The 57,671-nt window shown below is 39.5% G+C and carries 62 protein-coding genes and 2 pseudogenes (2 of these 64 running past the window's edge); 57 read left to right on the forward strand and 7 right to left on the reverse strand.

The genetic code is table 11. The annotated features are described in order from the left end of the window. Positions 1-318: the 3' portion of an alpha/beta hydrolase gene (locus IGI71_RS03310; protein WP_194185653.1), read on the forward strand. The gene continues 738 nt to the left of window position 1, outside the view; 318 of the gene's 1,056 nt are visible here — the last part of the coding sequence; its start codon lies beyond the left edge, outside the window; it ends in the stop codon at positions 316-318. A 59-nt stretch (positions 319-377) separates the two neighbouring features. Here IGI71_RS03310 and nrdF read toward each other — a convergent pair whose 3' ends face one another. The 3 genes from nrdF to nrdH form a co-directional block, all read right to left on the reverse strand. Then, positions 378-1,343, reverse strand: a complete 966-nt coding sequence (gene nrdF, locus IGI71_RS03315) for a class 1b ribonucleoside-diphosphate reductase subunit beta (protein ID WP_005225180.1) — start codon at positions 1,341-1,343, stop codon at positions 378-380. A 97-nt stretch (positions 1,344-1,440) separates the two neighbouring features. Continuing rightward, positions 1,441-3,600, reverse strand: coding sequence for a class 1b ribonucleoside-diphosphate reductase subunit alpha (nrdE, locus tag IGI71_RS03320; RefSeq protein WP_081116783.1), 2,160 nt, complete (start codon positions 3,598-3,600; stop codon positions 1,441-1,443). Positions 3,601-3,697: 97 nt separating this feature from the next. Beyond that, positions 3,698-3,922 carry a glutaredoxin-like protein NrdH gene (nrdH, locus tag IGI71_RS03325; protein ID WP_005225182.1) on the reverse strand — a complete coding sequence of 75 codons (225 nt, stop codon included), beginning with the start codon at positions 3,920-3,922 and terminating at the stop codon, positions 3,698-3,700. Positions 3,923-4,279: 357 nt separating this feature from the next. Between nrdH and IGI71_RS03330 the strand changes: the two genes are divergently transcribed. The 15 genes from IGI71_RS03330 (at position 4,280) to IGI71_RS03400 (ending at position 19,088) form a co-directional block, all read left to right on the forward strand. Then, a complete protein-coding gene (locus IGI71_RS03330) occupies positions 4,280-4,747 on the forward strand; it encodes a FeoA family protein (protein ID WP_060793026.1) in 468 nt (155 codons plus the stop codon). Further along, the gene (gene feoB, locus IGI71_RS03335; RefSeq protein WP_142967585.1) at positions 4,747-6,885 is read left to right on the forward strand and encodes a ferrous iron transport protein B; all 2,139 of its coding nucleotides are present in this window, start codon (positions 4,747-4,749) and stop codon (positions 6,883-6,885) included. The genes IGI71_RS03330 and feoB overlap by 1 nt, the downstream gene beginning before the upstream one ends. Beyond that, entirely contained in the window at positions 6,882-7,013 is a 132-nt protein-coding gene (locus IGI71_RS03340) for a FeoB-associated Cys-rich membrane protein (RefSeq protein WP_115224854.1), read from the forward strand. Before feoB ends, IGI71_RS03340 begins: the two co-directional genes overlap by 4 nt. A 432-nt stretch (positions 7,014-7,445) precedes the next feature. Beyond that, positions 7,446-7,892: a PTS sugar transporter subunit IIA gene (locus IGI71_RS03345; protein ID WP_016610455.1), complete on the forward strand. Its 447-nt coding sequence runs from the start codon at positions 7,446-7,448 to the stop codon at positions 7,890-7,892. A 1-nt stretch (position 7,893) separates the two neighbouring features. Then, positions 7,894-8,259, forward strand: a complete 366-nt coding sequence (locus IGI71_RS03350; protein WP_016610456.1) for a PTS sugar transporter subunit IIB — start codon at positions 7,894-7,896, stop codon at positions 8,257-8,259. Positions 8,260-8,284: 25 nt separating this feature from the next. Continuing rightward, entirely contained in the window at positions 8,285-9,571 is a 1,287-nt protein-coding gene (locus IGI71_RS03355; RefSeq protein ID WP_081116782.1) for a PTS ascorbate transporter subunit IIC, read from the forward strand. Positions 9,572-9,595: 24 nt separating this feature from the next. Continuing rightward, on the forward strand, positions 9,596-10,261 hold the full coding sequence (locus IGI71_RS03360; RefSeq protein WP_060793029.1) for an SIS domain-containing protein: 666 nt from the start codon (positions 9,596-9,598) through the stop codon (positions 10,259-10,261). After that, on the forward strand, positions 10,258-11,163 hold the full coding sequence (dapA, locus tag IGI71_RS03365) for a 4-hydroxy-tetrahydrodipicolinate synthase (RefSeq protein ID WP_430616175.1): 906 nt from the start codon (positions 10,258-10,260) through the stop codon (positions 11,161-11,163). Before IGI71_RS03360 ends, dapA begins: the two co-directional genes overlap by 4 nt. A gap of 23 nt (positions 11,164-11,186) precedes the next feature. After that, positions 11,187-13,289: a BglG family transcription antiterminator gene (locus IGI71_RS03370; protein ID WP_081116781.1), complete on the forward strand. Its 2,103-nt coding sequence runs from the start codon at positions 11,187-11,189 to the stop codon at positions 13,287-13,289. A 436-nt stretch (positions 13,290-13,725) separates the two neighbouring features. Beyond that, positions 13,726-14,991 (forward strand): CapA family protein, encoded by a 1,266-nt coding sequence (locus IGI71_RS03375; protein ID WP_428210933.1) that lies wholly within the window; start codon positions 13,726-13,728, stop codon positions 14,989-14,991. A 232-nt stretch (positions 14,992-15,223) separates the two neighbouring features. Further along, on the forward strand, positions 15,224-15,838 hold the full coding sequence (locus IGI71_RS03380) for a hypothetical protein (protein ID WP_005225192.1): 615 nt from the start codon (positions 15,224-15,226) through the stop codon (positions 15,836-15,838). Positions 15,839-16,104: 266 nt separating this feature from the next. After that, complete coding sequence (locus IGI71_RS03385) at positions 16,105-16,761, forward strand: HAD family hydrolase (protein WP_081116780.1); 657 nt, start codon at positions 16,105-16,107, stop codon at positions 16,759-16,761. A gap of 578 nt (positions 16,762-17,339) precedes the next feature. Continuing rightward, positions 17,340-17,723, forward strand: a complete 384-nt coding sequence (locus tag IGI71_RS03390; RefSeq protein WP_010747547.1) for a DUF7006 family protein — start codon at positions 17,340-17,342, stop codon at positions 17,721-17,723. A 239-nt stretch (positions 17,724-17,962) separates the two neighbouring features. Beyond that, entirely contained in the window at positions 17,963-18,805 is an 843-nt protein-coding gene (locus IGI71_RS03395; protein WP_430616176.1) for a Cof-type HAD-IIB family hydrolase, read from the forward strand. A gap of 118 nt (positions 18,806-18,923) precedes the next feature. Then, positions 18,924-19,088, forward strand: a complete 165-nt coding sequence (locus IGI71_RS03400) for a hypothetical protein (protein WP_016610470.1) — start codon at positions 18,924-18,926, stop codon at positions 19,086-19,088. A gap of 157 nt (positions 19,089-19,245) precedes the next feature. Here IGI71_RS03400 and IGI71_RS03405 read toward each other — a convergent pair whose 3' ends face one another. Further along, on the reverse strand, positions 19,246-19,884 hold the full coding sequence (locus tag IGI71_RS03405) for a CPBP family glutamic-type intramembrane protease (protein ID WP_015509102.1): 639 nt from the start codon (positions 19,882-19,884) through the stop codon (positions 19,246-19,248). Positions 19,885-20,397: 513 nt separating this feature from the next. On the opposite strand from IGI71_RS03405, the gene hisG reads away from it, so the two are divergent. The 8 genes from hisG to hisIE all read left to right on the forward strand — a co-directional run bounded on the left by hisG (position 20,398) and on the right by hisIE (position 27,710). Continuing rightward, complete coding sequence (gene hisG, locus IGI71_RS03410; protein WP_430616177.1) at positions 20,398-21,957, forward strand: ATP phosphoribosyltransferase; 1,560 nt, start codon at positions 20,398-20,400, stop codon at positions 21,955-21,957. After that, complete coding sequence (gene hisD, locus IGI71_RS03415) at positions 21,954-23,234, forward strand: histidinol dehydrogenase (protein WP_081091763.1); 1,281 nt, start codon at positions 21,954-21,956, stop codon at positions 23,232-23,234. Before hisG ends, hisD begins: the two co-directional genes overlap by 4 nt. Next, complete coding sequence (gene hisC / locus IGI71_RS03420) at positions 23,231-24,289, forward strand: histidinol-phosphate transaminase (RefSeq protein WP_428210936.1); 1,059 nt, start codon at positions 23,231-23,233, stop codon at positions 24,287-24,289. The genes hisD and hisC overlap by 4 nt, the downstream gene beginning before the upstream one ends. Continuing rightward, entirely contained in the window at positions 24,286-24,879 is a 594-nt protein-coding gene (gene hisB, locus IGI71_RS03425) for an imidazoleglycerol-phosphate dehydratase HisB (protein WP_142967586.1), read from the forward strand. The genes hisC and hisB overlap by 4 nt, the downstream gene beginning before the upstream one ends. A 65-nt stretch (positions 24,880-24,944) precedes the next feature. Then, on the forward strand, positions 24,945-25,568 hold the full coding sequence (gene hisH, locus IGI71_RS03430) for an imidazole glycerol phosphate synthase subunit HisH (RefSeq protein WP_060792980.1): 624 nt from the start codon (positions 24,945-24,947) through the stop codon (positions 25,566-25,568). Beyond that, a complete protein-coding gene (hisA, locus tag IGI71_RS03435) occupies positions 25,565-26,284 on the forward strand; it encodes a 1-(5-phosphoribosyl)-5-[(5-phosphoribosylamino)methylideneamino]imidazole-4-carboxamide isomerase (RefSeq protein ID WP_015509107.1) in 720 nt (239 codons plus the stop codon). Before hisH ends, hisA begins: the two co-directional genes overlap by 4 nt. Then, positions 26,281-27,039 (forward strand): imidazole glycerol phosphate synthase subunit HisF, encoded by a 759-nt coding sequence (gene hisF, locus IGI71_RS03440; RefSeq protein ID WP_005225205.1) that lies wholly within the window; start codon positions 26,281-26,283, stop codon positions 27,037-27,039. The genes hisA and hisF overlap by 4 nt, the downstream gene beginning before the upstream one ends. Before the next feature lie 38 nt (positions 27,040-27,077). Further along, positions 27,078-27,710 (forward strand): bifunctional phosphoribosyl-AMP cyclohydrolase/phosphoribosyl-ATP diphosphatase HisIE, encoded by a 633-nt coding sequence (hisIE, locus tag IGI71_RS03445; protein WP_430616178.1) that lies wholly within the window; start codon positions 27,078-27,080, stop codon positions 27,708-27,710. 132 nt (positions 27,711-27,842) lie between these two features. Here hisIE and IGI71_RS03450 read toward each other — a convergent pair whose 3' ends face one another. Next, on the reverse strand, positions 27,843-28,292 hold the full coding sequence (locus IGI71_RS03450) for a DUF305 domain-containing protein (protein WP_005225207.1): 450 nt from the start codon (positions 28,290-28,292) through the stop codon (positions 27,843-27,845). 259 nt (positions 28,293-28,551) lie between these two features. On the opposite strand from IGI71_RS03450, the gene IGI71_RS03455 reads away from it, so the two are divergent. Continuing rightward, the gene (locus tag IGI71_RS03455; RefSeq protein WP_010747557.1) at positions 28,552-29,025 is read left to right on the forward strand and encodes a DUF1456 family protein; all 474 of its coding nucleotides are present in this window, start codon (positions 28,552-28,554) and stop codon (positions 29,023-29,025) included. Between the two features lie 395 nt (positions 29,026-29,420). Continuing rightward, positions 29,421-31,892: a MucBP domain-containing protein gene (locus IGI71_RS03460; protein ID WP_428210937.1), complete on the forward strand. Its 2,472-nt coding sequence runs from the start codon at positions 29,421-29,423 to the stop codon at positions 31,890-31,892. 103 nt (positions 31,893-31,995) lie between these two features. Here the strand turns inward: IGI71_RS03460 and IGI71_RS03465 are convergent, their stop codons facing one another. Continuing rightward, positions 31,996-32,430, reverse strand: a complete 435-nt coding sequence (locus IGI71_RS03465; RefSeq protein WP_005225210.1) for a hypothetical protein — start codon at positions 32,428-32,430, stop codon at positions 31,996-31,998. Between the two features lie 531 nt (positions 32,431-32,961). Between IGI71_RS03465 and IGI71_RS03470 the strand changes: the two genes are divergently transcribed. From IGI71_RS03470 to IGI71_RS03535, 14 genes and pseudogenes are all read left to right on the forward strand, one after another. Further along, positions 32,962-34,455: a helix-turn-helix domain-containing protein gene (locus IGI71_RS03470; RefSeq protein ID WP_142967589.1), complete on the forward strand. Its 1,494-nt coding sequence runs from the start codon at positions 32,962-32,964 to the stop codon at positions 34,453-34,455. 485 nt (positions 34,456-34,940) lie between these two features. After that, a complete protein-coding gene (locus tag IGI71_RS03475) occupies positions 34,941-35,321 on the forward strand; it encodes a DUF7006 family protein (RefSeq protein ID WP_005225213.1) in 381 nt (126 codons plus the stop codon). A 198-nt stretch (positions 35,322-35,519) separates the two neighbouring features. Beyond that, complete coding sequence (locus tag IGI71_RS03480; RefSeq protein ID WP_430616179.1) at positions 35,520-36,113, forward strand: HD domain-containing protein; 594 nt, start codon at positions 35,520-35,522, stop codon at positions 36,111-36,113. Between the two features lie 206 nt (positions 36,114-36,319). Beyond that, a pseudogene (locus tag IGI71_RS03485) lies at positions 36,320-36,661 on the forward strand (DNA topoisomerase); the annotation flags it as partial. Between the two features lie 773 nt (positions 36,662-37,434). Then, complete coding sequence (locus IGI71_RS03490) at positions 37,435-37,857, forward strand: cupin domain-containing protein (protein WP_002307506.1); 423 nt, start codon at positions 37,435-37,437, stop codon at positions 37,855-37,857. A gap of 83 nt (positions 37,858-37,940) precedes the next feature. Beyond that, positions 37,941-38,594: an ABC transporter ATP-binding protein gene (locus IGI71_RS03495; RefSeq protein WP_002307505.1), complete on the forward strand. Its 654-nt coding sequence runs from the start codon at positions 37,941-37,943 to the stop codon at positions 38,592-38,594. Further along, positions 38,591-39,355, forward strand: a complete 765-nt coding sequence (locus tag IGI71_RS03500) for an ABC transporter permease (protein ID WP_002318452.1) — start codon at positions 38,591-38,593, stop codon at positions 39,353-39,355. Before IGI71_RS03495 ends, IGI71_RS03500 begins: the two co-directional genes overlap by 4 nt. A gap of 175 nt (positions 39,356-39,530) precedes the next feature. Further along, a pseudogene (locus IGI71_RS03505) lies at positions 39,531-39,737 on the forward strand (IS256 family transposase); the annotation flags it as partial. A gap of 534 nt (positions 39,738-40,271) precedes the next feature. Beyond that, positions 40,272-40,844, forward strand: coding sequence for a Dps family protein (locus IGI71_RS03510; RefSeq protein ID WP_002292150.1), 573 nt, complete (start codon positions 40,272-40,274; stop codon positions 40,842-40,844). 144 nt (positions 40,845-40,988) lie between these two features. Next, positions 40,989-41,693, forward strand: coding sequence for a Crp/Fnr family transcriptional regulator (locus IGI71_RS03515; protein ID WP_003125436.1), 705 nt, complete (start codon positions 40,989-40,991; stop codon positions 41,691-41,693). A 228-nt stretch (positions 41,694-41,921) separates the two neighbouring features. Continuing rightward, positions 41,922-42,260 (forward strand): hypothetical protein, encoded by a 339-nt coding sequence (locus tag IGI71_RS03520; protein ID WP_081116777.1) that lies wholly within the window; start codon positions 41,922-41,924, stop codon positions 42,258-42,260. Continuing rightward, entirely contained in the window at positions 42,245-43,099 is an 855-nt protein-coding gene (lgt, locus tag IGI71_RS03525; RefSeq protein ID WP_142967592.1) for a prolipoprotein diacylglyceryl transferase, read from the forward strand. Before IGI71_RS03520 ends, lgt begins: the two co-directional genes overlap by 16 nt. A 146-nt stretch (positions 43,100-43,245) precedes the next feature. Continuing rightward, entirely contained in the window at positions 43,246-43,479 is a 234-nt protein-coding gene (locus tag IGI71_RS03530; protein WP_003125439.1) for a heavy-metal-associated domain-containing protein, read from the forward strand. A gap of 319 nt (positions 43,480-43,798) precedes the next feature. Further along, positions 43,799-45,682 carry a heavy metal translocating P-type ATPase gene (locus tag IGI71_RS03535; RefSeq protein WP_428211172.1) on the forward strand — a complete coding sequence of 628 codons (1,884 nt, stop codon included), beginning with the start codon at positions 43,799-43,801 and terminating at the stop codon, positions 45,680-45,682. Positions 45,683-45,700: 18 nt separating this feature from the next. Here the strand turns inward: IGI71_RS03535 and IGI71_RS03540 are convergent, their stop codons facing one another. Beyond that, entirely contained in the window at positions 45,701-46,381 is a 681-nt protein-coding gene (locus tag IGI71_RS03540) for an IS6 family transposase (protein ID WP_002389568.1), read from the reverse strand. A gap of 178 nt (positions 46,382-46,559) precedes the next feature. On the opposite strand from IGI71_RS03540, the gene IGI71_RS03545 reads away from it, so the two are divergent. The 17 genes from IGI71_RS03545 to dltB all read left to right on the forward strand — a co-directional run. After that, positions 46,560-47,222 carry a DUF2786 domain-containing protein gene (locus IGI71_RS03545; protein ID WP_086295828.1) on the forward strand — a complete coding sequence of 221 codons (663 nt, stop codon included), beginning with the start codon at positions 46,560-46,562 and terminating at the stop codon, positions 47,220-47,222. A gap of 26 nt (positions 47,223-47,248) precedes the next feature. After that, complete coding sequence (locus tag IGI71_RS03550; RefSeq protein ID WP_010748129.1) at positions 47,249-47,494, forward strand: hypothetical protein; 246 nt, start codon at positions 47,249-47,251, stop codon at positions 47,492-47,494. Beyond that, a complete protein-coding gene (locus IGI71_RS03555; RefSeq protein WP_010748130.1) occupies positions 47,451-47,807 on the forward strand; it encodes a hypothetical protein in 357 nt (118 codons plus the stop codon). Before IGI71_RS03550 ends, IGI71_RS03555 begins: the two co-directional genes overlap by 44 nt. A 42-nt stretch (positions 47,808-47,849) precedes the next feature. Beyond that, positions 47,850-47,972, forward strand: coding sequence for a hypothetical protein (locus tag IGI71_RS03560; RefSeq protein ID WP_010748131.1), 123 nt, complete (start codon positions 47,850-47,852; stop codon positions 47,970-47,972). A 28-nt stretch (positions 47,973-48,000) separates the two neighbouring features. Then, positions 48,001-48,270, forward strand: a complete 270-nt coding sequence (locus tag IGI71_RS03565; protein WP_430616180.1) for a DUF6075 family protein — start codon at positions 48,001-48,003, stop codon at positions 48,268-48,270. 561 nt (positions 48,271-48,831) lie between these two features. Then, positions 48,832-49,200 carry a BlaI/MecI/CopY family transcriptional regulator gene (locus tag IGI71_RS03570; protein ID WP_010748134.1) on the forward strand — a complete coding sequence of 123 codons (369 nt, stop codon included), beginning with the start codon at positions 48,832-48,834 and terminating at the stop codon, positions 49,198-49,200. 346 nt (positions 49,201-49,546) lie between these two features. Then, positions 49,547-49,789, forward strand: a complete 243-nt coding sequence (locus IGI71_RS03575; protein ID WP_270276838.1) for a hypothetical protein — start codon at positions 49,547-49,549, stop codon at positions 49,787-49,789. 89 nt (positions 49,790-49,878) lie between these two features. Continuing rightward, entirely contained in the window at positions 49,879-50,721 is an 843-nt protein-coding gene (locus IGI71_RS03580; RefSeq protein WP_010748136.1) for an McbB family protein, read from the forward strand. Continuing rightward, entirely contained in the window at positions 50,714-51,337 is a 624-nt protein-coding gene (locus IGI71_RS03585; protein ID WP_034695557.1) for a hypothetical protein, read from the forward strand. The genes IGI71_RS03580 and IGI71_RS03585 overlap by 8 nt, the downstream gene beginning before the upstream one ends. A gap of 1 nt (position 51,338) precedes the next feature. After that, the gene (locus IGI71_RS03590; RefSeq protein ID WP_010748138.1) at positions 51,339-52,295 is read left to right on the forward strand and encodes a hypothetical protein; all 957 of its coding nucleotides are present in this window, start codon (positions 51,339-51,341) and stop codon (positions 52,293-52,295) included. A 14-nt stretch (positions 52,296-52,309) separates the two neighbouring features. Further along, the gene (locus IGI71_RS03595; RefSeq protein WP_010748139.1) at positions 52,310-53,344 is read left to right on the forward strand and encodes a YcaO-like family protein; all 1,035 of its coding nucleotides are present in this window, start codon (positions 52,310-52,312) and stop codon (positions 53,342-53,344) included. A 705-nt stretch (positions 53,345-54,049) separates the two neighbouring features. Then, positions 54,050-54,643 (forward strand): ATP-binding cassette domain-containing protein, encoded by a 594-nt coding sequence (locus IGI71_RS03600; RefSeq protein WP_010748141.1) that lies wholly within the window; start codon positions 54,050-54,052, stop codon positions 54,641-54,643. Between the two features lie 210 nt (positions 54,644-54,853). Next, positions 54,854-55,246: a hypothetical protein gene (locus IGI71_RS03605; RefSeq protein ID WP_034695559.1), complete on the forward strand. Its 393-nt coding sequence runs from the start codon at positions 54,854-54,856 to the stop codon at positions 55,244-55,246. Then, positions 55,243-55,452 carry a hypothetical protein gene (locus tag IGI71_RS03610; protein ID WP_034695562.1) on the forward strand — a complete coding sequence of 70 codons (210 nt, stop codon included), beginning with the start codon at positions 55,243-55,245 and terminating at the stop codon, positions 55,450-55,452. The genes IGI71_RS03605 and IGI71_RS03610 overlap by 4 nt, the downstream gene beginning before the upstream one ends. Positions 55,453-55,902: 450 nt before the next feature. Continuing rightward, positions 55,903-56,040: a teichoic acid D-Ala incorporation-associated protein DltX gene (locus IGI71_RS03615; RefSeq protein WP_080646975.1), complete on the forward strand. Its 138-nt coding sequence runs from the start codon at positions 55,903-55,905 to the stop codon at positions 56,038-56,040. An 11-nt stretch (positions 56,041-56,051) separates the two neighbouring features. Continuing rightward, the gene (gene dltA / locus IGI71_RS03620) at positions 56,052-57,569 is read left to right on the forward strand and encodes a D-alanine--poly(phosphoribitol) ligase subunit DltA (protein WP_010748143.1); all 1,518 of its coding nucleotides are present in this window, start codon (positions 56,052-56,054) and stop codon (positions 57,567-57,569) included. Then, positions 57,566-57,671 carry the beginning of a D-alanyl-lipoteichoic acid biosynthesis protein DltB gene (gene dltB, locus IGI71_RS03625; RefSeq protein WP_005237703.1) on the forward strand. 1,094 nt of this gene lie beyond the right edge of the window, so 106 of the gene's 1,200 nt are visible here — the first part of the coding sequence; it begins with the start codon at positions 57,566-57,568; the stop codon falls past the right edge of the window. The genes dltA and dltB overlap by 4 nt, the downstream gene beginning before the upstream one ends.

The following is a 57,671-nucleotide window of genomic DNA, read 5'->3' on the forward strand; positions in this document are numbered from 1 at the left end:
AAAACGGTTGCTTGGTCGTTATTAGGCAAAAAAGAATGGCAAGATAGTCCCCAACTGCAGGAGATCTCGCTGGTGGATAAATTGACGGCTGATTTTCCACCAACGTATATCACGGATGGCAATGCCTATTCCTTTGAAGACCAAGGCATTGCCTTTGCCAACCGGCTGCAAGCTCTTGATATTCCCGTGACGAGTCGCTTTTACAAAGGGGATTCGGAAACGGTGACCCACGAATACCAATTTGATTATAGCTTGCCCCAAGCACAGGCCTGTTTGACAGAAACGTTGACCTTTATCAAAGACCAGCTGGCTCACTAAAAAACACCTTGTTTCTCACCCTCAATTGGCGAGAAACAAGGTGTTTATTTGTCAGCAGATCAATCAAGTCCGATGAAGTAGTCATCGTCTTTCATCGCTTCTACGGAACCAAGCAGATACCCGTTCCCAACTTGTGAGAAGAAGTCGTGGTTGCTGGTACCAGTTGAAATACCGTTCATGACGATTGGATTGACATCGTTGGCGGTATCTGGGAAAAGCGGGTCTTGACCTAGATTCATCAAAGCCTTATTGGCATTGTAACGCAAGAAGGTTTTGACTTCTTCGGTCCAGCCGATCTCATCGTATAATTCTTCGGTATAACGCTCTTCATTTTCATACAACTCATACAACAAGTCGTACATCCAGTCTTTTAGCTTTTGCTGTTCGTCTTCTGGTAATTCGTTGAAACCTAATTGGAATTTGTAGCCGATATACGTGCCGTGAACGGATTCGTCACGAATGATCAATTTGATGATCTCCGCTACGTTCGCTAGTTTGTTATTGCCTAAGTAGTAAAGGGGTGTATAGAAACCTGAATAGAATAAGAAGGTCTCTAGAAATACACTGGCGATTTTTTTCTCTAGCGGTGTGCCATTTTTGTAGATCTCATTGATTCGTTCGGCTTTCTTTTGCAAATATGGATTGGTGTTGGTCCATTCAAAAATATCAGCGATCTCCGCTTTTGTATTCAGGGTGCTGAAAATCGATGAATAGCTTTTTGCATGGACAGATTCCATAAATTGGATGTTGTTCAAGACCGCTTCTTCATGTGGGGTGCGGACATCTTTACGCAGTTGATCCATACCGCTTTCTGATTGAACGGTATCTAATAAAGTCAAGCCGCCAAAGACGTAGCCCACCGTTGTTTTTTCTAATGGTGATAGCGTCCGCCAGTCATCAAGGTCATTTGATAAAGGGATCCGCGTGTCTAACCAGAATTGTTCTGTTAATTTTTCCCAAGTGGATTTATCGATGATATCTTCGATCTCATTCCAGTTGATTGCTTCATAGTAAGTCTTACCCATAGTCGGTTCCTCCAATAATCGTATCAAGACAACAGCCGACCCGCTGTCAAGAAAGAGCAGGGGCAGGCGGTTGGTTCGTTTTCAGGCAAAAGTTGGATTAGATGACGCAGCTTTCACATTGGTTGCTGCCGATCTCTTCTGCATCATCTGTAAAGGTCCGTACATAGTAGATCGATTTGATGCCTTTGTGGAAAGCGTAGTGACGCAAAATGTTCAAATCACGGGTGGTTTGTTTTGTCGTTTCTTTCCATTCGTAAAGACCTTCTGGAATATCTGAACGCATAAACAAGGTCATACTCATACCTTGATCGACGTGTTTTTGAGCAGTTGCGTAAACATCGATCACTTTGCGCATATCCATATCGTAGGCTGATTTGTAGTAGCCGATCGTCTCATTGCTCAAGTAAGGTGCTGGATAGTAGATCTTGCCGATTTTCTTTTCTTGGCGTTCTTCGATCATCCGAGTGATTGGGTGGATGCTGGCACTCGTATCATTGATATAAGAGATCGAACCATTTGGTGCAACGGCTAGGCGGTTTTGGTGATACAAGCCGGTTTCTTTGACGGTTTGTGCCAAGGCTGCCCAATCTTCACCAGTTGGTAAAAAGACGCCTTCGAACAATGCTTTGACTTTTTCCGATTTTGGTTGGTAGTCACCTTGGATATAATCGGTGAAGTAGCTGCCGTCTGCATACGCTGATTTTTCAAAGTTATGGAAAACTTCGCCTTTTTCTTTGGCGATGGCATTGCTTTCAACCAATGTCCAATAGTTCAACAACATGAAATAAAGATCAGTAAATTCAAGGGATTCTGGTGAACCATATTCCATTTGATTTTTTGCAAAATAGGTATGCAAGCCCATTGCGCCTAAACCGATCGTGTGGTTCAAGGCATTCCCATTTTGGATCGATGGTACTACGTCAATGTCAGACGCATCAGTAACAAAGGTCAAGGCACGAGTCATTGCTCGAACAGATTTCCCAAAGTCAGGGCTGTCCATCAATTTCACGATATTGGTGGAACCTAAGTTACAGCTGATATCTGTTCCTAAAACTTCGTATTCTTGTTTGCCGTTGATCTCAGATGGTGCTTGGACTTGAAGGATCTCGGAACAAAGATTACTCATGATGATCTTGCCATCGATTGGGTTGCTGCGGTTTGCTGTATCGATATTGATGATATAAGGATAACCAGATTCTTGCTGCAATTTAGAAATTTCGTTTTCTAGATCACGGGCTCTGATTTTGGTTTTGCGAATCCGTGGGTTCATGACTAAGTTGTCGTATTCCTTGGTGATATCGACATAAGAGAAGGGCACGCCATATTCTTTTTCGACACTGTAGGGACTAAAGAGATACATCTCTTCATTTTTACGCGTCAATTCGTAGAATTTGTCAGGTACGATCACGCCTAATGATAAGGTTTTGACACGGATTTTTTCATCCGCATTTTCTTTTTTCGCTGATAAAAAGCTGATGATGTCTGGGTGGAAGACGTTCAAGTAGACCACGCCAGCCCCTTGCCGTTGACCCAATTGGTTTGAGTAGCTGAAGCTATCTTCAAACAATTTCATTACAGGCATCACACCACTTGCTGCCCCTTCGTAGCCTTTGATAGGCGCGCCGGCTTCCCGCAAGTTTGATAACGTGATCCCGACACCGCCACCGATTCGTGAAAGTTGCAGCGCGGAGTTGATCCCACGACCGATCGCGTTCATGTCATCAGTGATTTGGATCAAGAAACAAGAAACCAACTCACCGCGACGTTTGCGTCCTGCATTCAAGAAAGAAGGGGTTGCTGGTTGGTAACGTTGGTAGATCATTTCATCCGCCAAGCTCATTGCTAACTCTTCATTGCCATCCGCAAAGTAAAGGGCGTTGAAAGCGACCCGATCTTCGTAACGTTCTAGATACGCGGTACCATCATTCGTTTTTAATGCGTATTGTGAATAAAATTTGTAAGCAGCCATAAATGATTTGAAAGTAAAGTGTTGCTCATCTAAGAATTGATACAATTGCTCAATAAAGGCAGGGCGATACTTTTTGATAAATTCTTCTTCTAAATAATCATTTTCAATCAAATAATTGATTTTGTCCATTGCAGTCGCAAAGGTTAAGGTATTTGGTTCAACGTTTTCTTTAAAGAATGCCGCTAAGGCTTCTTTGTCTTTATTTAATGGAATTTGACCATCTACTGGACGGTTGATCTCATTATTCAATTTGAAATAACTGACATCTTTGATTTCTTTCAAGCTCATAAATGGCTAACCTCTTTTCTTGTTTTGTTCGTATAAAAAAGGACTTGCGGTCTGGACGACTGACAAATCCCTCAAAAGCATCACATTGAGAAAAATCTTAGCTCGCTAATTGACGTAGTTGATCTGGACGGAAACCAATGATCGTTTGCGCATCAGAGGTAATGACTGGCACACTTTGGAATCCTTGTTCTTTCAAAAATTCTAATGCTTCAGGCTCATTATCAATATTGATTTCTTCAAATGCAATCTGATTTTCACTTAAAAAGCGTTTCGCCATTTTACATTGCATGCAGTTGTTTTTAGAAAATAGTTTGATATTCATAATTGTTTCCTCCGAGTTGTAATAGTTATAAACCTAGTATAAATAAGTCTCGGAGAAAGTCAACGAAAAAACACTATATCTTGTGCTTGTGAATTCGGCATACACAATTTATAGTGTTTCTGTGTTTTTTATGCAAGGGAAAAAAGCGGAAAATACTTAGAATTACAAGGTTTTTGCGTAATTAATACAGGGGATATGCAATCAAAATGAGTAAAAAAAATCCGTATTGTGAAGGAAGATTCAAAGTGAGGGCCGAAACAGATTGACTTCTTATGGAAATGGCTCTATTATAATGATAATCATTCTCAATTAAAGTAGGTTAATTATAACAACACTTCACAAAAGGAGTAAGAAGCAATGAAAATGGCGCAAACTCGGGCTTCTGGAACATACAAAATCGACTCGTTGGCAACCACCAAAGAAATCACGGCTCATTTAAATGATCTTGGTATTCGCACGGGCGTTGAAATCGTTGTGGTACAAAAAGATCGCAAAGGCGGCATCATTTTACACCAAGGGACGCGGATCGCTTTAGATGAACGGGTCATGGAACAAATCGATGTCACAGAAACCCAGCAGCAAACCATCATTACCTCTTTGGATCAGCTGCAAGTCGGTGAAAGCGGGAAGGTCAATCAGATCGCCGCCAAAGGTGCGGTGCGCCGTCGATTGATGGATATGGGACTTACGAAAAACGTCCATTTGGAAGTGGTGAAGCTGGCTCCTTTGGGTGATCCGATGGAGATTCGGCTCCGCGGCTATGAATTGTCTTTGAGAAAGCAAGAAGCAGCGTTGGTTTTTGTCGAAAAAGGAGTCGAAGCGTAATGACCTATCACTTTGCATTAGCAGGAAATCCCAATAGCGGGAAAACGAGTACCTTTAATCAATTGACCGGTGCCAAACAAACAGTGGGGAATTGGCCAGGCGTTACCGTGGAACGAAAAGCGGGGCGACTGCGAAAAGACCGACAAGTATTGATCCAAGATCTACCAGGGATCTATTCCTTGTCGCCGTACACACCAGAAGAACTGATTTCTCGCAATTATTTGATGGAAGCATCATTGGACGCGGTGATCAATATTATCGATGGAACCAACCTGGAGCGCAACCTGTATCTAACATTGCAATTATTAGAAATGAATGTCCCGACTGTGGCAGCCATCAACATGATCGACCTATTAAAGAAAAAAGGCTTGCAGATCAATTTCGAAAAGCTGGCTTACGGTCTAGGGGTTCCCGTAGTAGGGATCAGTGCTTTGAAGCAACGCGGCTTAACCAAAATGATCGAGGCAGCGAAGCATGTAGCCAATACACAACCGCTTCCTCCCCGCTACGATGCTCGTCTAGAAGCTGGCTTGACCGAGATCATGGCGATTTTGCCAGAGACGATCCCTCAGCAGCAAAAACGTTGGTTTGCCATAAAACTCTTTGAAAAAGATGAAGCGATTCAGACGATGTGTAAACTGACTGATTCCCAGCAGGCAGTCCTTCAGGAGACGATTTCGATTTTAGAGCTGATCTTTAAAGACAGCAGTGACGCCATTCTCGTCAATGAGCGCTATGGCTTCATTGAAGAATTGTTGGCGCTGGCAGTCATCAAGGAAACAGATCAGCACTTAGCCTTCAGCGACAAAATCGACCGTGTGTTGACCCATCGCGTATTGGCACTACCGATTTTTGCCTTCATTATGTGGGGAATCTACTATTTATCGATTCAGACGATTGGTACGATTGGTACTGATTGGGTCAATGATGTATTATTTGGCAGCTGGATTCCCGAAACAGCAGCGCACTGGCTAGAACAGCTGCAAGTCGCCCAGTGGCTGCAAGAACTGATTTTAGACGGCATCGTGGCAGGGGTCGGTGCGGTCTTAGGCTTTTTGCCGCAGATCTTCGTGCTCTTTTTTTGTTTGGCTATCTTGGAGGACTGCGGATACATGGCACGGGTGGCATTTGTCATGGACCGCCTGTTTCGCAAGTTTGGTCTATCTGGCAAGTCGTTTATCCCCATGTTGATCGCTACCGGTTGCGGGGTGCCCGGCGTGATGGCAAGCCGAACGATTGAAAATGAAAAGGATCGTCGGTTGACGGTGATGGTCACGACCTTCATGCCATGTTCTGCCAAATTGCCGATCATCGCATTGATTTCAGGAGCCTTTTTCCCTCAGTATAGTTGGGTCGCCCCATCGGCCTATTTTGTCGGCATGGGTGCTGTGATTTTTTCAGGGATCGTCTTGAAAAAAACGCCTTTATTTGCAGGTGATCTGGCACCATTTATTATGGAACTGCCAGCGTATCACTTGCCGCAGCTCACAACGATTTTGAAAAGTGCCTGTGATCGAGCCATTGCTTTTGTGAAAAAAGCCGGTACGATAATTTTTGTGGCTTGTATCTTTGTCTGGTTTACCTCCAGCTACAGCTTTGCCTTGCAGCGGGTCACAGAAGACCAAAGCATTTTGGCCTTTTTCGGACGACTTTTGGCGCCGCTTTTTGCTCCCCTAGGCTGGGGAACCTGGCGAGGCGCCGTGGCGACGATCACTGGCCTGGTCGCCAAAGAAAATGTGATCGGCACCTTTGGGATCCTCTACGGACAAACTGGGGAGTTGTCAGAAAGCGGGACGGAGATTTGGCAAGTGTTGCGCGGCGATTACACTGCTGTGGCGGCATACTCTTTTCTCGTCTTTAATTTACTATGTGCCCCTTGTTTTGCTGCTATCGGTGCGATCCACCGTGAAATGGGGGACAGCAAGTGGACGTGGTTAGCCATTGGCTATCAATGCGGCTTGGCATACTGCGCCAGCTTGTTGGTCTACCAATTCGGGCACGTCGTCTTTGAAGGCGGACACCTCACGCTGGGTGTTTTCGCGGCAATCCTCATTGCTGGGCTATTGGTATTTGCTCTGTTGAAGAAACCATTCCGCGGGAGTGCACCCTTGATCCAAGTCGTAGGAGGCGAAAAATGATTGCTACAATAATTCTAAGCGGCCTGATTTTTGGCTATGGCACCCGTGTGGTGTACCGCATGGTGAAAAAGGATCATTGTTCTGATTGTCATATCAGTTGTCCTGTGAAGCATGAGGAAGCAAAGTAGAAAATAGCAGTTGTAAGTAAAAATTTGTGTGAAAATACCTACAGGTAGAAATACAATTGAAACGGTAGATCTTAGCCATGAATAGATTGTTTGCTTTAAGAAGTTCTTAGTTTATTTAAGAGCTTCTTTTTTTATTGTGGGTGCAAGCAAAAGATCTGTCCATTTTTGGTTCACTTTTTCCTTGAGAGAATAAGTTTTGTGAACTGCTCAAGAAGGATATCGAGAAAAACTGGAGGCTAATAAAAAAAATAGCCAGTATATCTGGTCTTTTTGAAAAGAGCAGTTCACTTAATCTGGAAGCGCGTACAAATATGTGGTCTCAAATCGTCTATTCAGGCCAGAACTTTTCACTTATAGTGTGTGTATAGGAATGATCTCGAGAAATTCTTTACTAAAACCTAAAGAAATTTTTTTTAGAAAGGAAATCGTCGTTTGCAAACTACATTATTAACAAAAGAAAACATTTTACTTCAGCAAGACAGTACCAGTTGGCAAGAAGCAATCAAAAAAGCTGCCCAGCCGTTATTGAAGAATGGCAGCGTTACAAAACAGTATGTCGAAGCGATGGTTCAATCTGTCTTAGATGCCGGGCCGTATATCGTGCTTATGCCTGGGTTTGCTTTGGCCCATGCCCGATCAGAAGATGGGGTTTGTCGTTTAGGACTAAGTGCGATGACATTAAATACCCCCATCTCATTTGGTTCGCCCAATGATCCAGTGAAAGTCATTTTCTGTTTGGCAGCGATAGACCCGACCAGTCATTTGGAACTGATGGGTGAGTTAGCAGAAGTTTTAGCAAGGGACAATATCATTGATCGTTTAGCAAATGTGCAGACACCAGAAGCATTTATAAAACTATTAGAAGAAACGAGGAGTTAAGATGGGATTCTTTCAAAAAAAGAAAAATGATGCATCGATCCAAGCAGATGCAAAACCTAAGACAAGTAATGGCAAGAAATATTTGATAGCGGTTGCATGCCGTGCGGGGATGGGGAGTTCAACGCTGCTTCACATAAAAGTAAAATCAGTGATTGAAGAAAACGGCTATCCCATTGAAACGATTCATGGAAACCTAGACGTCCTCATTGGTTTTACGGGCGATGCCTTTATGAGTATGGCAGATATCGCAGCGGAACCTGATTTTCAAAACAAACCTTATGAAGTCATAGGCATTCAAAATATTATGAGTAAAGAAGAGATCCAAGGAAAACTAGAAACATTTCTTGAAACGATGCAAACAAAATAAATTGATGGAGCGAGGAATAAATTGAATGGCAATTTTAGTAATGAACCAATTCAGAAATACTGCTGTGTTGCTAATGATTTTGGCTTTGATTGGGTTACTTGCACAAAGAAAGCCTGCGAAGGAGACCCTGAGCGGTGTCCTCAAAGTGGGCATTGGGTTTATGATTTTTAATATTGGTGGTGGTCATGTAGGAACGATTGCTGCAAATTTTGCCACGTTGTTTCAGACCGCATTTGGTGTTCAAGGGACGGTTCTGGCAGTAGAGCCTGCTACAGCGTTAGCCATGGATGTATATGGTTTTGAAATATCAATGATTATGGGCTCAGGGTTCATATTCGGATTAGTTATTGCGAAATTGACGCCTTTAAAATCAATTTTCTTAACCGGTCAGCATTATCTTTTCTTTGCTGCTGTCATTGGGTTGATTTTTATTTCGAATGGTATGCCCACTTGGGTAACAGTTATCTTTGGTTCTTTGGTGCTAGGTTTTGCAGGAGCAGGGCTGCCCAAATTGGCTCAGAAATATACAGATGAGCTGACAGGTAATGCAGGGGTTGCACTAGGTCACTTTAACTTGATTTTTTACTGGTTCTCAGGTGTCATCGGCAGTGTCATTGGAGGGAAAAATTGGCAAGCAAAGAAAGAGAAAGCAGCCAATCGCGAGCTCCCTGATTTCTTCTCCGTATTCCGAGATTTTGTCTTCTCTGTTGCATTTTTCATGATTATTCTTTTCTACATTGCAACGATCGCAGCAGTTTTAAGTGGTCATATGGATGTCGTTCAAGAAATGGCTGGCAACGACTTATGGTTCTTGTATCCGTTGATTCAAGGGTTGCAATTTGCTGCGGGGATGTCTGTACTGATTTATGGTGTGCGTCAATTTATTGCTGAATTAACGGCTGCCTTCGTGGCGATCTCAGAAAAATATATCCCAGGATCAATGCCGGCAGTAGATGTTCCTGTGTTTTTCCAATATGCGCCAACCATGGTTCCTGTCGGTTTTATTACCTCGTTTATAGGTGGGTTAACAGCGACGTTTGCCATGGCTGCTATGGGTTCTCCCGTTGTGCTTTTGCCAGCAGCTGGGATTGCTTTTTTCTCGGGTGGAACCATGGGTGTCTTTGGTTCAATAAGAGGCGGGTTGAAAGGGGCGATCATCGCATCCTTCTTAGGCGGTATTTTGCTGACTGCATTGCCTTTGGTGCTTTTCCCAGCTTTTTCTGAATTAGGCATCACAGACGCTGGATTTCCTCAAATCGACTACAATATTATCGGAATTTTACTAGACAAAATCTTAAAACTATTTAGTTAAACAGTATGATTAGCAAGGAGAAGGATGGATACAATTTCTCCTTGCTATAAGGAAGGAAAATCTGTATTGAATGAAAAAAACGTTTTGTTTGCATATAGTACGAATTTAAAAGCCCAAAGCGATGCTCAATTTTATCGGCTTGAAGAAGAAGAAGTCTATCAACAGATGGTGAAGGCCAAAGAACTTATTCTCCATGCAGAAAAAAATCATAAGCGCGTTCATGTAACAGGCGTGGGAAAATGTTCCTATGTAGCAGGCTATGCAGCTTCACTTTTCTCCTCTGTCGGTACGCCAGCCTATTTTTTAGACACAACCGAAACTGTGCACGGATCGGCAGGACAAGTCGTGGCTGGCGATGTAGTGATTGCGATAAGTAATAGTGGGAACACCAAAGAATTAGAATATGCACTTGCTGCCTTAAAAGCCAATGGCGCCGTAATTTTAGCGGTAACAGGAAATGAAGATTCTTCCCTAGCTTCCTGTGCTGAAGTCACATTGTCTTCTTATGTTTCCCAAGAAGGGGACTCATTGAATAAACCGCCACGTTCCTCTGTGATCGCCCAAATGATCCAGCTGCAGGTTCTGTCGGTGTTGCTGCAAGAAGCAAAAGAAATCAATTTAGAAGATTACCTTAAATGGCATCCAGGGGGAAGCTTAGGAGCAACGACAAAAAAGGAGCTTACACAATGAAAATCAGAGGAATTATACCAGCAATGGTCACACCATTAAATGAGAACGGTATCAATGAAGAGGGCACTAGAAAGCTTGTAAGACATTTGATTGCTGGTGGTGTCCACGGGTTGTTTATTTTAGGAACCAATGGCGAATTTCATACCTTAAGCAAAGAAGAGAAAATCCAGTTTGCAAAAATCGTTGTCGATGAAGTATCGGGCAGAGTACCAGTATTTGCAGGTGCCGGAGATATTGCAACGAATAAAGTGATTGAGTTAGTAAATGAGTTTGCAAAAATCGGCGTTGATGCTGCTTCCATTATTACACCATATCTTTTGAAATATACCGATGAAGAGCTGATTCATCATTATCGTGTGATTGCTGAGCAAACGACACTGCCAATCATTTTGTACAATATTCCGCCAAATACTAGAAATTTCATCAATCGTCATGTTTTCTCGGAATTACTCAAAATTGATTCGATCATTGGGATAAAAGATTCGAGCGGTGATCTAGAAAACTTTAAGGGCTATCTTGAATTAAATCATCGAGAGGATTTCTCTTTGCTGATGGGAAGCGACTCTAAGATTTTAGAAGCATTACAGTTAGGAGCAGATGGTTCTGTGGCTTCAACCGCAAATGTTGTGACGAAAACAGATGTGTCGATCTATGAACGATTTGTAGCTGGAAACATAGAACAAGCACGGCAAGCACAAGCAAGTATTGATGATTTTAGAGAAGCCTGCAAATGCTCAACGATTCCGTCTGGGCTGAAATACTGTTTGCGGGCAATCGGACAGGATGTTGGGTTACCGAAACTGCCTGTTCTAGATCTTACGAAAGAAGAAAAGCAGCAGGTGGATCAAGTGCTTCAAAAATATGTACAAGCGGAAGGATTTACATTGAAAGTAGAACAGTAGGCTGCAGAAATGGGGGAACATTGATGGTGAAAATTGACTATAGGACGAGAAAGATGATGATGGCTCTGATTGAAAAACCGACCATCAGTTACGATTATCTTCAGCGGAATTATTCTATGAACCGCACTCAAATAGAGTATACCATTGATAAAATCAACCAGTTTCTATCTGCCCAAAAACTACCACTTAGCGTGAATAAGGAAAGTGTGATCCGACTGCCTGAAAAAAGCAAGGAATATTTGTTGGAGTCATTTTTACGTGAGCGTATGTTTAAGTATTATGAGATGAGTTCAAAAGAACGAGGAAAATATATCTTTTTGACGCTCTTTTACTACGAGAAAGACTATCTGTCGGTCAACCATTTTTTAGATGCGTTAAAAATCGGCAAAACAACCTTTATGAGTGATCTGCGCAAATTACAAGCGGAATTGCAGGGGTACGATATTTCAATCAGTTACTCGAGAAAAGAGGGGTATCACTTAGCAGGTGATGAACTGATGATTCGTTACGCTTTATTTCGAATGATTTTGGAAGATGTAACTAGCAAGGACGATGATTTTATCTACCGTTACTTTATTCATAACGAACGAATACAATTGGCGGATGAGCAGGACACCTATCTTTCTCTTCTTTTAGAAAAACATGCGATAGAGTTAGTTGAAAATAGGTTGATTGAATTGAACTATATCCTTATTTTTTTATACCCAAGAATGGGCTTGAATGAATTTGATCTAAAACCTTTTTCTAATGATCATGAGTTAGTAAAAATGAAGGAGTACCGCTTTGCTGAAGAAGTTTTAGAAAACGCAGGGGTGATGAATAGTATAGAAAAGAACTATCTCTGTGGGTGGGTACTGGGAATGGCATTAGGGAATGAAAAGGAATGGCTTCAAGGAAATTTGGTCATCATTGACTTGGTAGAAAGAATTGTCGAGCGATTTGAATTGCTTTCAGGTATTCGTTTCAAGGATAAACACTCTGTCATCAAGCAATTATATAGTCATTTTCGACCGACCTATTTCCGAATGCTGTTTCGATTACCGATCATCAACCCTATGCAGGATAAAATTTTTGAAAAATATAATGACCTTTATCAGATCGTAAAAGAAACCTTGAGACCAATCAGTGATAGCTTTGATTCAAAGCTTCCAGATGAAGAAGTAGCCTTTTTAACCATGCACTTTGCGCTTTTGATCAGAAATTCTGAAGAATATATGGTGCAACAAAAAGTGGGGGTCGTTGTCTGCCCAAATGGTATTGGAAGCTCAGCAATCATTTACAATGAATTAAAGGAAATCTTTCCCTCTTTTATCTTATTGGGACCGATTGAAACAAGCGAACTGCATTCATTTGATCAGTCATACGATATCATTTTTACGACAAAACCCAACTTTCAACTTTATCCGTTAAAAAAGCCGATTTTTGTAGTAAACCCGATCATGTCTTACGAGGAACGAACCCAGTTGTTTTTAGATGTCAAATTCGAAACCAGTACAAGCATCAAGCCCAATACTGTGACGATCGACGGCTTGATGCAGGTTATTCAACAATATTCAACAGTTACTAGTGAGTCAGCTCTGCGGCATCATTTAGAGAAATTTGTACAAGAGACCTGCTCGCCAACGGCATCTATCATGTCTCAAAAAGAGAAAAAGTCAAAAGAACCTGCAATGCTGTTGGATATGATGCGTCCAGAATTGATACAATTAAACAAAAAAGCCAGAACATGGGAAGAGGCCTTTTATCTCGCAGCCAATCCATTGATTGAAAGAAAGATCATCACTAGAAATTACATCGATTCGATCATTCAACAAACCAGATCAGAAGGCGCTTATATGGTGATATTCGATCAAGTTGCCTTACCGCATACGGTTCCTGAAGCAGGTGCAAAAAAACTTGGCATGGGATTGACAACGTTAGAATCTGAAGTATATGTCTTGGGAACGATTCCTGTAAAGTATATCTTTACCCTTTCTGCATTAGACAGCAAGCAGCATCTAAATGCGATGACTCAGTTTATTACCCTTATTGAATCCAAAGATTTTTTTCGAGAATTAGAAAAACATGAATGTCCGGAAACAGTTTATCAATGGTTTGCAGAGATTTTACGTACTGCTGTTGTATAAATTTTTTCGAAAATACTGTAAGTCTTATAGGATAAAACAGATACTCTTTGGTCTTTATTGAGAGAAGCGTGCGAAGGGGAGTCATTTGCCTTCATCATTTGCTGCTGTTCATCCGAACGCAAGCGATGTTACTCAGAACTGTTAACAGCGGAAGAATTCTCTAATGATACTAATTTATGCCGTTTGAGGTTAGTCCAGTTCTACAAGAAAGATGCATTCGGGAATCAGCTACCATAGAAGTGGAGAAACAGTTCGATCACGATCGGGCTGTTTTTTTATTCTTTACAAAACGACCTATTAAAGGAATCTCAAATATAGTATAATTATTTAATAAAAAGATATTATTTAGTGAGGTTCGCAGGAAAGGGAGCAGGGAATCTCGTTAGAACGTAAACGAAGATAGGTTTTTGATAAAGCAGAGTGAAAGGGTGAGGGCATGAGACAACAACGAAGACGGGAGCGTCAGAAACACCAGCGGATCATTGTGGGGTTAAGTACAGCGTTGCTGGCAATCATACTTGGAGTGATTTATCTAGTGATTCAAGTGACAAGCATCCCCGAACAGCGTCATACAGCAGAAACGACAAAGGCAACAAAGCCAATGCAAGAAACGAGTAGTTCTACCGAAACAAAGCCAGCAGTAAAAACCATCACAGTGACAGCTAGTGGCGATATGCTTTATCATACACCTGTTTATTTAAGCGCTTACGATGGGAAGCGTTATGATTTTGACAATGATTTTGAGCAAGTCAAACCGCTGATTGCATCGGCGGACCTTGCTTTAGGTGATTTTGAAGGAACCATCAATCCTAATAAACCGCTTGGCGGTTTTCCCTTATTCAACGCCCCTATCGATGCTGTTGCCAGTATCAAAGACGCGGGCTTTGATGTGATCGATCTTGCCCATAACCATATTTTAGATACAGGGATCGAAGGAATCAAAACAACGGTGGCTGCTTTTCACGACCAAGGCTTGGCAACGATTGGTGTCACGGTCGACAATAGCGGAATCCTGGTCAAAGAAGTCAACGGGATTAAAGTTGCTCTCTTGGCCTATGCCTATGGCTTCAATGGCCTTGAAGAAAGCTTAACTCAAGCAGAGTATGACACCTATTTGAAAGACTTGTCGTTAGATAAAGTGGAAGCAGAGATCAAAGAAGCGGAAAGCTTGGCGGATATCACCATCGTGATGCCTCAGTCTGGTGTCGAGTATTCTTTAGAACCAACGGAAGAACAACAAACTGTTTATCGGAAGATGATCGATTTTGGTGCTGATATTATCTTCGGTGGCCATCCGCATGTAGCAGAACCAACCGAAATCATCGAAAAGGACGGGGAAAAGAAATTTATCATTTATTCAATGGGAAACTTATTGTCGAATCAACGTTATGAAACCGTCAATAACAACTATTGGACCGAACGAGGCGTCATCCCAGAAGTTGAAATCTCCAAAGAAGGGCAGCGGACCTATTTAAGCAAGATTGCCTTGCATCCGACTTGGGTCTCCAAAGAACCGATCCCTGATCGTACCTATTATGATCCAGAATACGGCGTCTTGCAGGCCTTTGATTTTCAAGTTTACCTTGCCGCAGATTATCTGCCAGATGGGCAATATGCCAAAAATGTCCCTGAAGAAAAGCGCCAGCGGATCGAAACCGCCTACCATGAAATGCTGGAGCTGTTGGATTTGAAGTGGGAGTAGTGAGGACAAGAAAGCAATCTGGCTAACAGGTTGCTTTTTTATTGGCTATCGAAGAGTATGAACCATGAAATGAAAGTCAATCTATTTTTTAAAACATGACACCAGATCACCATTTATGAACAAAAAATGACACCTCAAGCTGATAAAAATAAGTAATAATGTCAACATAAAGTATTCAGAAATCATTTCCAACTCATTTCTGAATAAATAAGAAAGGAAAGTAGGGTGTGTCATGAGAATTATCATATTGACGAAAAACATATCATATGAGATTGATTTGCAGCGGGAGCTGCAGATTTTGAGCCATGAAGTGTTCGTGGGCAGAAGTACCGAAGAGGAGGAATGGTTGATAGAAAGTGCCAAGTTATTTGACTGTTTATTTGTCAGTGAAACAATTGCTGATCCAGAATTTTTATTGCTCAATCAGACATTGGCTCCTTATTATCAACAGCGGATCGTTCGAATCTTGCCAGGGAATGACGAACAAGAAATGATACTGGAAAAAGCGGAAAATGCGACCTATCTTAATCGGTCATTTGTCGAGTTGAGAGAATTTTTGGCGGCTTTGCCACCAAATACTCGCAAGTTAGAAAAGGCATCAGTAACGAAGGAATCGTTCCCTAAATTTCTTAGTCTGCAAGAACAGATCTTTTTCAATAATCTAGCAGAAGAGCAATTTATCAACCGAGAGGACCTTTGCTGGAAAATTTGGGGCAACGGCGGCACGAATTCCCGAAAATCGCAGCTATCGATTTTGGCGAAACGAATCAATGAGAAATTAGATGAATACGACTATACTGAAAAACGCGTCCGTACCGCTTGGGGCAAAGGATATATCTTGCAGTAAAAAAGCTGAAAATGGGTTTAACTTTTATGCCTGACAAATAGGCCTTCAGGTAAATTTGCCTATCTTGTAGAAACGACTCTGTTTTCAAAGCGAGTCGTTTTTTTATATAAGTATATTAGCAATAAATGAAGAAGGTTATGGAAAAATATGATAATGCTTTTTTTTAGTGATAAAATAGAGATAATCAGTAATGGAAAGAAATACTGCGTAAATGAAAAAAGCATTTGTAGAAAATTGATGGAATACCTTTTGGAGGAGGAAATATCGTGAAGCAGGTTGAATGTGTGCTATTTGATTTGGATGGAACTTTATTGGATTCAAAAGAATGTAGTGTGAAGGCGACAAAAGCAGCTTTTAAAGAGATGGGACTCAAAGTACCCAGTGAAGTAGTCATTGAACATTATATGGGAATACCGATCGAAGAATCATTTTTTAAAATGTCTGAACAGCCATTAGATCAAGAAACCGCAGCGGAATTGATTCGGATTTTCCGAGCCTATTACCAAACCTATGAAGAAAGTACCTTGAAAGTATTTCCAGAAATTCCCCATGTCTTAGAAATCTTAAATAAACGAAAGGTACCTTGTTTCGTCGTTTCAAGTAAGAAGACAGCGGTCGTCAAACGAAACTTAGCTGCTCAGGACCTTGTGGCGTTCTTTGAAGAAATCATCGGCTCTGATGCGGTGACCCACTACAAACCTCATCCCGAAGGAATCAACAAAGTCGTGTCACACTATCAATTTGACCCGACAAAGACGATCATGATAGGAGATGCTATTTTTGATATCCAAATGGGAAAAGCCGCGGGTGTCAAAACGATCGCCGTTACGTGGGGCAGCCACGATCCGAAAAAGCTTTCTGAAGAAAACCCAGATGCTTTGGTAGATGCGCCACGTGAGATTTTAGATTTTCTATATGCATGATCCTTTTTTGTGCTCACAGTGTAAGAGGACGTTTTAGCCTCGCTTATATCTTGGCATGATCCAAAAAGAAAGGACAGATCGTCCTTTTACAACATGCAATTTGAGAACTTTGACCAATGATCGAAACCAGCGATCATTGGTTTTTTGTGCTGTCGTGAGAATGAAGGCGCCACAGCATTGAATAAAGGTATTCATTTCCATTCGTTCTTTTGGTTGATCGCGTAATCATCGGAAAATCACTGCAAATAAATTCCTTTTGATCTTTCTTCTTAGATAAAGCAATGCGGGTACGCTGGATTTTTCTCTCTTATTCCTCTGCTAGAGCAAAAAGGAATTATAAGCTTGGAGCAACAAAAAACTATAATGAGAGTAACTGATTTCCTTAGATCATGCATTGGAGGTGAGCGCAGAACGGGATGCCACCCAAGGATTTCATGTGATTTGAAATACTAGAAGATAAAGCCTTTGTTTTATGTGAAGGGATGTAGGGGCGATTAACGAAGAAGGAAATCATTACGATCAAACGAGGGATCAATGCTATCATTGAAGAAAAGCCATGGATGGAAAGGAGTGATTCTGTGTTATCAGAAAAAATAAATGACCCGAAGGATTATCTGTCTTATTCAAAGGAAGTATTGTTAAGCGCTGGGGTACTGACAGCCTATCCGAAACTTTTTACTTATTATCAGGAACTTTGTGTTGACTTCGAAGACATTTACTATGATCGAACAAAGAACTTATTTGATACCTTTCGAGCGCTTCTGGCTGTGGACGCACAGATCCAAATTCTACTGGAACTTGTGACCAATACCAAAACTGACCTATGTCAAGAGCTGGGGATGAAGGAAGAGGAAATTATCAGTATGATCAAGCATGACAAACGGTACTATTATCGCGAGCTTACGGGTCATGCAACTAACCAACTACCTAAATGGGGATTGATTTATTTAAGTGAAGAGTAAGCTACGCAAAGGATAAGTCACCTTAAAAGTGATCAAATGAAAGCCATTTGACGATCATCAAGGATAAAGGGCATCGAGAAAAAACGAGAGCGTGTTTATGTATGAGTCAGTAAAATAGTCTAGCGAGGTTATCTTGTGATTTGTTATACTAATAGCAAGCGGCTGATGGTGACATCTTGGATTCAGCAAATATGTTCATGTGAGCGCTTTATTGATTGGGTTAGGAAAGAGGGAATGAAATGACGAAGAAAATTATCTTTTTAGATGTAGATGGAACATTGTGCGATGATGCGGGAAACGTACCAGAAAGTGCTCGCCAAGCGATCACAGCGGCACATAAGAAGGGGCATGAGTTTTTCTTGTGTACGGGTCGTTCAAAAGCCGAAATCACAGAAGATGTACTGGCACTGCCTTTAAGTGGAATGATTGGTGCTGGAGGCGGTTATTGCGAGGTGCACGATGAGGTGATTTTGCACAAAGTTTTTGAAAAGGAAGCCTTATTAAGACTGATCGATTTCTTAAAAGCAAACCAAATCGAGTATTACTTGGAATCGAATCAAGGATTATTTGCAAGTACCAATTTACGAAATCGGTTGATTGAGATCGTCTTAGCAGGTGAGCCTGTTGAAAGTGAAGCAGGAAAACAACGTGTTCAAACTATTCAGTGGTTCCTTGATTTATTGATCGAGGACGAAGCGAAAATCGATTACGATGACGTGAACAAAGTTTCCTTCATCAATCATTCCATTCCTTATGAACAGGTCCATGACCAATACCACGAACAATTCCAAATGATTCGCAGTACGGTACCTGTTTTTGGCAAGGACAGTGGCGAGATCGGCATCAAGAATATCCACAAGAAAACAGCCATCGATTTTCTCTTGAACCATCTAGGGATCGATAACAAAGATACCTTGGCGTTTGGTGACGGCCATAATGATGTCGAAATGTTTGAAGCTGTTGCGACGGGAATTGCGATGGGCAATGCCTGTGAACAGCTATTGGCAGTAGCTGACGAGGTGACGGCTCGACCAGAAGACGGCGGGATTGCGCAAGCACTCCAAAAGTACGGTCTGGTGTAACCACTAAGAAGCAAACGTCTGCACAATCCTTCTGCTTTCTAGAGAGATTGATCAGGAGTTGCGCGACGTTGTTAAAGTGACCTGTAAAACCAACGATTGACAAGGAGGCTGAGTTAAAATGAAGGAAACGACTTTTCTTTGTTATCTTGAACAAGCATTGAAAAACCTGAAGGCGACAGAAGCCTTGCGTTTTAATATCGAAGGCGAAGTCAAGCGGCTGATGAAGGTGTACAGTGAAGCAGAAATTTGTGAGAAAGTAAAAGAGGATCCCTTTAAAAAGTAAGGACATTTTCTTATGAAACACAGCGAATAGAACAAACACCCAACCTCGTGAAAGGCACAAAAGCGATCAATGCTTCTTTTCAGGGAGGGATACTCAGGTAACTAGTTGTTGTATCAAAAAAGACTGATTTCAATTGAATCAGTCTTTTTCGTTTTTCTCAAGCAGTCAGATAAGCCACTAAAATAGCAAACAGGTCGAACAAGACATGTGTGCCCCAACTAGTCAGGATCGAGTTGCTCTTGATGGCAGCTTGGTTAAATAGCAAGCGCGCCACCCCTTGAATGAAAAGAATATGGACCAAGGTATGGAAAACATTGCCGTTATCATAAGTGCTGTAATGAACCAAGCCAAAGATGATCGCGGAAAGGATGCTGGCAACTGGCAAGGTACATTTACTAGAAAAAATCGCTAAAAAGAAGATGGAAAAGAGTTCTTCTCCAAGTAACATGATTGGAATAACGAGCAGAGTCAACCATTGAAAGCCTTCGTTCACTGGATTTCCATGAAGATCCCACTTTAGTCCGTATTGCAAAACGAGAGAAACGAGGAAGCTGATCAGGATGTTTAAAAGAAAATACTTGCTGATCGTCTTCACTGGCGCGATGGGTTTCCCAAAGAGCTGCTTGACTGCTTCTTTACCGTAAACTAGCCGTAATGCCCAATAGCTGGCAATCGACAATGAGAAGATGCTGACGATGGCAGGGGCATACAAAAGACCGACCAAACCGATACCTGCGAGGACTGTTCCTAGTAAAGCGTGGTTCCATGAGATTTGTTTTCCTATAAGTTTGTTCATTTACTTTTCTCTCCTTATTAAGCTATAGAGCATGTACTATTTAGCTGTTTTCTCTGATTCTTCTGCTGTGTGCTTTTTGTGCCGTAATATAAGCGATAAGTACAACAATGAACGTTTTGGGTGATTTTCATATCATCGCTTCATTTGCGCCAATTCTTTGTAGGGTACAAAAGATAGAGTAATCGATAACGAGTTTCTGAAACAAGATGGTCGTATATTTCGGACTTTTTTATGGTTGAGCAACTAAGTGATGGAGGATGCACAAGTACTAAGTTACTTCATTAAGAAAGGAAAACTGACTTCCAGATTCGATGGAATAATCGTCAACAAAGAAACGACATCGCTATGTTCTCTTGAAATCGACTAAAAATTCCAGAATATTTCGAAAAATACCATTGCTTATTTATGGCAAAACCATTAGTATTATTAGAAAAACTGATGGTGAATCGATGATAAAGCGAGCCTTTAACAGTGAGAAAGCCGAATCGGTGGCATGAAATAGGAGTGATAAGTGTGGAAGAGTTATGGAATGTATTAAAACCAGCCGAACAAGTCGAACTGAAATTAAGAAAATTGTATACGCAGTATCATTTTTCACCTTATCACTCGAACAATTTTGAAGAGTATCGCAACTATCAGCAAAATGATCAGTTCTTGCGTGGTTCTTCCATCATCACGTTTACAGGCACGGATGGCAGGACGATGGCGCTAAAACCCGATGTCACCTTGTCGATTGCCAAAAATACACCTTCTGGAGAAGCGCGCAGAGTGTATTATGTGGAGGATGTCTATCGACAGGATCGTCAAGCAGGGGAATACCAAAAGATCGATCAAATCGGTTTGGAGCTCATTGACCAAATCACATGGGAAGATCAACTGGAGGTTGTAAAACTGGCTTGGGAAAGTTTGGCTCAGGTGGGAAAAGGGACCTTGGATCTGTCTCATATGGGGATTTTGGATGGCATCTGCCAACGCTTCCCCGAAGCGGATCGACAAAAGGTACTGCACTGCCTGCGGGACAAGAGTTCCCATGGCATGGATGCACTGACTGAAAAAGCTGGCTTGTCAGCAACAGAAGCTGAAAAATTGGCGAAACTGGTACGTTTGTCAGGTGATTTTGAAACCAAGTATCAAAAGGCCAAAGAGCTGCTGGCAGAGTATCCCCAAGCACAAGCTGGTTTAGCAGAACTAAAACAACTGTATCAAGCATTGCAAAAAGAACAACTGTCAGCTTCCATTCGGATAAGGCTGGATTTTTCAATTTTAAATGATGCCGATTATTACAGTGGCTTGCTGTTTCAAGGATTCATCGAAGAAGCAAGAGAGACGATTTTATATGGCGGCCGTTATGATCGCTTGATGAGTCGGCAAGGCAAAGAGCAAGGGGCGATCGGGTTTGGTATGAAGCTCAACCATGTAGGGCAAAAGGTGCCGACTGACAACGAAAGTTCAGGCTATTTGAACATTGCGCTACCTAAAGGCCGCATGGGGGATGCCGTCTACGATTTATTCACGAAAGCTGGAGTCGCTGCGCAAGGCGTCTTCAAAGACAATCGCCAACTAATTTTTTGTGATGAAGAAAACAAGCTGCGCTTTTTCTTAGTCAAGCCTAGCGATGTGGCGATCTATGTGGAGCACGGAGTGGCGGATATCGGTGTCGTAGGCAAAGATATTTTAATGGAAAGCAAGGCAGAAGTCATCGAATTTCTTGATTTGCATATGGGGGTCTGCCGTTTGGCAGTAGCGGCGCGTACGGATTTCGAGGAAGATTTCTCCCGCCCGCTGCGGGTCTCCACAAAATATCCGCAGATCACCCGTCAGTTTTATCAAGGGTTAGGTCGCTCGGTGGAATTGATCCAACTGCATGGATCCATTGAATTGGCTCCTTTGTTAGGTCTATCCGATGTGATCGTTGACATCGTCGAAACGGGGACGACACTAAAAGAAAATGATTTAGAAGTGATCCAAGACATCGCGCCGTCTTCAGCGCGTTTAGTGATCAACCACGCCACGTGGCGTTTCAAGCAAGAACGCATTCAAACAGTGATTGAGAAGGTGAGGGAGCAATTATGAGAATTTTTTCGACCCAAAAAGATACGATCGAAACGATTGTGGCAAGGAAACAGTCGGAAACGAAGGATGTTTCAACCATTGTCGCCCAAATCATTGCCCGTGTTCAGCAGCAAGGAGATCAGGCGTTGTTTCAATTAATTGAAGAAATCGATCAAGTGACCTTGTCTTCCTTAACCGTCAGTCTTGAGGAGGTTGAAACGGCTGTCCAAGCCGTCTCCCCTGAGCTGCTTGAGGTGATGGAACAGGCGAAGGAAAACATTTTGGCATTTCATCAAAAGCAAGTCCAGCAAGGCTTTGTCTTGACGAAGGAAAATGGCGTTGTGATGGGACAGCGGGTCTTGCCACTAGCAAAAGTCGGGGTCTACGTTCCTGGCGGAACAGCAGCTTATCCTAGTACGGTTTTGATGGATGTCCTGCCCGCAAAAATCGCCGGGGTCAAAAAAATCGTTATGATCACACCGACGGACAGCCAAGGAAAAGTTCCAGCTGCTATCTTAGCGGCAGCTTCCGTTGCTGGAGTGGATGAAATCTACAAAGTCGGTGGTGCCCATGGCGTAGCGGCATTGGCTTATGGGACAGAAACGATTCCCAAAGTCGACAAAATCGTGGGACCAGGAAATATTTATGTCGCCACAGCGAAAAAAATGGTGTACGGCGAAGTTGATATCGATATGATCGCAGGGCCCAGCGATGTGCTGATCATCGCCGATGCCAGCGCAAATCCGCGCTGGCTGGCAGCGGATCTTTTGGCACAAGCCGAGCATGATATCTTAGCGCAAGCCATCTTAGTCACAACAGAAGCAGCCTTGATTGAACAAGTCCAAGTAGAGCTTGACTTGCAACTGAAGCAACTGCCCCGCAAAGACATTGCTGCTGCAGCGCTTGAATCTAGCGGAAAGCTGATTCTGGTCAATGATTTGACTGAAGCACTTACCATTGCCAATCAAATCGCCCCAGAACACCTTGAATTAGCAGTGGCAGATCCTTTTGCTTTGTTGGGACAAGTAGAAAATGCGGGTAGTGTTTTTTTAGGACATCATACACCAGAAGTGCTGGGAGATTATTTTGCTGGACCAAATCATACCCTACCAACAGAAGGGACCGCCCGTTTTTACTCGCCGTTATCAGTGGATGATTTTATTAAGAAAAGCAGCTACTTGTATTACCCAGAAGCAGCCATGAAGGCGGCTGGTCCAGCCGTAGCGTTGTTCGCAGAAACCGAAGACTTGATCGGCCATGCCCGTTCGATCAATGTACGAAGAGAGGGAGAAAAATGACCTTTTTACATCAAAAGTATCACAAGCTGACTCCTTATACACCAGGGGAACAAGTAGACGAGCAAGCCGTTATTAAACTGAACACCAATGAAAGTCCTTATCCGCCAGCGCCAAGTGTTCAAGCGGCGGTTGCCGATGCCGCCCACAAGCTGAATCGTTACTCGGATATTGCTGCTGAAGTGGTGACAACCCCTCTGGCTGCCTATCTTGGCGTTAAACCAGCCCAGCTGTTTCTCGGTAATGGCAGTGACGAAGTCTTGTCCTATCTCTTTCAAGGCTTCACGGAAAACGGCATCGCCTTTCCCGATGTGACCTATGGGTTTTATCAAGTGTATGGTGCCTTGTACCGAGTCGCTGCCACCGTTGTTCCGCTGCAAGAAGATTTCTCGATTGCGTTAACGGACTACGATTCGCTCAAAGGGACCGTTATTTTTGCCAATCCCAATGCGCCGACTGGGGTTTATCAAGAACAAAGCGAAATTTGTGCCTTTCTAAAACGGCATCCCGATCGCTTAGTGATTGTCGATGAGGCCTATATCGATTTTGGCGGCTCTTCAATGGTTTCTTTGATCGATCAATACCCAAATCTCTTGGTCGTGGGGACGTTTTCGAAATCTCGGCAGCTGGCAGGGGCACGCCTAGGCTTTGCGGTTGCCAATGAAGGACTGATCCAAGACTTGAATCGGTTGAAATTTAGCTTGAATCCTTACAATGTCAATAGTTTGACCCAAGCCGCTGGTGCAGCCGTTTTGCAAGAACAAGCGTATGTCGATGAGAAGATCCAAGCAACGATCCACGTGCGTGAGTGGAGCAAGCAAGCCCTAGCGAAACTCGGCTTTGAGCAGACCGACAGCCAAGGAAATTTTTTGTTTGCAAGGCACCCTGCGATTGCTGGTGAAGAGTTGTATCAGGCACTGAAAGAGCAGAAAATCTTCGTCCGCTGGTTTAATCAGCCCCGCATCAAAGAGTATTTACGGATCACGGTAGGAACGAGGGCCCAGATGGAACGATTGATGACGGTGTTAACAACGATCATAGAAGAGGTGAAGGAATGAGAAAAGCAGAAGTTACCCGCAATACGACTGAAACCAAGATCCACCTGCAGTTGACGATCGATGGTACTGGTCAGCAATCAATCAAGACTGGTGTGGGGTTTTTAGACCACATGCTGGAATTATTTGTCCGCCACGGTCGCTTTGATTTGACGTTGGTCTGTGATGGTGATACAGAAGTAGATGCCCATCACACAACAGAAGACGTAGCCATCGCCATTGGCCGAGCGTTTTCAGAAAGTCTTGGGGAGCGACGAGGCATCAAACGCTATGGCAGTATGCTGCTGCCGATGGACGAAGCCTTAGTCATGACAGCGATCGATATTAGCGGTCGTGGCATGGCAGTCGTAGAGTTGGCGATACCGAGCGAAAAAATCGGGCAGCAGTTTGATACAGAATTGGTTGAAGAATTTTTCATTGCTTTTGCCCGTGAATTAGGTGCTACGATCCATCTCCATCAAATCGCTGGGAAAAACAGCCACCACATTGTGGAAACTTGTTTTAAAGGCTTTGGGCGTGCCTTAGGTGAAGCAGTAGCGATCAATCAAGCAGCCCCAGATGAGATCCCTTCAACCAAAGGGACGATCCAGTGATTCATGAGGGAAAAATGATTACGTATCTTCCACACAGATGGATGAGATAAGGAAAGGGGCGTATTATGTTAGCAATCATCGACTATGGGGTCGGCAATTTGTTCAGCTTGTCTCGTTCGCTGGATTATTTGGGTGTTGACTGCCAAATCACGCGTTCACTAGCAGAATTAAAAGCTGCCGACCGCATTCTTTTACCTGGCGTAGGCGCTTTTGGCGATGCCCGCCAAAAGTTGGCAGAGTTGTCGCTGATCGAACCGATCCAAGAATTGGCAGCAGCTGGCAAACCCTTTTTAGGCATTTGTTTAGGGATGCAGCTGTTGTTTGATAGTAGTGAGGAGTTTGGCACACATGCGGGGCTCGGTTTGATTCCAGGACGGATCGTTTCCATGCAAAGCGCCTTTGAAGAAGCCAAACTGAATCTGAAAGTGCCGCAGATTGGTTGGAATCGGCTGACTGTCAGAAAGGAAAGTCCTCTAGTCAGCGGGCTAGGGGAACAAGACTTTGTCTACTATGTCCACAGTTATTTTGCTACTGATTGCCAAGAGTATGTCATAGCAGACAGTGACTATGGTCTAGCAATTCCCGGTATCGTGCAAAAAGACAATGTCTTCGGTACTCAGTTCCACCCAGAAAAAAGTGGGGCTGTCGGGTTGAAGATTTTAAAAGCATTTACGGAGGTGCCGCTATGAAAATTTTTCCAGCAATTGATCTGTTAGATCAAAAAGTGGTCCGTTTGTACCAAGGAGACTATGAGCAAAAAGAAGTGTTTGGGGATGATCCAGTGGCATTTGCTCGTTCATTTGAAGAAGAAGGTGCCAACTATCTGCACCTCGTCGACTTAGATGGTGCCAAAGCTGGCAAACTCCATTACTTTGATGTCGCAAAAAAAATCGTCCAGCAAACCAATCTGTTTGTCGAAGTTGGCGGCGGGATTCGTGAGGAAGAAACGATCCAGCATTGTTTGGCAGCAGGCGTTCATCGGGTGATCCTCGGCACGATTGCCCAGAAAGACCCAGCATTCACAAAAGCGATGCTTAAGAAATACGGCAATAAGATCGCGATTGGGGTCGATGCCAAGGAAGAAAAAGTGGCCGTGGAAGGCTGGCTCGAGAAAACGGCAACAGACGCGTTTACTTTTTGCCAACAATTGGTGGAATGGGGCGCGCAAACGATCATCTTTACCGAAATCTCACGTGACGGTACAGGAGAAGGCATCAATCTGCCGCTATACGAAAAACTCAATCAATTGGATTGCGACATCGTGGCTTCTGGCGGCGTGGCTTCATTGGCAGATATTAAAGGATTAAAACAGTTGGGCATCTCTGGCGTGATCGTTGGGAAATCCTTATATAACGGCAGTCTCCAATTGGCGGATGTCTTAGCAGCAGGGGAGGCAGAAGCATGATCGCCAAACGAATCATTCCTTGCCTTGATGTGCGAGATGGGCGAGTCGTGAAAGGGGTCAATTTTGCTGGCTTAAAAGATGTCAATGATCCAGTGACTTTGGCGCGCTTTTACAATGAACAAGGCGCCGATGAGCTGGTTTTTTATGACATTACTGCTTCTGCAGAAGAACGCGGCTTATTCACGGACATTTTGCAGCGCGTGGCGTCAGAAGTGTTTATTCCTTTGACGGTGGGCGGTGGCATCAATCAAGTAGCAGATTTTGAACGAGTCTTAAACTGTGGCGCCGACAAAGTCAGCGTCAATTCGGGGGCACTTCGCAGACCAGAGTTGATTGCAGAAGGCGCGAAACGCTATGGCAGCCAGTGCGTTGTTTTATCCGTTGATGTTCGCCGTGTCGGTGAGAACTGGCATGTGTTTGCCAAAGGCGGACGGGAAGATACAGGCTTAGAAGCATTGGCGTGGATTCGCCAAGCTGAGCAGTTAGGTGCTGGTGAACTAGTCATCAACAGCATGGATACCGATGGCGTGAAGCAGGGGTTTGATTTAGACTTGCTGAAAGCTGTCAGCGAAATCACCAAATTACCGATCGTCGCATCGGGTGGTGCTGGCAAAAGTGCCGATTTTATCGAGCTGTTTCAATTGCCAAATATTGAAGCAGGGTTGGCGGCCTCGATTTTTCACTATGGCGAGGTAAAAATCCCAGAACTGAAAAAACAATTACAGGCCGTCGATATTCCCGTACGAATCGTATAGCGTTGGCGTTTTGATAGGCAATAGAAGGAGTGGATAACATGGTGCAAGTACGATTTGATGAACAAGGATTGGTTCCAGTGATCGTGCAGGATGTGGAAACGAATGAAGTTTTGACCTTGGCTTATATGAACCAAGAAAGTTTGACCTTGACCTTGAAAGACCGATTGATGACCTTTTATTCCCGCAGTCGCCAAGAATTGTGGCGCAAAGGAGAAACCAGCGGCAATTACCAGCATTTAGTATCATTGACCGCAGATTGCGATCAAGATGCTTTAGTCGCCAAAGTAAAAAAAGACGGACCTGCTTGCCATACAGGCACAGAAAGCTGCTTTACAGAGGTGCTTTATGGTACAGAATCCTCTCCGACCATCGATGCGTTGTATGAGCTGATAAAAGGTTGTAAAGATACGCCGCAAGAAGGCAGCTATACCAGCTACTTGTTTGAAAAAGGCAGTGAGAAAATCTTAAAAAAAATCGGCGAGGAAGCAACCGAGGTCGTGATTGGGGCGATGAAGGAAGACCGCCAAGAAACCGTTTATGAGATTGCTGATTTGGCGTATCATACATTGGTTTTAATGGCAGAAATGGGGATTGATTTAGCGGCTATTCGCCAAGAGCTTGCCAAGCGTCATGTTGTGGATAAGAAAGTCAAACAAGAACGGATGCAATAACGGTCAGGGGTTTTCAGTAGAAAGAAAGCAACTGACGATAAAAAAAGAAGCCCTTCAGCCATTGTTTGAAGGGCTTCGCAACCGTGGCGATAAAGTTGATCTGCTGGTACTTTGAGTGAGCACACAAACTGGCTATTTGTTTTCCAACTCTTCGATCAATTCTTTCATTTCTTTGATTTCTTTTTCCTGTGCGTCAATGATTTTTTCTGCAAGTTCTTTTACTCTTGGATCAGACAAATCGGCATTTTTACTGGTTAGAATCGCAATCGAATGATGGGGAATCATGGCTTTCATCCAGGCCGTATCTCCCACGGCGGTTTGGCTTCTGACCATAAACAGTGAACCAAAAAAGAGTACAACACTGACAACTAAAATTCCGATATTCATTTTCTTGTTGTCATACATCTTCCACATAAATAACAGCATGATGATCGCCATCATCGCGCCCATCATTAGTGCCATAAATAGGCGGGTTTGGCTGAAAAAGATATGATCGAGGGCGTAGACATTGAAATACATCATACAAAACATAATCACCGTCGATACCCCAATCATTACCAAAAATTTCCCGTATTTCTTCATTTCTTTCCTCTCCTTTTTGTGTACAAAATAAAAACAATAAAGCAATCCAAAACATCATCGGAACAGATGCTTTTTTTCGTTTATTGTTTTGTTAGAATAAATTTACTCCCTAAATCAAGTATAGCGGAGGAAGTAGAATGAGAGAAGCGATATACATTTGAACGAAAACAAATGGGTTCTTAGAGTAAAAAAGCGAAAACGGGATTACTCGTCTAGGTTTATTTGTTATAATCAACCTAAGAAATGGATGGTGTATAGAATGAATCACAATGATCGCTTGACGCGTTTACGCTATGCTTTGGATATCAAGGATACCGACATGGTGAAAATTTTTGAACTTGGCGGCGCTTCTTTCACAAAAGAAGAAGTAAGACAATTATTGAAGAAAAAAGATCCTGAGACCTACGAGATTGAGTGTACCAATGAAGCCTTTGAGCGTTTCTTAAATGGTTTGATTCGCTCGCAACGAGGAACAAAGCCAGATGCTGCAGAACCTGTCCTAGAGTTGAACAATGGCAATGTAAATAATTTGATGCTGAAGAAAATAAAAATCGCCCTTTCCCTAACAACAGATGAAATGCTGGACATTTTCGAGCAAGCGGGAGTTAAAGTTTCAAAAGGTGAATTAGGCGCCATTTTACGAAAAGAAGGCCATCGCAATTACAAACCATGTTTAGACAAATATGCCCGCAACTTTTTAAAAGGATTGACGATCGAGTATCGGGATAACTAGTAAAAAATCAATAATAGGCTGAACTTACAATGGGCCGCCCAAAGAGATGCATGTTATGTGTCTCTTTTTTTGTGTGTAAATTTAAAAAAACAATTTAAATCAGTGATTATAACGCTAACTGAGGCCAAGCTTGGAGCATGAAGGAGCAGGTGAAGTGAGCGATCTGTTTGCTTGAATAACCTGTTTGTTAAAACCTGACAAGTTTGGTCATTTCTGATACAAATGTTGACGTGTTCAGAATGATGAACCATGTAATACTATCAAAATGAACAGGGGTATCCTGTGTCTAAAGATTGTAATTAACAAGTCGTCACCATCATCAGAAGGGGAAGTTTGTCGATAGGTGAAAGATAGGAAAGCGTATCGTATTTAAACGAATATAAAAGGAGAATGTTATGAAAAGGAAATTTTGGGGCTATTTGTCATTGGCGATCTTGTTAAGTCAGCCTGTGTTGGCACCTTTGGCACAAGTTATGGCTGAGGAACAGGAAACCATTCCATCAAACAAAGAAATCACGACATTAGGAACATTAGAAAAAGTGGAGGAGACTACTGAAACAGTCGATTCTTCTCGTATAAAAGAAGAAATCAACGGTGACACCACAAGTAACTCAGAATCGCAAGAAGTGGTTAATGATGATGAGAAAAGTGGCTCGACGGAAAGTACAGAAAAAAACCTCCCTGATTCAAGTAAAGACACAGCTAGCTCGGCAACTGAATCATCAGCGGAAATGAAAGAGGCATTCTCTAATCGAAGCGTTTCATTAGACGCTTGGATGCCGGATAAGAATTTGCAAAATGAGGTAGCGAAAGGGCTAAACAAAACAGTTGATACGATCTCTCAAGAAGATATGGTGAATCTAAAACAGTTAGATTTTTCTTCTTTAGTCAAAGACACAGTAGTCGATTTTACTGGTTTAGAATACGCTAGCAACTTGCAAGCGTTATACACGACGTCTATTATTGCTACGAATGTTCCCCAAATCACTATGGCGGAAAATGCAACATTGTTTACCCGTCCTAATGTACTAGCACACGTTCTTCCAAAAGGATCTTTTTCAAATATCCACATAGGAAATTATGATGCCTATTTGACAGCCCAAGAATTAATTGGGGTTGGTCAATATCTTAGTGGATGGGTAACAGATTATCTGACGGTCTATGCAAGTAGCATGACGGATTTTTCTAAGTTAGAGCTATCTCCAGAACACCATCAAAATTCCCAACTATCTATTATGACTCAGGAGAAAATACTATTAGAGCCAATGCTAGTAAAAGATGGCCAATCTGATGTTCTTTATAAAGACCGTATGATGGTTGATACCCAAGGAAATGCGTTGCTCTCTTCTTTGTCCAACAAAAAGTATTCTTATTCGATTCGGGGGATAGATAAAAATGGCTATATCTTTCCCTTATATGAAAATGATGGGTTTGAACTGACTGAAGAAGGGATTCAATTTAAAAATATTCCCGCCAATGTTGACTATTTGTCAATCACTTCTCTGGTTCCTAATCGTTTATCCACCGAGAGAGCTGCTAGTACAGGTACCATTCAATATTTAGTGAATTATCAAGTACCTATGAAGTATGTGAATACTGCAGAAGATGTTACGGTCAAGTATCTTGACGAAAACGGACAGACGCTTGCACCAAATGTCACTTTATCAGGGTATGTAGGCGACCCCTTTACTACGGAAGAAAAGGATATCTCAGGCTATACACTGAAAGAGATCCAAGGGGATAGGATAGGGACCTTCAGTGATGTCGCGCAAGAAGTCGTTTATGTCTATGAACGTAGCGATGCAGCGCCAGTTACTGTCAAGTATGAAGATACAGAAGGGAATCAACTATCTGCACCGACGGTATTAAGTGGCAAAATAGGTCTGCCATATACAAGTGAAGCTAAAGCAATCAATGGCTGGTACGTTTCTCAAACACCAACTAACGCTAACGGGACTTACAGCGAAACGGTACAAGAAGTCGTTTATGTCTATGAGCGTAGTGATGCAGCGCCAGTTACTGTGAAGTATGAAGATACAGAAGGCAATGAATTGGCAGCACCAACCGTAATGAATGGCAAAATAGGGTTGCCATATGAAAGTGAAGCCAAAGCGATCCCAGGCTGGTTTGTAGCTCAAACGCCAAGCAATGCTACAGGTACATTTAGCGAAACGGCACAAGAAGTCATTTATGTCTATGAACGTAGTGATGCAGCGCCAGTGACGGTCAAGTATGAAGATACAGAAGGGAATCAACTATCTGCACCGACGGTATTGAGTGGCAAAATAGGTTTACCTTATACAAGTAAAGCTAAAGCCATCCCAGGCTGGTACGTTTCCCAAATGCCAACTAACGCTAATGGGACTTATAGTGAAAATGCGCAAGAAGTTACCTATGTTTATGAACGTAGTGATGCAGCACTGGTTATCGTAAGATATGAAGACATGGAAGGAAATCAATTAGCTGAACCAACGATCCTTAATGAAAAAGTTGGCTTGTCTTATGAAAGCAACGCCAAAGAAATATCTGGCTGGCGGGTTTCAAAGACGCCTAAAAATGCAAAAGGTACCTTCAGTGATGCCGTCCAAGAAGTTATTTATGTTTACAGTGCTGATAAAGAGAATGAACCGGGAGAAGATTCAGGAAAAGATACACCAGAATCAGAAAACAAGACGCCGGACGAAGAGAACGGGAATAGCTCAGGAAATAACAGCAAGCAAACAAACACACAAACCAAATCAAAAAATAAGTTGCCTGCAACAGGAGAACAACTTACAGGTCAACGAATCATGGGCTTTTTGGGAGTCATCACTGTTCTGTTTTCTTTCGTAGTAATTTTGAGACGAAAAAGAAAAACTGAAAATTAAAAGCTTTTCAATAGAGAGGAAAGAGTATCCAGAATTGATTGTTTTCTGGATACTCTTTGTTTAACCCTATTTAAATATGAGCGAGAATATAGGTTTTTATCAGTTATCTTTCGAATGTTACGTTCTTGAATTCATCATTCAAGCCATCACGATAGGCAATAGTCAAGACTAATTTTCCTGTTGTTTTGTCATAGTCTTCCACGTTTAGTTCTAGAGAGAAGTTCTTAACATTGGCATCAATATAAGAAACAATTTCTTTTTCTTCCTCACCGATTTTTATCGAAAGTGTGCTTTCTCCTAATAAATTCGCCTCCTCCAGAACTGTTTTGGCTGAGCGTATTTCAGGCTGATAGAAGACAGTGTTTGTTTGAGTTAAATAGATTCTACTTATTCGCAACGGAACTGTGATCTTTCCAAAGTCATTTGAGACAACGATCCCAGGTTTATTACTAGGGGAGACAAAGACAGCGAGACTTATTAAAATTGGAACGAGAATACTAGCAACACTTGACCATACTATTTTTTTTGATATTTTCATTGATTTCAGTTCATTCAGCGAAGCATGAACACCTGTCCCCCCATTCTTTTTAATTAATGTAAGAAGTTAGCTTGATTATGGCGAAGATACTTTAAAAATAACTGTACTAATTTTCAACTTTATATAAGCGTAATTGATAGAAAGTAAAAGCTTTTGGAATTGTTGAAATGCTCAAAGGCTACCTAACTCTTCGATTGTAAATACTCCTAAAAACCGACTCTCTTATTATCGTAGCAAAATATACGGTTTTTTACTTTTATTATTATAAAATAATTTTTTGATAAATAGCGCTTTGGACTGTTTTGTCGTCTTAAACTAGCTGTTAGAAAGAGCAATGTTCTCCAGACGTAGTAACTCGTAGTTCTAAGTAGTTGTAGCCATGATTTTGCTTATCCTAAATGATTCAGAAGGTGATAGTTTCAGAGACAGCTTCTTATAAAATGAAATAAGTAGTCAATGAATACACACTGAATGAAAATAGATCGTGAAAGGAGTATAATTACCTTAAAAATAAAGTTAAGAGGTATTATTATGTATAAATTTCTTTTAACTAAATTAGACCAAGATGTTTATGAATTGTTTGCGCATTTTTTTGAGCAGGCTGTGGAGCGTGAAAAACTAAATGTTCTTGCTGAAAAGACAAACTTATCAAAACGACGAATCGTCTTAGTTTTTGAGCGAGCACTCGATTTGCAAACGGCGTATCCTTATTTTGAGATTGCGTTGCATGAAGGTAGAGAGATGACGCTTTATTTTGCGCCGAATTTTCTTTTGTCTAAGCTTTATTCGGTCATGCTAGAAGAAAGCATGCCATTTCAAATTTTAGACAGACTCTTTAGTGATAAGTATGTGTCGCTGGAAGAAACCGCCCAACAACATTATGTCAGCAATCGCACGGTTCAAAGAAAACTAAAGGAAGTAGAAACGATTCTTGAAAATTATCACATTCGATTGAACCTAAAAAGAAAACCGCTTTTTGTGGGCGAAGAATACCGCATTCGGCATTTTTTCCACATCATGTATTGGCAGATCTATGATGCAACGAACGTGCGTTATAGTGGATTGACGAAACAAAGTGTCAGTACATTGAAGAAAAAGTTGACAAGTTATCCCAGTTTTTATCGCGGGATTGATCAGGAGAAATTTGTTCAATTGTTGGCGTTAAGTATTTATCGTTTTAAAAGAGGCTTTCCTGTAAAAGAGATTCCTCAAGAGATGAGGGAGATGAGGCATCTGACGATTTCCTTTGAAGAATTTAAAGAAGAGCTGATCAAGCCATTGCTAAGAGACAATTTGATTCTAAATGGGCTTCCAGAAACAGAATTTCTCTTCTTGTATTATATGTTTTCTGTCATGATGACGTACTTACCTGAAGAGATTCCTAGTCAGTTAACAATTGGGGATCATTTTTCTCCACGAGCAATCGCTGCAGCAAGGCTATTTGCGGAAAACGCTCAGAAAGTTTTTCTCGTTTCTGAAAGCAATATTGATTATCTGTTGGTCAATGCCTTGAATATTCATTCGGTTTCGCTTCTTTTTGCATCGAAAAATAAGATCGATGCCTTTGGAAAAAGCACCACGGACAAAGATTATCGCCGTGTCTTTTCTAAGATTTTTCCGTTTGTTCAGGAGATGTACGAATCGTTAGCGCAACAATCACCAATTTTTTCAACCATGTATGAAGCGAACAATCGCTTGCTTTTTCAATATAGTATGCTTCTTTCTCTGGTAGCGAAAATTGATCGTTCTACGGTTCGTATTTTTCACGAATCAAAATTCGGAAAAATCCAAGAAATCAGACAAAAGGAACGATTGAAGCGCTGGTTTGAGTACACACTTTCATTTGTTTCCGAAAATCCCGATTTTGTCGTGACAGATTATCCCGTCAATCGGCAAGCTTTTATTGACCAAAATCCCAACGTCCAATTTTTTAAATGGAATAGTTTTCCAACGGGGGATCGCTGGCTTGAACTGATTGAAGCAGTTGAAAAGTTCCAGAATGAGTTTAGTCAAAAACATACGTAAAACTGTGGATTTCACAGTATGAAAAAAAGGAGGATTCTCAAAACCAGAGAATCCTCCCTTTTTTTAGTAGGAAGCGAAAAGTTTTGCACAGCGTTTCTCAGATTTCCTATGTAGTTTGTCAATCGCTCAATCGGCTATTGGGCTTGTTTACTTTTATGAAACTAAAATTGATACGATCCAACCCGAAGGTATCTAACAGGACTTTATTTGCTTCTAACAAACAAATGATTGGCGTCTCCTTTCCTAAAAAACATGTAATAATGCAGGCATAAAGATCTCGGTCAACAGAAACGTTTTACGAAAAAGCGAAGGTAAGAAAGAGTGTTCGAATCCTCTATTTAACGTAATGCTAGTGATTTCAGCCTAAAGGTCGATTTCCTTTCAATATTTCCATAGAGTACGCATCGACGTATTCGTTCCAACGATAAACACATAAACAGGATTTTACATAAGATTCACCAATCAATAGAACAGGAGGACTAAAGATGGAGTCAGCATTTAAGATCCATTCAATGGAAGAATATTTAAACTTCTACATGGAAGAAACGGAGCGGCTTTTTTTCAAGGAAGAGTTTCCAGAACTCAAAGAAAAGATTCTTGCCAATTGCTTCGAAATCAAACGAGCGATCCAAGAAATCAATCACGAAAACTTTTTTGAACAGTATGCGAGAATCAATACATTAGAAGCAGAGATTTTGATTATTTTGGAATGCAGTGAATTGCGGGGGAGTGACAATGTGGTCCCTTTTGCTGAGGCAGAAATTTTGCAAGTGGCGAAACAAGATAGCAAAACCTATTTTAAAGAAAGATGTGGGCTGACATTGATCGCGCCTACGCCCCATTCATTGCATTTTTCCGTGGAGTAGTTGAAGTAACAACAAAGATCATTCGTGAGGAAAAAGTGTTATAGGAAGTTTGAAAGGAGCCTTTCATTAAGGTTTGTGCAGGAGTAATTGTTTTACCAAAAGAAAAGGCTGCAGTTTTTTTATGCAACTTTGGAGGCATTGTGGAAAAAAGCTGTACCTTTGATATAAATTCATTCAACAAATAATTGGAGGTCACAGATGAATGCAATAGAAAAGAGGATCCAGTTTATTGTCGAAGCTGACAAGCTTAAAGCCATCCTTAGACAATCGACACTGATCTATGATAGAAACCAACGGGAAAATGATGCAGAGCACACCTGGCATTTGACATTATGTGCACTATTGCTTGCAGAACATGTCGCAACCGAAGGGCAAGTGGATTTGTTGCGAGTACTCAAAATGTTAATTATTCATGATATGGTAGAAATCGAAGCAGGTGATACCTATTGTTATGATGAAGCTGGGTACCTGGATAAAGTACAGCGAGAACGGGAAGCAGCTACAAGTTTATTTTCTACATTACCGAGAGAACAATATGATGAATTTATGGATTTGTGGGAAGAGTTTGAGGAGATGGCAACCGTAGAAGCAAAATATGCAGCGGCAATCGATAGGTTACAGCCTGTCTTGCAGATATACTACTGTGACGGGAATACCTGGTTAGAAAATAACATTGATGTTGAACGCGAATTAAAACGAAACGAGGTCATCAAAGAAATTATGCCAGAAGTTTGGGACTATGTTAAAAAACTTATAGATGATGCCGTAAATAAAGGTTGGCTGAAGCAATAAAGCAAAAATCAATAAGCTGCTAAACATGAGCCGAAGTAGAAGAGCATCATCAAAATGAACACCAAATGTACTAGAAGAGAAGGAATGGTTATGAGTATCGGGGAAGTAGGGTATATTTTTACAAAGTATTTTATCGTAACAGTGTCTATTCTTACATCAATATATACAAGATCGTCAAAAAGCATTTAGATGAAGCGGAAACAATCGTGATTGCGACCGACAGCGACCGAGAAGGTGAAGCAATCGCCCGCTTGATTATCAACCTTTCGGGAAATAGCCGGAAAACCATTAAACGTTTATGGATCAACTCGCTTGAAACTAGCGAAATCAAAAAAGGATTTCAAAATCTGAAGGACGGACAGGCGTTTTATTCCACTTACAAAGAAGCAGAAACCCGACAAATCGCTGATTGGCTGGTAGGAATCAATCTCACCCGTCTTTACACGCTTTATATGCAGAAAAACGGCATGAGAGGCGTGTTTAGCGTTGGACGCGTCCAAACCCCGACTTTGTTCTTGATTTACCAACGCAACGAAGAAATCAAACATGCATTGGCACTTAAACTCTTATTACTGGAGTTAAATTCATATGATTTTTAATCTGCAAAAAAGTTTATAGCACCGTCGCTTATACCAGAAAATATAACAAACGCCGCATTGTTTTTTTGTGCACTTTAATAATCTATTCAACTAAGGAATTAAGCTGGCTGTCAAGAGAGTAATATCGTATTGAATCTCAGGTGGAAATTTTCTGCGGTATCTTTTTTGACTGAAATGACATTAGTGTTTTTTGGGGATTGTGTATGTAAGTATTTTTTAAAATCATTTTAACAAGTTTTGGACAAAAATTCTCATGAAAAAACAGAATTTAAATAGCATGATAAATTAGAGAAGATAGTTTAATGTGCTTATAGGAACACCCCACTTTTACAGTCACAATCAATAACCTTGCTACTTTCTTTCGAAATTGATAAGAGTCTAAAGGATTGACAACGCTTGATAGTGAGCATAAACTTAATATACGCTAGTTAGTTTACAAGTGCAAACTAAAAAAGTATGATGTGTCGTCTCTGAAATTCTCCCTGATTCAAGTCATAACCAGAGTACATATCGGTTATTTTTTGATTCCATATTTTTTCCTTTATGTGCTGAGGATTAAGGGGTACCAATTGTAATTGCGCGTTATATGGTCTTTGTTTAGAATCGCTCTCCAAAAAGCCAATTTTTTGCATAGAATTTTAGATGTGGTACCATTAATTAGAATTATTATAAATAAGAAGTAGGTATCATTGTTTTAGTAAAAAGACTAGGAGGAATGGAAGATGGAAATAGACTACAAGGATCATGGGAAGAAGCCGTATATCATTAATATTGAAGACGCCACCACAGGAAATGATAATTACCGGACGACCATTTGGACAGGCAGTAAACTGCAAGTCACCGTAATGTCCATTCAACCGGGCGATGACATCGGTTTGGAAGTGCACGAAGGCATTGACCAATTTATCCGTATTGAAGAAGGAGAAGGCGTGTGTAAAATGGGGCCTTCTAAAGATAACTTACATGTTCAACAAAAAGTGATGGATGATGACGCCGTATTTGTTCCGGCGGACATGTGGCACAACATCGAAAACACCGGTGATAAGCCGCTCAGACTGTATACCATTTATGCTGGTCCAGATCACCTTGAAGGAACGGTTCACCCTACTCATGAAGACGCCAAAAACGATCCAAACGAACACTGAGGTACACTAGGATGAAACAAAAGCCCTGCACCCGTATGGATGGTCCACTGGTGCAGGGCTTTTTTATAAAGGAGAGAAGTGGTATGAGTGATTCATTGTTTCAATTAGAGAAGGTTGGTTTTCAGGCAAACGGAAACCAAATCCTTCAAGATATCTCTTTTACAGTAAACAAAGGGGAAGTGATTGTTTTTTCTGGTCCTTCTGGAAGTGGAAAAAGTACCCTTTTGAAATTAATTGGTACGCTGCTTTCCCCAACTTCCGGAAAAATTTATTATCGAGGTACGGATCTGCAAAAAATCGATCCTGTGGAGTATAGAAAAGAAGTCTCTTATTTCTTTCAAAACGCTTCTCTATTCGATGAGACAGTTCAAGAGAACTTGTCTTTTCCTGCCCGCATAAGAGAAGAAGGATTTGATCGGGAACGTGCAAAAAAATTGTTAGAACGAGTTCAAATACCTGAAACTTACTTATCGAAAGAGGTCAAGGAACTATCAGGAGGGGAAAAACAACGGGTTGCATTGGTCCGAAATTTGATGTATCAACCGAAAGTGTTGCTCCTGGATGAAGTTACCAGTTCATTGGACCAAGAAAACAGAGCGATTGTCCTTGATTTAGTCCGAGACATGATGAAAGACCAACAAACTACGGTGTTGGCCGTCACTCACAACCAGGAAGAAATCGACCAAGCTTCTCGTCTGATTACTATCAAAGGTGGAAAAATGGAGGAATCGAAATGACAAACAATTTGGAAATCAGTAATCTTTCTTTGCTTTTATCCTCTGTCCTCTTGATAGTTGCCTTGTTGATTGATTACAAAGAGAAATTGGGATTAGGAAACGACATTTTTATTGCGGGAATTCGCGCTGTCGTTCAATTATTCCTTATTGGATATGTATTGAGCTACGTATTACGAGTGGATAACAACTTTCTCACTTTAGCGATGGTTTTGTTCATTGTGTTCAACGCTTCTTATAACGCCCATACACGCAGTGAGGGGATCAACCGCTCTTTTAAAATTTCAACGACGGCTATTGGAGTAGGAACAGCCTTGTCCTTACTCATTCTTGTTTTTTCAGGAGTCATTGACTGGTCCCCTTCCCAAATCGTTCCAATTACAGGCATGATTGCCAGCAACGCCATGACTGCGATTGGAGTGACCTATCGGTCTTTGAATTCAAAATTTACGGACCAACGCCAACAGGTATTGGAAAAATTGGCATTGGGAGCCAATAAAAAACAAGCGTCCATGAGTATTGTAAGAGAAAGCGTCAAAACGGGCATGGCTCCTTCTATTGACCGAACAAAAACGGTTGGACTTGTCAGCCTACCAGGTATGATGTCAGGGTTGATTTTTGCGGGAATTGATCCTGTTCAAGCGATTCGTTACCAAATTGTTGTGATGTTTATGTTGATTTCAGTTACTGCGATTTCTTCGTTTATTGCTAGTTATATGGCTTACCGTGAGTTTTATAACAATCGCAGTCAATTAATTATATGATTTGGGATGATACACTACTCTTAAAACCAGTGGTTACAATTTTATGTAGTTAAAAGAAGACCTCACGAGAATAATTGCAAAAAGAACTTCATTTTTTAAGGAAGAAGGATATTTTTGTCATCGAATCTTTGGAACGACTAGGGCGAAACTATGATGAAATTTTTTATATAGTGCAGCAACTGGATTGATTGAATCCTTTAATAAGCAAATCAAGAAATACAGCCACCGCAAGGAACAGTTCCAAAATGAAGAGTCGATGGAACGTTTCTTAGTCTCGTCTTTTGATACTCACAACCAAAAATTCCTAGGTCGCAGTCATAAAGGTTTCCAACAGGCCGAAGGCGAGCTCGAACAAATGCTGAGTCAACCGATGGAGAATTAGAAACAATCTACAGTAGGAAAGAACCATTTACACAAAATTATTGACGCTCCCAAGCTAAAACTCCTATTAATCGATCTACTAAAAATAAATAAAAAATTCTTTTCAATTTTTATTTATGGTATGACATAAATAAAGTAAAGTTATTCTTCTAGGTTAATCTTATTAATACTCTTTCTCACTAGTGTTGCATGCAACACTAGTGAGAAAGAGCATTAAATATACTGCAAGGCAAGACATTTGGTAATTGAAGAATAACAAGCAAAAAAATAGCAGTCAGGTCTCTTGACAAAGTATAGTTGCTATTCTTTTTTTAGGCCCTACTTTAATGAAATTTTTGTTTGGAGGGAACGACTTCATTCCTTTGATTATTTCAGTTGAATTTAATAGAGAAGCCTGGCGTCTATTAAGAAATACTTTTCTTGATGAGCGTCAATTTTTTTAACGGAAATCTATCCTATACTAAATTCAGTAAAGAAAAAGGAGGAATCAAAGAAAGCTATTTTAAACAAACCAAAATTATAGGAGGAATAAATCATGACTGAAAATAAAGCTACTCAAGAAAGAACACCCCAAGAAAGATTGCAAGAAGAACAAGAACACAAGGAACATGTTCATCATACGAAAATTAATGCAGCGGCCATTGCGGATCATCTTTTAGGCAACATGCATACATTACATGTGAAACTGCACCAATATCACTGGTATGTAAAAGGAGCCAATTTCTTTACGTTGCATGAAAAATTTGAAGAGTTGTATAACGAAAATGAAAAATGGTTCGACAAACTTGCGGAGCGTCTAATTACTTCTGGGCATAAACCTGCTTCGACAACTGTTGAATTTGAAAAATATTCGATGCTTTCGGAAGATGCAGTTAATAAATACGCTAAAGCAGAAGACATGGTTGAAAATATTATCGAGGACTTCAGAAGCACTCGTGACCTAACTATTCGCGCGATTCGTTTAGCTCAAGACGAGGGTGACGATGCTTTAGAAGATACATTGATTGCTTTTAAAAATGACTTAGACAAGAACATTTGGATGCTGCAAGCGTTCATTGGTAAAGAAGCATTAGAAGATGATGACGCTCTTGATGAGGATGAAGATTAAGGTAAAAGTAGAAGCTGATTTAGGGATTGGAATTCTTTCCAGTCCTTTTTCCATTTTCTTGATGTGCATCAATTTTTTTGTAGTAAGAGACTTATATAATAAAAGCAGCGAATATAAACAAAATAAATAAAGGGGGAGAATGAATTGACTAAACATACCCATCATGAAATTGGCGACCACGCAGCCTGTATCCGCTTGGTTCCAATATTCAATCACTTAGAGGATAGCGCGATGAATTACATTGCTGAAAAAGCCCACACGAAACAGTATCAAAAAGGAGAGTTTCTGTTTCGTTCACAAGAAAAAGAGGATACTTTATATATTATCAATCGTGGGAAAATCCGTATTTATCGATTGGCAGACTCTGGCAAAGAGCAGCTAGTGCGGATCTTGAACCCTGGTGATTTCACCGGAGAATGGACCTTGTTCAACCCGGATGCAGTACACGAGGAATATGCCGAAGCAACCCGAGATACCGTTGTCTGTATGATTCAGCAAAAAGATGTCCAAGATTTTCTGGAACAATACCCAGCTATTTCTTTAAAACTATTGGCGGAAATGTCTAAACGGTTAGAAAGTTCAGAACGTCAAACGACACAAGTAGCCTTGGAGAGTGTCATTACCCGTTTAGTTTTGTTTTTGGCAGAAAATGTGGAACCTGAAATGGGCAACTCTCCCACCATCACCCTGCCGATGGAAAAAAAGGACATTGCTTCCTATTTAGGAACGACACCTGAGACCATCAGTCGCAAATTTGGAGAATTGGAGGACGAGGGATTGATTCAACAGCTGTCTGGGAAAAGGATCAAGATTCAGGATTTAGATGATTTATTGCTTTACAGCGAATAATCGGACACACTTTTTTCTACACATTGGTGTTCTGTCGCTCTTCATTAACAACGGGACAGAACTCAGTGCTTTTGCTTCCATCTGTCCGTTTTTGGCTTTTTTAAGACAGAACGACCTTCATTCATTGGAAAAATAAAAGCACAAACATGATAACCCTCAAGTTTTTTTGTTTTATTTTTGTTTAAGATAGGGTTGTCGAACAAAACGTAAAAATAAGTAGGGGTGAATGTGCATTATTTTTGGGTGATAGTTGCCATCACGTTGTCAGCAGCGGGTGCATTCTTTGTCGTCCCTTTCACCAAGAACACGATTGGCGGCGAAGCAAAAACGTCTAACGTTGTTGAGGCAGATAGGTTAGCTATGGAAAAAGAAGAGGAAGTTGTAAAAGGAGCCGGCGTAATCGGACACGGAAAAGTGGCGTATTACGAAGCGAGTGACCAGGGAGATAAAAGTGTATTCACTGTTTGGTTTCCATGGAGCTTAGCCGGAATCTTGTTCAGCATCACCATGACTAGAATGACGCGAAAAGTTGAAGAAATGGAGCAAATAGAATGGAATTCGTATTAGGCGTTTTGAATCCCCATGCGGTGGAGATTGGTTCTGTTGTGATTCATTGGTATGGAGTCATTATTGCAGCGGGCATATTAGCGGCTCTCCAGTTGAGCACCAAGGAAGCAAAGAAAAAAGGACTGGAAGAGGATACCATTATCGATATGGCCTTATGGGCAATTCCGATTGGACTCCTCGGCGCTCGGCTTTATTATGTGTTATTTGAACTTGGTTATTATCTGCAAAATCCAGGACAAATCCTTGCGATTTGGAATGGCGGCATTGCGATTTATGGGGGATTGATTGCAGGAGGGGGTACGCTATATTGGTATGCAAAGAAAAAAGGTACTTCTTTGGCACTCGTTCTTGATATTTTAGCGCCCAATGTATTGTTAGCCCAGTCCATTGGGCGTTGGGGCAATTTTATGAATCAGGAAGCTCATGGTGGACCGGTTACTCGTCAATTCTTGGAAAATCTTTATTTACCTGAATTTATCATTGAACAAATGAATATCAATGGTACCTACTACCATCCGACTTTTTTATACGAGTCATTGTGGAGTTTGTTGGGCTTTGTCCTCATCGTCACTATACGGAACCGAAAACAGCTTTTGCGTCAAGGAGAAGTCGCTTTGAGTTACGTTTTGTGGTACTCAGTGGGTCGGTTCTTCATTGAAGGTATGCGAACGGACAATTTATGGATTGGCGAGTGGATCCGCGTTTCGCAAGCCTTGTCTCTGGCCCTGTTTATTGGCGCGATTGTAGTATGGTTTATACGCAGACAAGACTATCCACCAATTTATTATTATTCTGATGGCAATAAGGGGCAGAAAAAGACTATTAAGATGGTGAATTGAGCAAAAAGATAAAAAGAAGTGCAAAACTTGATATGCGTCAATTTTCGTTTGCTAAAAGTGAGCTATACTACAGTTGTAAAGAGGAAAAGGCAGTGTTCATTAATCTGCTGCGGATAAAATAAAAACACATAAAGGAGATAGGAATTATGGAAAAAGCTATATTGCAATTAGAAACGTTGTCTTGTCCAAGTTGTATGCAAAAAATTGAAGGTGCCTTGAAATCAGTTAACGGTATTGATAAAGACAGCATTAAAGTATTATTCAACTCCAGCAAAGTCAAAACCAATTTTGATTCAGCTGTCACTTCGATTGAAGAGATTCAAAAAGCTATCGAAAACGTAGGCTATCCGGTCCTTAAAGCAAAAGTCAAGGCCGCTTAACAGATTAAATGAACTAGGCAATTCTGGAAGAAAAGCTATTTTTCCGGGATTGCTTTTTTGTTGCAATCCGATTCGAGGTGCTTAGAAACGATAAAAGAGAACTTTCTAAACTTGATAGCCGTAAATTTTTATTCGATAAAAAGAGGGTATCGTTATAACTGTAAAGAGGAATAAGTGTCATTGAGGCTGTTAGATCAAAAAAATAGTGAGAAGGGACACGTATTTTTTCAAAACTTGATGTCAGTCAATTAATTACTTAGGCAATTATCTTATACTGTGTTTATCAATAAAAGAGAAATTAAATTTGGAGGGAAAAAGCATGCAACAATATATATTAAGCAAGAAAAATGTTATCACCGTCATCAGTGGATTGTTAATCGCACTCGGTTTCTTCAGTCACTTTGATTTAGAAAACGTAGGACTTTCAGAGTGGTCTTTGATCATCGCCTCTGTCTTTGGGATTACGCCAATTGCCATTCAAGCGTTTCAAGCAATGAAAGTCAAAGTCATCAGTATTGATGTCTTAGTCAGTATTGCAGCGATTGGTGCGCTTTTTATTCAAAATTATGAAGAATCGGCTATTGTCACGTTCTTATTCTTATTCGGACACTACTTGGAACAACGAACATTGAACCAAACGCGATCTGCTATCAAAGAATTGACTGAAATGGCACCCGAAAGCGCCTTGAAACAAATGGATAATGGCGAATTTGAAGAAGTAGAAGTGGATGATGTAGATGAAGGGGATATCTTGCTCGTTAAAACGGGTGCGAAAGTTCCAGTGGATGGCACAGTCCTTACGGGCGAAGGGCATATCAATGAAGCTAGCATTACAGGGGAAGCTGTTCCGGTCAACAAGCTAGCTGATGCAGAAGTTTTTGCAGGAACCATTTTAGAAAACGGAACGATTCAAATCAGAGCTGACCGAGTTGGTGAGGACACCACATTTGGAAAAATTATTGAACTCGTGGAAGAAGCACAAGATTCTAAATCCGAAGCGGAACGGTTCATTGATCGCTTTTCTAAATACTACACACCAGCTGTCTTGGTTCTGGCAATTGTTGTATGGGCGTTCAGTCAAAATATTGAGTTAGCAATCACCATCTTGGTTCTAGGTTGCCCAGGCGCATTAGTTATCGGAGTGCCTGTCTCAAACGTTGCCGGTATCGGGAATGGTGCTCGTAACGGTGTTCTTTTAAAAGGGAGTGAAGTCATTCAAGACTTCAGCAATGTGGATACAATTGTATTTGATAAGACAGGTACTTTAACTGTCGGAAACCCAACCGTTGCAGCGACTGAACTGTATGAAAAAGATTCTGCTGAAACGCTTGGCTATCTGGCCAGTGTGGAACGGGAATCAGATCATCCATTAGCAAAAGCGGTCTTAAATCAAATTGGAGAAACAAATTTTTATCCTGTTGAAGGAACTGAAGTCGTGAAAGGCGGCGGAATCGTTTCAAGTGTAGCTGGACATAGAGTGGCTGTTGGGAATGTGGCCTTGATGGAAAAAGAAAATGTCACTCTCAGCAAAAAAGTGCAAAAAGATGTCAAACGGTTTGAACAACAAGGGAACTCTCTCGTTTTGACAGCGGTCGACGGTGAATTAAAAGTACTGATGGGCATTCGCGATCAAGTCCGTCCGGGTGTGAAAGCTAATTTGCAGGAATTAAAAGACTTGGGCGTGAAAAATCTAGTCGTTCTTTCAGGAGATAACCAAGGAACCGTTGATGTGGTCGCCGGCGAACTTGGTTTGACCGAAGCTCACGGCCACATGTTGCCGGAAGACAAATCGGCTTATATCGGAAAACTTCAACAACGTGGTCAAATTGTAGCCTTTGTTGGAGATGGCGTTAACGATAGTCCGTCCTTAGCTTTAGCAGACATTGGAATCGCAATGGGAAGCGGAACGGACGTAGCGATTGAAACATCCGATGTCGTTTTAATGAACTCGAACTTCAGCAACTTGCCTCACGCATTAGGATTAGTAAAAGCCACCGCAAATAATATGAAACAAAATATCGTGATTTCAATTGGAGTAGTGTTGGTCTTGTTGACCAGCGTCTTCTTCAGCGAATGGATGAATATGTCTATCGGAATGTTGGTTCATGAAGGTAGTATCTTGGTGGTAATTTTCAATGGCATGAGATTAATGAAGTATAAGTTGAAAGGTTCTGTTGCAAAGTTCCAAAATGAACAATACTAGTCTAACACTAGCTATAGTTTATGCAGGTATTCCTAATAATATCTTCATTTCCGTGCAGACTGAAAACCCGAAGAGAGTGCCTTCTTTTCGGTTCTTCTTATATAATCCTCGAATGGCTTCCATGCCTTTAATCGTGGTTGAGGCTGTTCGTAAGCTTCGATAAAATTTGTTTCGTCTCTTGATGGGACGATGATCTTGTTCAATGAGGTTATTTAGATATTTCACCGTGCGATGTTCTGTTCGCTGGTAAAACCCGTGTGCCTGTAATTTTTTGAAGGCACTGGCAATAGAGGGAGCTTTATCGGTCACCAGAACCCTTGGTTCATCGAACTGTTTAACTAATCTCTTGAGAAAGGCGTAAGCTGCTTGTGTATCTCGCTTTTTCCGTAACCATATATCCAGAGTGAGACCATCTGCATCAATGGCGCGATAAAGATAATGCCATTTTCCTTTGATTTTAATATAGGTCTCGTCCATTTTCCACGAATAAATGGACTGTTTGTTTTTCCTCTTCCAAATGTTGTAAAGTAGTTTCCCATATTCCTGTACCCAACGATAGACAGTGGTGTGAGACACGTTAATACCACGGTTGTACAGAATTTCTTGGACGTCACGATAACTCAGGTTGTACCGAAGATAGTAGCCTACAGCGACAATAATCACATCTTTCTGAAATTGTTTGCCTTTAAAATGGTTCATCTTCGTTACTCCTCCTAGTTCCTATTAAACTCAGTTTACCCTATAATGGATCTGAGGGGAAACTTTGCAACAGAACCTTCTATTTCATTGAAGTGCTATCACTTTTACTCATTACTTTTATCAGTGAAACCGTTATCCAATACGTGGTAAACTAAAATCAGACAAAACGTGAGATCCAATGGATGAAAAAGCCAAAAAGAAAATCGTAAAATTATTAGCTCTTGCAAATGATGCCAATGACGAAGAGTCGATGTCAGCCTTGGCAAAAGCACAAGAGTTGATGCTTCAGCATAATATCGATGAATCAGACGTTTTTCATTATAAGCAAGAACAAAAGTCAGAAGCAGTGATCAATACGGTGATTTATGAAGGCCGGCCACAAAAATGGCTTTACCGATTAGCGAGGATCATTGCTAAAAATTTTCGTGTCCGGTATTACTATGTGTCCGGAAAACCGATTGAACTTCACTTTGTTGGGATCGTGTCCGATGTACAAATTGCTCAAATCACGTTTGAGTATGCTCGTGGTAGTGCCAGCTACTGCGCAAGGCAATTTCTTCAGTTGCCTGATATCAGACGAAAATACAAACGGAAATGGCAGTTAAAACAAGACTATTTGGAAGGATACTTGAAAGGTTTGTCGCAAACATTTCGAAAACAAGTGCTGACAAACGGCTATGAATTGGCTTTGCAAGTACCTGAAGTGGTTCAGACTGAAGTCGAAAAGATTGGACTGGTACCTGGGAAAGATACCTCTCATACCGTGAGGGATTGGGAAGCTTTTTACTCGGGTTATGCAGAAAGTGTCCGCTTTAAAGATAAGGATCGATTAGGTGCTTAATAGAGTGATGAAGGGAGTTTATAAAGATGGCTGAAGAAAGACAATGTTACGGTGGGCAATGGAAAGTACCAATAACGCCCTACAATCGACGCTTATACTGGCCGCCTAGCTGGATCAAATGTGATTGCGGTGAGTTAGCAAAACAAGTTCGTGTCAGAAAAGGGGACGTTCTTTATCCTAATGGTCATTATTTATGTAAAGAGTGTCAACGAGAGTATCAGAAGGTCGATGGAAGAGATCACTTTATCCTGGTCAAACCAAATGAAGAATGATGTAGGCGGTAAACTAATTTCTCTTGAAGATAGAGGAGAAAAGGTTTGGACAGTGATCGTTTTCAACCATTTTTCTAAGGAACTGATGGGATTTTTGAGTAACGCTGCGACGGTTGAAAATTTGCAATTTACGCAAAGAAAAGAAGAGTTAGGTATTTTTAAGGAGAACGAAGCAAAGGCAATCCTTGACGCCATACTTGCGCTAAAAGATGAAGAGGATGTGATCCGCAAAACTTTTACAGATAGCGGTCATGTAGACTGGGTATCTGGAAGGTATTTTGATTTTGAAATTGCAAAAGTAACGTTTGAGTAATTGCTGAAGGAATGGTCAAAACCAATTAGAGGAGGAACAATAATGGAAGAATTATTTCTAAACAAGGAACATATTGCCAGATTTAATTTTATGATGGATGAATTGAGCTTTACAGATCTTCGAGATCCTTATTGGCGTAGCTTGGTTTTTTATCTTCACTGGTGATGAAAGATTATTTAACCAACGTCGCTCGATGGTTAATTTTGTCCAAAAAGAAATCAATAGTGACCTATGGTTTGATGGCACTTTATCCGGTGGGGAGCAACGACTGGTTGCTTTAGCCTATAACTTGTTTACCAATCAAGATTTCTATGAATTCGAAAACGGCAAGAGGTATAATATTTCGCCGTTAGAAGTATTTTCTGGTGTTGATGAAGCTGGCCAAGAACGCAATCGACATAAGGCTGCAGTTCTACTAATTCAATTCCATAAAAGAATAGTTTCAACTCCAGGACGTGCTTAGCACGTCCTTTTTTATTCACAGCTAATGAAGTCCTTAATCAATGCATAAATTAGAGTTTACAAAAAAGATTTGCTATGCTCATTTATTAGGGCAGATAAGTATTTTTCTGTGATAAAAATGAATAAAGTGTAAACAAAATAAGCTAGGGGGTAAATATTAAACACTATTTTTAATTATTGCGCTATTTTTATAAATTAAAACTTTATTATTAATTTCGTGTGATGTAATATGTATTAAAGTTAAAAAATATCTAAAAGGAGATTTATGTGTGAATTCAAATTTTAGTAAGTTACCACACCATGTGAGAAAGTGGTATGCATGGGTATATATGGTACCTCTAATTCTAATTTTGGTAGATATAACCTTAACTGAATGCTTGAAAGGTTATTCATTATCAATGCTATTTTTAATACTATATGGTATAAGTTGTTTTTTTTCTACCAAAGCAACAAATGGTAGGAAACAATGGATTATATTAGATACTATCATATATTTATTTTTACTATTGGTTGTTTCTATATTTTACAGATAGAGAAGCACTGAAAAAGTTGAGGGGTTATTATGTCAGAATTAAGTAGATCTGAATATCAAATTATGTGCTATTTTTATGAATTAAATCAGTCTTTGACTAAACATGAATTATTAGAAATATTGCCGGAACTAAACAAAAATACGACTGCTGCGGTGATAAGTAGCCTACTAAATAAAGGATATCTGACAGTAGCAGAGATCAAATATTCTCAGAACGTGCTAGCACGGGCTTACAGACCGAGCATTCCTTATGTAGATTTTATAAAAGATGAGTACGGAGAAGTTGTTGTACAGAAATTAGTTAACCACGCAGTGAGTTCTTTAAATACCAAACAGCAAACAGAATATTTTTTGAATCTCATAAAGGAAAGAAAAAATGCCATAAATAATAATGGCTAAAGTTTTTGATGGACGATTTTATAGTCCTAAGTTAAGTAATAATTATAACTAGTGATATAATTTACTTTGTTAATTATCATGTTATTTTAATACACAGTTTTTTAAAAAATAATAATAGTTTGTGTGATTTAACTTATTTTGTATTTTCTAAATATTCAGTTAATTAAAGTTTTTCTTATTTAATTTTGTAGTTAGCTATTTTAAACAGCATTAAAAAAGGCTATCATCATATTGTTATTTAAATAGTTTTAAATTAAAAAAAGATTGACAAGGTGCTTGTTTGTAATTTACCATAATATTAAGAAATTGCTAGCTATTTCTTAATATTATGGAAGGTGGTTTTAATATGGGTACTAAAGATAAACAGCAGTCTAAAATGCAAGACTCTCTTATTTCCCAAAGTTTATTTACATCATTTTCTTCAAGCTTAGGTTCTTCATTTGCTGACACATCTATCTCGCTTAGTAAAGGCGGCGGTAGTGGTGGTGGCGGCGGCGGTGGCGGCGGTGGCGGTGGCTGCTGCTGTTGTTGTTGCTGCTGCTGTTGTGGAGCAGGAGCTTCTTCTCAAGAGAAAGTTTTCACCAAATAGATTTACTTTAATAGGAGAGAAGTCTTATCTTCTCTCCTATTAATGATTTATATCGGAAGCTAGTAGTATAAATATTGGAGGGGTTTTGATTGAAATATGTAGTTAATCCATATTTGATATATGAATTAGAAGATGAAAACACAACAATAATCCAAACTAAAGATAATTCTTTTGCAACTAAAAATGAAGTGCTAGTTAATTTTCTCAGATATATGGAAGAAAATAAAATCGGAAATATTACTTTTAATGACTTTATGGTAATTTTCAAAGAAGAGAATATTGCTAATGAATCAATAAAATTTTTAATGGATTCATCAATCATTAAGGAAGAGAACAGTACATATTTATCAAGTATAAACGATATAGTAATCTTCTCAAATAGCTCGAAATTTTTAGAATTGTCTAGAGATATTTGGAAAGAAGATCACGAGATAAGGTCACTCGACGAATTTAAAGATCAAAATTACGAGGATAAATTAATTATTGTTTGTTTAGATCCCTTTAGTTTACAAAAGTTAAAAGAAATAGTTAGTTTTATAAATAAAGATAGTACGAATGTATATAAATTTGTTTTTGCATACAATCATAGTCTTTACCTTAGTAATTATTATTCTCCTAGATGGGGAAACCCTTGCCCTCTATGCTTCTTTTATAGTATTGAATCTCAACTAAGAGGTAGTCAATCAGGTAAAAATAATTTGAATTTTCAAGTTATGGTAGATTTGTTTTACAATGAGAAAGGTTTTTTTCAATATGATGGTTTGTTAAATAAAAGTGATTGGCTACCGGTAATCAATCAACTACACAAAGAGAAAAAAATGTCCAAAGCCAACTATAGTATAATTGATGATGTTTTAAAGATTGACTTAAATGACTTTTCATTGAGTTATGATACTTGTTATTTTTGGGAAATGTGTGATTGTTATGAATAAGTACTATTGGAATGAGTATCAATCACAATTTGTTGACAAAGAAATCGAAAAGAAAATTTTAAAGATGTACCAGTTCTCTTTACCAAAAGAAGAAATGAAATTAGAAAATTATAAAGAATTAGTAGACTTCAGTCGCTTAAATACCCCTGACATCGTAATTGAAAGCTATTCTATATATTCAATCGGATCAAATGAATTATTAAAAATATTCGAGAACTTAAAATCTTTTGTTAAAACAAATCAAATGATTCTATGTTTTCCAGTAATTTATGTGAATAAATTTGTAGAAGGACTTAAACCAGGCTCTTACATGTTTGATGTTTATAGTGATCAAATCTTACAAATAAGTAACAAGGTAATAACAGATAATAACTGGAGCAGTGACATTATTGTATCTTGGCTTCTAGACTTAGAGAAAAGTTTACTCATTTATGGAAAGGCTAGTTTTTTTAATGGTATTAAGCATACAATGAACATTAGAGAACGGGCATATAAAGGAGTTCCCATGCAATCTATCTCCCTTTTTAAAAATCATCAAAAATTTGTAAAAGATATTGGAATAAATCCTAAGTTAGCTTTATTGATTGAATCAGATTTAGTTGTTGGAGGAAGCTAATATGTTTTCACAAATTCATACGTCTTATGGATTTACAAAGAACTATCAGAGTACTGAGAGGAAACTGTTCTATATAAACGGAAACAAGATTAAAAAAGGAAACTATTACAATCCAAGTGATGGAACATCTATAAGCACGACCAAAGAACTCGCAATGAAAAAAAGCTATAGTGAATATCTGGAAAGGTTTTTGCTTGGTGTAGGAGGGTTCACAGCTGAAGGTAAATACATTAGCTATGGTAAAACATCAGCATATGGATATATCGATACAACAGGCACTGCTACAGGTATAGAATCGTGTCAAATCTTAAAGAAAGCTTTGTCAGAGTTAATAGAAAAAAATGAGTTGTTTTTACTATGGTACACAGATATTGGAGAAAGGCTTAATGTTGAATTATCAAATGAACAAAAACAATTAATTAAAAGTTTGAATTTTAGAGCTGACGAACATCTTTGTTTAGCTACAAGAAATCTATCAAACTATTACACAGTTATAACGATCAGTTTATATAAAAGACAAATCACTGGGTGCGGAATATCTTGTAATCAAACCATTGAGGAGGCTGTCAAAAAGTCAATAATCGAGAATAAAATAATCGAGTGGCAAAATTATCAGAATGAAGATTCACGGTTTTATCAATCGGTTCCTAAAGATAAAGAAAAGATTTATGATTTTATTTTTTCTAAAATAGAAAAAAGGAATAGTTATCATTGTGAAGAAGGTATTGATAATCTTATTCAAAAAAAACTAATGCTAAACAAGGACATTCCTTTTCCAGAAGTGGTTATTTTAAATGGAAAAAATAATCATAAAAATAATGTCAAAACAATAAAATTAGTTTCTAAGCATCTGCTAAATTGCTTGCCTTCAAAGAGACTTATAAGATTATCGAAGAAACAAAAAATTATTTCAAATATAGATTATAATGCTACAGAATTTGATTGTTTCTTAGTTTGAAAGGGAAGATAAAAATGAATGGATTCCTATTAAATGATAGTAGAATTTTCTCGAAAAAAGGCTTATTTTTAAACCACCACTTCAATAATTATATAGTTAGAGAAGATAAGCAACATGTACAAGCTTATGAAGTTGGGTTTGACAATAGATCATCAAATTTAAAAAAAGTTTTTGGAGAGTTCTTTGAAAGAGAAGTGTTGATAAATACCAACGATTCATTCGAAAACCACACACATGTAAATTATTTGAGTAAAAACATACCTAAAATGATGCCTAAAGGCCTATTTTTATCTAGAGATCGATTTGTTGATTCAAATGGGATGGCATCTCATACAGATTCAAACTCTGTAATAAGAACAGCATTTTTTGAGTTCTTTGAAAGGCAATCATTCATAGTAAATTATTTGACTAAAACTTCAGCTCCAAAAATATCTATCAGTAATTTTACAGAAATAAAGTCAGTAGACAATTATTTAAAAAATTATGTAGATAACACAAACTACTTCAATGTATCTATCTCAGATAAGATTTATGTAATTTTATGTATTGGATATAGTGAAAATTCTAAGTGTATAGGTTTAGGTACTTCAAATGTATTAGAAGAAGCTATAAAAAAAAGTCAGATTGAAGCTTTGCAGTATTTTGCAACGGATTTTAGTAAGACTGCTAAATCTAATACTTTAAAAGATTTTGATGATAGAAAAAAAGATTTATATCATTCACGTTTTGATCAATTATCGACCAATGAATTTTGTAGAAACTATTCATATTTACTAAAGAATATGGAAGATTGTCAATTTGAAAGTAAACTTAAATTTAATTTTAAATTATGGCAAAAAGAATGTAGAGAAAAATTAAAAATGGATCCAGTTATAAGTTTGTTTCACTCGTATCAGCCCATTCCTCATTTGAAGGTGGTAAAAGTGGTTGATGAGAATTGGTTTCCACACATGAATCCTATTTTATATAATGAGAGTGTGTATGCTTTTGTTCAGTCGATTTGTGGAAAAGAACTAGATAAAAGCATAGAGTATATTCCTTTTCCATAAATTCATCGAAGGAGAATATTATGTCAAATGTCATTACTATCTGCAAACTAAATATATCATTACTATTAAAAGACAAACTATCTTTTTTTTGGTCACTAGGGTTGCCTAGTATAATGCTATTTTTTAACAGCAGGAATATAACAACCGTTTATGATTTAACTTACTGGTGGATATATATTGTATTCAATGCTTTTGTTTACGGTGTAGGACTGTTTGCTTTAAATGAGAAAGATACTGGTGCACTATCCATAATATTTTCTATAAAGTGGATACCTGTAAAATTCTTTTTTGGACTACTTCTTACCCAACTAATTTATTCTATTGTTTGCTTAACTATGTTTAACCTCATACCTGCCTTATTTTTCAATTTAAATTATATTCATTTAACAGTGTTATCATTGATAACAATTATAGTAGTTTTACCTGTAGCGTTCATCGGATATAATATAACCTACTTAAGAAATCTTTACTCGTCGACCGTTTCATCCATATGTAATATGGTAATATTTTTATTTTTCGTATTGATAGGAATAGATACACCAGTAAATTACATCAATCCTTTTATTATTATTGGAGATGTGATGAATGATTTAATATCAGGTGATTTTCCAGTGTCTTACTTCCTGATTTGTATAATACTGATTATAGTAAGTATACCTAGTATTATTTTCTTTAAACCGTTATCTAGAGAAAGTAGATGATTTTGTGATTGTTATAGAAAATTTATTTATAAAAGAGATTGAAAAGGAAATAAATTGTAAGTTTGAAGAAGGAATTACTTATTTGAAAGGGAAAAACGGTAGTGGAAAAACGCTATTATTAGATTATATTAGTGGTCTAAGAAATCCACTTCCGAAAAATAGTAAAATAATTAATAATAATAGTTGTATTTATATGCGCCAGAACTTTACTTTTTATAGTCGATTAACTGTAGATGAGTTTATTCACTTTGTTGAGGGGTTGACCAATGAATCAAAAAAAAATTTCCTGAATTTATTAGATACATACTTTCCTGATATAAATTTTGAAAAGTATAAGAAAAAGAAATTAGGTTTATTGTCAGGTGGGGAACGAAGGTTAGTATACATCCTTTCAATTCTCAGTATAGAAAGGAAATGGTATATTCTAGACGAGCCTTTTAGCAATCTTGATCAAGAAACAAGAGACATACTAATGATTATAATAAAAACAATGAGTAGAGAAAAGAAAGCAAATTTTATATTGACAGCCCATGAGAACCTTTCCCTTGATAATTTACATGTTTTAGATTTCAGTTCTATTATCAATGAAAGTAAATAGGATTGATAAAAATCATAACTTTAAAATTAATTTCAGGAGTTTAATATAAAAAACAGAGGGTCAGAAACTTAAAAGTTTTTGATCCTTTTTTAATTGCCCATTTTATAGATTCTCAAGCAGCTCAATTAATTAGGTCAGAAATGTTTTATTTAGAGAGTAACAGAGTATAATGTTACGATACTAGTGCTTAGTGGGTGTATTGTTTTTTTTATGGTAGTTCTGCTTGGTGGATTAGGAGCTTACATAGAAAATAAATACAAAAATGAAAGGAATGAAATTGAGCAAAAATTGTTAAGTTTAGAAAGTTCAGGATCTATTGGAAAAGTCATTGATAGCTTTTCAGATGACTTAGGATTTTTATCAAAAAGTTTAAATTATCAAAGGGTATCTTCGATTAACCAGTTATTGCTAAAATTAAATGAACAAATACATAGCTTTAAGAAAAAGTATCCCAGAGAAAAGTTGAAAACAGATCAATTTGAAGCAATAAGTAAACAATGTAATATTATTCAACAAAAACTAATTGTACAAAATTCAGTAAATGAAATCTTTCAATCCCCCCTCCGGCTATTAATGGTTCAACTGTTCGGAAAGATATTGTGATAGAATACAATGTTGATATTAAAACAATAGATTCTATAAATATAGACATATTTGAAGAAGATAATTGGAAACGAGTGATAAAAGGTTTATTAAGAGAAGTAAAATATCAAATAAAATTAATTAATCATACAGAGGAAGTTATAAATGATTGCTATAGCGGAGATAAAGTAAAGCAGAACATATCGAAAAAAAATATGAAGAAATAAATAAATTGGTTAATAAAATTAAGCGTTTGTCTGATAAAGTAGTTTTGAAAGAGAAACTTAAGGAAATTGAGAGAAATATTGAATTAAGTAATTAAAAAATTTTAACCTTTGTAAAAAAAATCGCAAACTGTGTTTTTTCAATTCGATTTTATTATGGAAAATCCATAAGATCTTAATATAATTGAGATTTTTCATATAATTTATATTGATTAATTAATCACATGAAGCGATTCGTTTGATGTAAGTAATAGAAACAAAATATTCAATTTTTCATAGACCAGATACATTATATATTAATAGGATAACCATAACCTTATTAAGTTTAAATAACATAGAATAATCTTACCAAATTGTAAGGATTATAGTCTACAAATCAATGTCTCGTATTATTGAATTATATTAAAATGGTTCCAGAATATTATCATGAGGTGAAATTTTGTGAAAAAATTTATGAATAATAGACCTGAGAGTCATGTACTTACTTTTGTGTGGAAAACTATTTTATATTTTTTTGTTATCGTTATGATAATTTATCTTTATCACTATAAAAACGTGCAAGGTGGCACCTTTATCTATAATGAATTTTAGGAGGAATGTTCATGAACGTGGTGAATATTGTGCAAGCCATTGAAGAGTGGGCAAAAAAAGATTCAGAGAGGATTGCCTACCGGGAAGATCACCAAGTATATACTTATGGACAATTAGCAGCTCGATCCAATCAATTAGCTGCCTATTTCGAGGAAACGTTGGAAACTCGCGGACCGATTGTTGTTTATGGCGAGTTAGAATTTGACATGCTGACAGCTTTTTTGGCAGCTTCCAAAACTGGTCGGGCATATATCCCCATTGAAAGTACCACACCAAAAGAGCGTGTTGAATTGATCCTTTCTGTGGCTACACCAGATTTGATCATTAGTGTAGCTGACTGGCAAGGTCCGGAAACAATGATTCCAATGCTAGAAATAAATCAATTGGAAGAAATTTATCAAAGCGGGCGCAATTTAGGTAACGCAAAAACGCTCGGAAAAGATGATATTTATTACATCATCTTTACATCAGGAACGACCGGCATCCCTAAGGGAGTCCAGATTAGTCACGGGAATTTATTGAGTTTCGTGCAATGGACATTGAAAGATTTTTCCTTACGCGACGGGATGTATTATTTGGCGCAGGCACCGTATTCCTTTGATCTCTCTGTCATGGGGGTGTACCCAGCATTAACTTCTGGCGGCTGCTTGGTACCTTTAAAAAAGGTTGTCATTAATGACTTCAAAACATTATTTGCGATTTTGCCGCAATTGGCTATCAATGTTTGGATCTCGACACCTTCATTTATGAAACTATGTTTGATGGAAGAGACCTTTGACGGGATGCACGTTCCTCAGTTGGAGCGTTTCTTATTCTGTGGGGAAGAACTACCGAAAAAAACCGCTCAAGAGCTACTGGAACGTTTTCCGAATGCAAAAATCTACAATACTTATGGACCTACTGAAGCGACTGTTGCCGTATCCGGCGTGCAAATCACTGAAGAATTACTGGAGCAATATGATCGGGTGCCAATTGGGTATGTGAAAGAAGATTCGACGGTTTTCTTTATGGAAGAAGATCAACTAGTTCCTAAAGGGCAAGTAGGTGAGATTATCATTAGTGGTCCTAGCGTTTCAAAAGGATATCTGAACAATCCCGAAAAAACAAAAGAGGCATTTTTTGTCCATGAAGGGCAACCAGCGTATCGAACCGGCGATAGCGGCAGAATGACGGAAGATGGTTTGTTGCATTATGAAGGGCGTCTTGATTTTCAAGTGAAGTTCCATGGGTATCGAATGGAACTAGAAGAGATTGACCATCATTTAAGCAATAGTTCGTGGGTCAAACAAGCCGTCGTAGTCCCTAAATATCAAGAAAAGAAAGTGGAACAGTTGATTGCTTATGTCGTTCCCGAAACGCACCCCTTCGAGAAAGAGTTTCAACTGACAAAAGCCATCAAATCTTCACTGAGTGAAACGGTGATGGAGTATATGATCCCGCAGCGATTTATCTATGTTGAGCATCTGCCCCATACGGCAAATGGCAAAATCGACCGCAAACGGCTGACAAATGAGGTGAATCCTTCATGAACCTGCAGCATATGATTCCTTATGCAAATCCCACCTATTTCATTTGGCTAATGGTAGGATTGCTTCCGATGATGCTTGTGCTGCTGTTCAAACAAAAGCGTT

The sequence above is a fragment of the Enterococcus sp. DIV1279b genome, assembly GCF_050531515.1.
GTDB classification, from domain to species: Bacteria; Bacillota; Bacilli; order Lactobacillales; family Enterococcaceae; genus Enterococcus_D; species Enterococcus_D casseliflavus.

Coding starts and splice junctions, on each gene's coding strand:
- nrdF (WP_005225180.1), bottom strand. CDS start 1,343: ATGGGTAAGACTTACTATGAAGCAATCAACTGGAATGAGATCGAAGAT.
- nrdE (WP_081116783.1), bottom strand. CDS start 3,600: ATGAGCTTGAAAGAAATCAAAGATGTCAGTTATTTCAAATTGAATAAT.
- nrdH (WP_005225182.1), bottom strand. CDS start 3,922: ATGAATATCAAACTATTTTCTAAAAACAACTGCATGCAATGTAAAATG.
- IGI71_RS03330 (WP_060793026.1), top strand. CDS start 4,280: ATGAAAATGGCGCAAACTCGGGCTTCTGGAACATACAAAATCGACTCG.
- feoB (WP_142967585.1), top strand. CDS start 4,747: ATGACCTATCACTTTGCATTAGCAGGAAATCCCAATAGCGGGAAAACG.
- IGI71_RS03340 (WP_115224854.1), top strand. CDS start 6,882: ATGATTGCTACAATAATTCTAAGCGGCCTGATTTTTGGCTATGGCACC.
- IGI71_RS03350 (WP_016610456.1), top strand. CDS start 7,894: ATGGGATTCTTTCAAAAAAAGAAAAATGATGCATCGATCCAAGCAGAT.
- IGI71_RS03355 (WP_081116782.1), top strand. CDS start 8,285: ATGGCAATTTTAGTAATGAACCAATTCAGAAATACTGCTGTGTTGCTA.
- IGI71_RS03360 (WP_060793029.1), top strand. CDS start 9,596: ATGGATACAATTTCTCCTTGCTATAAGGAAGGAAAATCTGTATTGAAT.
- dapA (WP_430616175.1), top strand. CDS start 10,258: ATGAAAATCAGAGGAATTATACCAGCAATGGTCACACCATTAAATGAG.
- IGI71_RS03370 (WP_081116781.1), top strand. CDS start 11,187: ATGGTGAAAATTGACTATAGGACGAGAAAGATGATGATGGCTCTGATT.
- IGI71_RS03375 (WP_428210933.1), top strand. CDS start 13,726: ATGAGACAACAACGAAGACGGGAGCGTCAGAAACACCAGCGGATCATT.
- IGI71_RS03380 (WP_005225192.1), top strand. CDS start 15,224: ATGAGAATTATCATATTGACGAAAAACATATCATATGAGATTGATTTG.
- IGI71_RS03395 (WP_430616176.1), top strand. CDS start 17,963: ATGACGAAGAAAATTATCTTTTTAGATGTAGATGGAACATTGTGCGAT.
- IGI71_RS03400 (WP_016610470.1), top strand. CDS start 18,924: ATGAAGGAAACGACTTTTCTTTGTTATCTTGAACAAGCATTGAAAAAC.
- IGI71_RS03405 (WP_015509102.1), bottom strand. CDS start 19,884: ATGAACAAACTTATAGGAAAACAAATCTCATGGAACCACGCTTTACTA.
- hisD (WP_081091763.1), top strand. CDS start 21,954: ATGAGAATTTTTTCGACCCAAAAAGATACGATCGAAACGATTGTGGCA.
- hisC (WP_428210936.1), top strand. CDS start 23,231: ATGACCTTTTTACATCAAAAGTATCACAAGCTGACTCCTTATACACCA.
- hisB (WP_142967586.1), top strand. CDS start 24,286: ATGAGAAAAGCAGAAGTTACCCGCAATACGACTGAAACCAAGATCCAC.
- hisH (WP_060792980.1), top strand. CDS start 24,945: ATGTTAGCAATCATCGACTATGGGGTCGGCAATTTGTTCAGCTTGTCT.
- hisA (WP_015509107.1), top strand. CDS start 25,565: ATGAAAATTTTTCCAGCAATTGATCTGTTAGATCAAAAAGTGGTCCGT.
- hisF (WP_005225205.1), top strand. CDS start 26,281: ATGATCGCCAAACGAATCATTCCTTGCCTTGATGTGCGAGATGGGCGA.
- hisIE (WP_430616178.1), top strand. CDS start 27,078: ATGGTGCAAGTACGATTTGATGAACAAGGATTGGTTCCAGTGATCGTG.
- IGI71_RS03450 (WP_005225207.1), bottom strand. CDS start 28,292: ATGAAGAAATACGGGAAATTTTTGGTAATGATTGGGGTATCGACGGTG.
- IGI71_RS03455 (WP_010747557.1), top strand. CDS start 28,552: ATGAATCACAATGATCGCTTGACGCGTTTACGCTATGCTTTGGATATC.
- IGI71_RS03460 (WP_428210937.1), top strand. CDS start 29,421: ATGAAAAGGAAATTTTGGGGCTATTTGTCATTGGCGATCTTGTTAAGT.
- IGI71_RS03465 (WP_005225210.1), bottom strand. CDS start 32,430: ATGAAAATATCAAAAAAAATAGTATGGTCAAGTGTTGCTAGTATTCTC.
- IGI71_RS03470 (WP_142967589.1), top strand. CDS start 32,962: ATGTATAAATTTCTTTTAACTAAATTAGACCAAGATGTTTATGAATTG.
- IGI71_RS03475 (WP_005225213.1), top strand. CDS start 34,941: ATGGAGTCAGCATTTAAGATCCATTCAATGGAAGAATATTTAAACTTC.
- IGI71_RS03480 (WP_430616179.1), top strand. CDS start 35,520: ATGAATGCAATAGAAAAGAGGATCCAGTTTATTGTCGAAGCTGACAAG.
- IGI71_RS03490 (WP_002307506.1), top strand. CDS start 37,435: ATGGAAATAGACTACAAGGATCATGGGAAGAAGCCGTATATCATTAAT.
- IGI71_RS03495 (WP_002307505.1), top strand. CDS start 37,941: ATGAGTGATTCATTGTTTCAATTAGAGAAGGTTGGTTTTCAGGCAAAC.
- IGI71_RS03500 (WP_002318452.1), top strand. CDS start 38,591: ATGACAAACAATTTGGAAATCAGTAATCTTTCTTTGCTTTTATCCTCT.
- IGI71_RS03510 (WP_002292150.1), top strand. CDS start 40,272: ATGACTGAAAATAAAGCTACTCAAGAAAGAACACCCCAAGAAAGATTG.
- lgt (WP_142967592.1), top strand. CDS start 42,245: ATGGAATTCGTATTAGGCGTTTTGAATCCCCATGCGGTGGAGATTGGT.
- IGI71_RS03530 (WP_003125439.1), top strand. CDS start 43,246: ATGGAAAAAGCTATATTGCAATTAGAAACGTTGTCTTGTCCAAGTTGT.
- IGI71_RS03535 (WP_428211172.1), top strand. CDS start 43,799: ATGCAACAATATATATTAAGCAAGAAAAATGTTATCACCGTCATCAGT.
- IGI71_RS03540 (WP_002389568.1), bottom strand. CDS start 46,381: ATGAACCATTTTAAAGGCAAACAATTTCAGAAAGATGTGATTATTGTC.
- IGI71_RS03545 (WP_086295828.1), top strand. CDS start 46,560: ATGGATGAAAAAGCCAAAAAGAAAATCGTAAAATTATTAGCTCTTGCA.
- IGI71_RS03550 (WP_010748129.1), top strand. CDS start 47,249: ATGGCTGAAGAAAGACAATGTTACGGTGGGCAATGGAAAGTACCAATA.
- IGI71_RS03555 (WP_010748130.1), top strand. CDS start 47,451: ATGGAAGAGATCACTTTATCCTGGTCAAACCAAATGAAGAATGATGTA.
- IGI71_RS03560 (WP_010748131.1), top strand. CDS start 47,850: ATGGAAGAATTATTTCTAAACAAGGAACATATTGCCAGATTTAATTTT.
- IGI71_RS03565 (WP_430616180.1), top strand. CDS start 48,001: ATGGTTAATTTTGTCCAAAAAGAAATCAATAGTGACCTATGGTTTGAT.
- IGI71_RS03570 (WP_010748134.1), top strand. CDS start 48,832: ATGTCAGAATTAAGTAGATCTGAATATCAAATTATGTGCTATTTTTAT.
- IGI71_RS03575 (WP_270276838.1), top strand. CDS start 49,547: ATGGGTACTAAAGATAAACAGCAGTCTAAAATGCAAGACTCTCTTATT.
- IGI71_RS03585 (WP_034695557.1), top strand. CDS start 50,714: ATGAATAAGTACTATTGGAATGAGTATCAATCACAATTTGTTGACAAA.
- IGI71_RS03590 (WP_010748138.1), top strand. CDS start 51,339: ATGTTTTCACAAATTCATACGTCTTATGGATTTACAAAGAACTATCAG.
- IGI71_RS03595 (WP_010748139.1), top strand. CDS start 52,310: ATGAATGGATTCCTATTAAATGATAGTAGAATTTTCTCGAAAAAAGGC.
- IGI71_RS03605 (WP_034695559.1), top strand. CDS start 54,854: ATGGTAGTTCTGCTTGGTGGATTAGGAGCTTACATAGAAAATAAATAC.
- IGI71_RS03615 (WP_080646975.1), top strand. CDS start 55,903: ATGAATAATAGACCTGAGAGTCATGTACTTACTTTTGTGTGGAAAACT.
- dltA (WP_010748143.1), top strand. CDS start 56,052: ATGAACGTGGTGAATATTGTGCAAGCCATTGAAGAGTGGGCAAAAAAA.